General features: G+C 49.5%; 41 protein-coding genes, 4 tRNA genes, 2 rRNA genes and 1 riboswitch. Of the genes, 19 read left to right on the forward strand and 28 right to left on the reverse strand.

The window, feature by feature from the left end; translation table 11 throughout:
• The 3 genes from BM412_RS31475 to BM412_RS31485 all read right to left on the reverse strand — a co-directional run.
• Window positions 1-81, reverse strand: a 16S ribosomal RNA gene (locus BM412_RS31475); the annotation flags it as partial.
• A 383-nt stretch (window positions 82-464) separates the two neighbouring features.
• A complete protein-coding gene (locus BM412_RS31480; RefSeq protein WP_091225632.1) occupies window positions 465-1244 on the reverse strand; it encodes a phytanoyl-CoA dioxygenase family protein in 780 nt (259 codons plus the stop codon).
• 38 nt (window positions 1245-1282) lie between these two features.
• Window positions 1283-1609 carry a nucleoside triphosphate pyrophosphohydrolase gene (locus BM412_RS31485; RefSeq protein ID WP_091225633.1) on the reverse strand — a complete coding sequence of 109 codons (327 nt, stop codon included), beginning with the start codon at window positions 1607-1609 and terminating at the stop codon, window positions 1283-1285.
• Window positions 1610-1802: 193 nt separating this feature from the next.
• Here BM412_RS31485 and BM412_RS31490 point away from each other — a divergent pair, with 193 nt between their 5' ends.
• Window positions 1803-2717 (forward strand): NAD-dependent epimerase/dehydratase family protein, encoded by a 915-nt coding sequence (locus BM412_RS31490; RefSeq protein WP_091225634.1) that lies wholly within the window; start codon window positions 1803-1805, stop codon window positions 2715-2717.
• A 91-nt stretch (window positions 2718-2808) separates the two neighbouring features.
• Here BM412_RS31490 and BM412_RS31495 read toward each other — a convergent pair whose 3' ends face one another.
• From BM412_RS31495 to BM412_RS31505, 3 genes are read right to left on the reverse strand one after another with little or no spacing between them, the layout of a single operon-like run.
• Entirely contained in the window at window positions 2809-3198 is a 390-nt protein-coding gene (locus BM412_RS31495; protein ID WP_091225635.1) for a hypothetical protein, read from the reverse strand.
• Between the two features lie 22 nt (window positions 3199-3220).
• The gene (locus BM412_RS31500; RefSeq protein ID WP_091225636.1) at window positions 3221-4294 is read right to left on the reverse strand and encodes a glycosyltransferase family 4 protein; all 1074 of its coding nucleotides are present in this window, start codon (window positions 4292-4294) and stop codon (window positions 3221-3223) included.
• 46 nt (window positions 4295-4340) lie between these two features.
• A complete protein-coding gene (locus BM412_RS31505) occupies window positions 4341-4676 on the reverse strand; it encodes a hypothetical protein (protein WP_091225637.1) in 336 nt (111 codons plus the stop codon).
• Window positions 4677-4859: 183 nt separating this feature from the next.
• On the opposite strand from BM412_RS31505, the gene BM412_RS31510 reads away from it, so the two are divergent.
• On the forward strand, window positions 4860-5489 hold the full coding sequence (locus tag BM412_RS31510; RefSeq protein WP_091225638.1) for a DUF1796 family putative cysteine peptidase: 630 nt from the start codon (window positions 4860-4862) through the stop codon (window positions 5487-5489).
• 73 nt (window positions 5490-5562) lie between these two features.
• Here the strand turns inward: BM412_RS31510 and BM412_RS31515 are convergent, their stop codons facing one another.
• From BM412_RS31515 to BM412_RS31525, 3 genes are all read right to left on the reverse strand, one after another.
• On the reverse strand, window positions 5563-5757 hold the full coding sequence (locus BM412_RS31515) for a hypothetical protein (protein ID WP_091225639.1): 195 nt from the start codon (window positions 5755-5757) through the stop codon (window positions 5563-5565).
• A gap of 25 nt (window positions 5758-5782) precedes the next feature.
• On the reverse strand, window positions 5783-7057 hold the full coding sequence (locus BM412_RS31520) for a glycosyltransferase family 4 protein (protein ID WP_256256686.1): 1275 nt from the start codon (window positions 7055-7057) through the stop codon (window positions 5783-5785).
• 198 nt (window positions 7058-7255) lie between these two features.
• Window positions 7256-13222, reverse strand: coding sequence for an alpha-amylase family glycosyl hydrolase (locus BM412_RS31525; protein WP_091225640.1), 5967 nt, complete (start codon window positions 13220-13222; stop codon window positions 7256-7258).
• A gap of 517 nt (window positions 13223-13739) precedes the next feature.
• Between BM412_RS31525 and BM412_RS31530 the strand changes: the two genes are divergently transcribed.
• Complete coding sequence (locus BM412_RS31530) at window positions 13740-14186, forward strand: GNAT family N-acetyltransferase (protein ID WP_091225641.1); 447 nt, start codon at window positions 13740-13742, stop codon at window positions 14184-14186.
• A gap of 91 nt (window positions 14187-14277) precedes the next feature.
• Here the strand turns inward: BM412_RS31530 and BM412_RS31535 are convergent, their stop codons facing one another.
• Window positions 14278-15288: a Gfo/Idh/MocA family protein gene (locus tag BM412_RS31535; RefSeq protein WP_091225642.1), complete on the reverse strand. Its 1011-nt coding sequence runs from the start codon at window positions 15286-15288 to the stop codon at window positions 14278-14280.
• A 14-nt stretch (window positions 15289-15302) separates the two neighbouring features.
• Complete coding sequence (locus BM412_RS31540) at window positions 15303-16151, reverse strand: sugar phosphate isomerase/epimerase family protein (protein ID WP_091225643.1); 849 nt, start codon at window positions 16149-16151, stop codon at window positions 15303-15305.
• 183 nt (window positions 16152-16334) lie between these two features.
• Between BM412_RS31540 and BM412_RS31545 the strand changes: the two genes are divergently transcribed.
• Window positions 16335-17246, forward strand: a complete 912-nt coding sequence (locus tag BM412_RS31545) for a helix-turn-helix domain-containing protein (RefSeq protein ID WP_091225644.1) — start codon at window positions 16335-16337, stop codon at window positions 17244-17246.
• Between the two features lie 779 nt (window positions 17247-18025).
• Here the strand turns inward: BM412_RS31545 and BM412_RS31555 are convergent.
• The 3 genes from BM412_RS31555 to BM412_RS31565 all read right to left on the reverse strand — a co-directional run bounded on the left by BM412_RS31555 (window position 18026) and on the right by BM412_RS31565 (window position 20974).
• Complete coding sequence (locus tag BM412_RS31555; RefSeq protein WP_091225646.1) at window positions 18026-18184, reverse strand: DUF3934 family protein; 159 nt, start codon at window positions 18182-18184, stop codon at window positions 18026-18028.
• A gap of 10 nt (window positions 18185-18194) precedes the next feature.
• The gene (locus BM412_RS31560) at window positions 18195-18617 is read right to left on the reverse strand and encodes a HEAT repeat domain-containing protein (RefSeq protein WP_371264889.1); all 423 of its coding nucleotides are present in this window, start codon (window positions 18615-18617) and stop codon (window positions 18195-18197) included.
• 65 nt (window positions 18618-18682) lie between these two features.
• Window positions 18683-20974, reverse strand: a complete 2292-nt coding sequence (locus BM412_RS31565) for an AraC family transcriptional regulator (RefSeq protein WP_091225648.1) — start codon at window positions 20972-20974, stop codon at window positions 18683-18685.
• A gap of 240 nt (window positions 20975-21214) precedes the next feature.
• Here BM412_RS31565 and BM412_RS31570 point away from each other — a divergent pair, with 240 nt between their 5' ends.
• The 3 genes from BM412_RS31570 to BM412_RS31580 all read left to right on the forward strand — a co-directional run bounded on the left by BM412_RS31570 (window position 21215) and on the right by BM412_RS31580 (window position 24718).
• Complete coding sequence (locus BM412_RS31570; RefSeq protein WP_091225649.1) at window positions 21215-22141, forward strand: ABC transporter permease subunit; 927 nt, start codon at window positions 21215-21217, stop codon at window positions 22139-22141.
• A gap of 26 nt (window positions 22142-22167) precedes the next feature.
• Complete coding sequence (locus BM412_RS31575) at window positions 22168-23052, forward strand: carbohydrate ABC transporter permease (RefSeq protein ID WP_091225650.1); 885 nt, start codon at window positions 22168-22170, stop codon at window positions 23050-23052.
• A 64-nt stretch (window positions 23053-23116) separates the two neighbouring features.
• Window positions 23117-24718, forward strand: coding sequence for a DUF3502 domain-containing protein (locus BM412_RS31580; protein WP_091225651.1), 1602 nt, complete (start codon window positions 23117-23119; stop codon window positions 24716-24718).
• A 390-nt stretch (window positions 24719-25108) separates the two neighbouring features.
• Here the strand turns inward: BM412_RS31580 and BM412_RS31585 are convergent, their stop codons facing one another.
• From BM412_RS31585 to BM412_RS31620, 8 genes are all read right to left on the reverse strand, one after another.
• On the reverse strand, window positions 25109-25807 hold the full coding sequence (locus BM412_RS31585; RefSeq protein WP_091225652.1) for a response regulator: 699 nt from the start codon (window positions 25805-25807) through the stop codon (window positions 25109-25111).
• Window positions 25804-27336, reverse strand: coding sequence for an ATP-binding protein (locus BM412_RS31590; protein WP_256256687.1), 1533 nt, complete (start codon window positions 27334-27336; stop codon window positions 25804-25806). The genes BM412_RS31585 and BM412_RS31590 overlap by 4 nt, the downstream gene beginning before the upstream one ends.
• 72 nt (window positions 27337-27408) lie before the next feature.
• Window positions 27409-29730, reverse strand: coding sequence for a histidine kinase (locus BM412_RS31595; protein WP_091225654.1), 2322 nt, complete (start codon window positions 29728-29730; stop codon window positions 27409-27411).
• 79 nt (window positions 29731-29809) lie between these two features.
• On the reverse strand, window positions 29810-30370 hold the full coding sequence (gene kdpC / locus BM412_RS31600) for a potassium-transporting ATPase subunit KdpC (protein ID WP_091225655.1): 561 nt from the start codon (window positions 30368-30370) through the stop codon (window positions 29810-29812).
• A 12-nt stretch (window positions 30371-30382) separates the two neighbouring features.
• Entirely contained in the window at window positions 30383-32425 is a 2043-nt protein-coding gene (kdpB, locus tag BM412_RS31605; protein ID WP_091225656.1) for a potassium-transporting ATPase subunit KdpB, read from the reverse strand.
• An 18-nt stretch (window positions 32426-32443) separates the two neighbouring features.
• Complete coding sequence (gene kdpA, locus BM412_RS31610) at window positions 32444-34117, reverse strand: potassium-transporting ATPase subunit KdpA (protein ID WP_091225671.1); 1674 nt, start codon at window positions 34115-34117, stop codon at window positions 32444-32446.
• Between the two features lie 31 nt (window positions 34118-34148).
• Window positions 34149-34226 (reverse strand): potassium-transporting ATPase subunit F, encoded by a 78-nt coding sequence (locus BM412_RS32965; RefSeq protein ID WP_091225672.1) that lies wholly within the window; start codon window positions 34224-34226, stop codon window positions 34149-34151.
• Between the two features lie 284 nt (window positions 34227-34510).
• Entirely contained in the window at window positions 34511-34927 is a 417-nt protein-coding gene (locus BM412_RS31620) for a hypothetical protein (RefSeq protein ID WP_143111732.1), read from the reverse strand.
• 124 nt (window positions 34928-35051) lie between these two features.
• Window positions 35052-35222: riboswitch (cyclic di-AMP (ydaO/yuaA leader) on the reverse strand.
• A 257-nt stretch (window positions 35223-35479) separates the two neighbouring features.
• Here BM412_RS31620 and BM412_RS31625 point away from each other — a divergent pair.
• The 5 genes from BM412_RS31625 (at window position 35480) to BM412_RS31645 (ending at window position 40107) form a co-directional block, all read left to right on the forward strand.
• Window positions 35480-36220 (forward strand): spermidine synthase, encoded by a 741-nt coding sequence (locus BM412_RS31625; RefSeq protein ID WP_091225658.1) that lies wholly within the window; start codon window positions 35480-35482, stop codon window positions 36218-36220.
• 24 nt (window positions 36221-36244) lie between these two features.
• Window positions 36245-36847, forward strand: coding sequence for an RNA 2',3'-cyclic phosphodiesterase (gene thpR / locus BM412_RS31630; protein WP_091225659.1), 603 nt, complete (start codon window positions 36245-36247; stop codon window positions 36845-36847).
• A gap of 188 nt (window positions 36848-37035) precedes the next feature.
• Window positions 37036-37632 carry a prepilin-type N-terminal cleavage/methylation domain-containing protein gene (locus tag BM412_RS31635; protein WP_177246174.1) on the forward strand — a complete coding sequence of 199 codons (597 nt, stop codon included), beginning with the start codon at window positions 37036-37038 and terminating at the stop codon, window positions 37630-37632.
• Window positions 37616-38212 carry a PulJ/GspJ family protein gene (locus tag BM412_RS31640; RefSeq protein ID WP_091225661.1) on the forward strand — a complete coding sequence of 199 codons (597 nt, stop codon included), beginning with the start codon at window positions 37616-37618 and terminating at the stop codon, window positions 38210-38212. Before BM412_RS31635 ends, BM412_RS31640 begins: the two co-directional genes overlap by 17 nt.
• 17 nt (window positions 38213-38229) lie before the next feature.
• The gene (locus BM412_RS31645; protein ID WP_091225662.1) at window positions 38230-40107 is read left to right on the forward strand and encodes a hypothetical protein; all 1878 of its coding nucleotides are present in this window, start codon (window positions 38230-38232) and stop codon (window positions 40105-40107) included.
• 128 nt (window positions 40108-40235) lie between these two features.
• On the opposite strand, the gene BM412_RS31650 is transcribed toward BM412_RS31645, so the two are convergent.
• Complete coding sequence (locus BM412_RS31650) at window positions 40236-45761, reverse strand: DUF5057 domain-containing protein (protein WP_143111733.1); 5526 nt, start codon at window positions 45759-45761, stop codon at window positions 40236-40238.
• Between the two features lie 322 nt (window positions 45762-46083).
• Here BM412_RS31650 and BM412_RS31655 point away from each other — a divergent pair, with 322 nt between their 5' ends.
• The 7 genes from BM412_RS31655 to BM412_RS31685 all read left to right on the forward strand — a co-directional run bounded on the left by BM412_RS31655 (window position 46084) and on the right by BM412_RS31685 (window position 53509).
• The gene (locus tag BM412_RS31655; RefSeq protein WP_091225664.1) at window positions 46084-47751 is read left to right on the forward strand and encodes a GspE/PulE family protein; all 1668 of its coding nucleotides are present in this window, start codon (window positions 46084-46086) and stop codon (window positions 47749-47751) included.
• 14 nt (window positions 47752-47765) lie between these two features.
• Window positions 47766-48815, forward strand: a complete 1050-nt coding sequence (locus tag BM412_RS31660; RefSeq protein ID WP_091225665.1) for a type IV pilus twitching motility protein PilT — start codon at window positions 47766-47768, stop codon at window positions 48813-48815.
• The gene (locus tag BM412_RS31665; RefSeq protein WP_091225666.1) at window positions 48815-50023 is read left to right on the forward strand and encodes a type II secretion system F family protein; all 1209 of its coding nucleotides are present in this window, start codon (window positions 48815-48817) and stop codon (window positions 50021-50023) included. Before BM412_RS31660 ends, BM412_RS31665 begins: the two co-directional genes overlap by 1 nt.
• A 37-nt stretch (window positions 50024-50060) precedes the next feature.
• Window positions 50061-50504: a type II secretion system protein gene (locus tag BM412_RS32810; RefSeq protein ID WP_218163207.1), complete on the forward strand. Its 444-nt coding sequence runs from the start codon at window positions 50061-50063 to the stop codon at window positions 50502-50504.
• A gap of 78 nt (window positions 50505-50582) precedes the next feature.
• Window positions 50583-51338: a prepilin peptidase gene (locus BM412_RS31675; protein ID WP_091225667.1), complete on the forward strand. Its 756-nt coding sequence runs from the start codon at window positions 50583-50585 to the stop codon at window positions 51336-51338.
• Window positions 51339-51345: 7 nt separating this feature from the next.
• Window positions 51346-52872 (forward strand): type IV pilus biogenesis protein PilM, encoded by a 1527-nt coding sequence (pilM, locus tag BM412_RS31680; RefSeq protein WP_091225668.1) that lies wholly within the window; start codon window positions 51346-51348, stop codon window positions 52870-52872.
• The gene (locus tag BM412_RS31685; protein WP_091225669.1) at window positions 52856-53509 is read left to right on the forward strand and encodes a hypothetical protein; all 654 of its coding nucleotides are present in this window, start codon (window positions 52856-52858) and stop codon (window positions 53507-53509) included. Before pilM ends, BM412_RS31685 begins: the two co-directional genes overlap by 17 nt.
• Before the next feature lie 127 nt (window positions 53510-53636).
• On the opposite strand, the gene BM412_RS31690 is transcribed toward BM412_RS31685, so the two are convergent.
• From BM412_RS31690 to BM412_RS31710, 5 genes are all read right to left on the reverse strand, one after another.
• A tRNA-Gly gene (locus BM412_RS31690) sits at window positions 53637-53711 on the reverse strand.
• Window positions 53712-53720: 9 nt separating this feature from the next.
• Window positions 53721-53803: transfer RNA gene (locus tag BM412_RS31695), tRNA-Leu, on the reverse strand.
• Window positions 53804-53839: 36 nt separating this feature from the next.
• Window positions 53840-53915 (reverse strand) — tRNA-Lys (locus BM412_RS31700).
• A 13-nt stretch (window positions 53916-53928) separates the two neighbouring features.
• A tRNA-Thr gene (locus BM412_RS31705) sits at window positions 53929-54004 on the reverse strand.
• A 159-nt stretch (window positions 54005-54163) separates the two neighbouring features.
• Window positions 54164-54249, reverse strand: a 23S ribosomal RNA gene (locus BM412_RS31710); the annotation flags it as partial.

A 54249-nucleotide genomic window follows, 5' to 3' on the forward strand; every position in this document is an offset into this window, starting at 1 on the left:
GAAGGAATAACTCCGCTCGACTTGCATGTATTAGGCACGCCGCCAGCGTTCGTCCTGAGCCAGGATCAAACTCTCCATAAAAGTGGCAAGCCCGAAGGCTTGGCCATTTTTAAGAATTCGCTTGGTAGCTCATTCAAAAAACTAGCTTTGCGAAACGTTCGTTTCGCGATTTATAACCATTTGACTGGTCGCTCATTGTTCAGTTTTCAAAGAACAAATTTCATGTTCTGGTTTGTTGACCCAGAATCAGATCTTATCATACTTCGAAACATAATTGCAAGCTTTATTTTTCAACTTGTTTTTTGTCTCGAGCACCGCGTCCCTGTATCTCTCAGCGGCGGAATTAGAATATACCATGATTGTCTACAGGGTTGCAACAGGTATTATTTTACATTTCATATAACCCATAAAAATCGCGCGCCTGCATGAACAAGCGCGCGTCATCCACAGCATTCCGTCTTGCATTATTTCCATTCTTCACTGCCTTGAAACGGCATATGACGAGCTTCATCAAATTTAGGGAACGGCAAGTAATCATTGATGCCGGGAACTGCTTTGCCTCGCAGCAAGAAGGCCGAAGGCCATTGCGGCACTTTAATTAACGTGCTCGTCGGGATGTAGCGAATCGTTAAGCCGCAGCGACGCAGCGGCGAGTGATTGGCTTCAGAACCGTGAATGATGCTGGGATGATGAACGGACACGCCGCCTGCACGCAAGATGAGATCAACCGCCTTCTCCTCTTCAACCAGCGCAGGATCCACTTCGGATTCCAATACATTCGCCGTTGTCGTGTTAGCCTTCATTTCTTGAAGCTCCATCGTTTGCGTGCCCGGAATCACTCGCAGACAACCGTTCTCAGGCAGGGAGTCATCGACTGCGAGCCACAAAGTGACTACATTCATCGGTTCAAGCGGCCAGTAGCTGCCGTCTTGATGCCACAGAACAGGGCGCCCATCGAATGGCGGCTTACTAATATAGTGGGAAGCGAACAAAGCGATATCCGGACCAATGTACTGCTCTGCAATATCCAGCAGGCGATCATCGCCGACCAGACGCAGCCAGAACGGATCATCCGCCAATAACGTGTGGCCCAAGTTCTCCGGGCGAAGCCCCGGGTTCTTCTCCATCAGCCACTCCACATGCTGCTGGGCTTCTCTAATCAATGACGCATCGAGAACATCCGGATAGACGGCATAGCCATCACGATCGAACTTTTCTTTAGCAAGCTTCAATTCTTGGGACATTGCTGGATCCTCCTCATGATTTTCGATCATTACGTGAACTAAGCTTCTTGTACAGCCTCCAGATAAATTCGCTCGTTAAACCCGCCGCGCTTTGCGGATTTCTCCGCTCTTATCGTTTCCAACTGCCCTGCATCGAAGCCATGAACATGGGATAGCGCATGAAGAAGTTCCAGGATATCGGCCAACTCTTCCATGGCGCTCACGTTATCCTCCGCCTCCAAATACTCATGAAGCTCCTCCGATAACTTAGTCCGCAGTGCCGCGTGATACGAAGCTTCATCCAGAATACGGGTCGTGCAAGTCTTGCCGTTGTTTGCGATGATTTCCGGAATACGGTCGCGAACAAGCTTATTGTATGTAGGCATTTAACCGCTCCTTCTTGCTATGCAATCATGCTGAACAATCCTCACTTCGAGCCTATTATACATTGACCAGGACATAGAAGAAACCGGATTCCGGATAAAAATCAGCAGCGCCGCAAGGCTTGTGCCCCATGCGGATTTCCGGAGCCATGCGTACGATAAAACATCGGGATTCCATCGCGGGAGGAACAGGCGCATGAAAGTGGTTGTAACAGGAGGGGCCGGTTTTATCGGTTCGCATCTCGTCAAAGGTTTAATCGAACGCGGAGCGGACGTCCATGTCATTGACAACCTCTCGACAGGTTCAATGGAACGGGTAGATCCGAGAGCGATCCTTCATATAGAAGATGTTCGATTCGGAAGAGCAAAACGAATCATCGCGTCCGTCAAACCCGACGTCGTCTATCATCTCGCCGCGCAAGCGGATGTACAGCGTTCTATCGCGCATCCAAACAGAGATGCCTCTATTAATGTCGGAGGTACGATTAATATGCTTGAAGCCTGTATAATGGCCGGCGTTCGCAAAATGATTTTCGCCTCCACCTCAGGGGTATACGGCAATTTAGAAAGAGAGCGCATCACCGAACAAGACCCCACGGATCCGATTTCGTTCTACGCGATGTCCAAGCTGACAGCTGAACGCTATATCCGCCTCTACAGCCGTTTCTATGGACTGGGATATACGATTCTTCGCTACGGCAACGTATATGGACCCGGCCAAACGGCCAAAGGCGAAGGCGGCGTCATCGCGAATTTTATTGAGAGAACGGTGAAGGGGCTGCCTCTGATGATTAACGGAGAAGGTCTTCAGACACGGGATTTCATCTATGTAGACGATGTCGTCTCGGCCAACATGGCTGCAGCAGCACTCGGCAATAACGAAACGCTGCATGTAAGCACCGGCCTTCGGACATCCATTAGTCACTTAGCGGAGCTGCTTCGAGAGCTTCACCCAAACGAAATTGAGGTGCTCTATCGTCCGGTCAAACCGGGCGACATTATGCACAGCTGCTTGTCATGCGAGCGAACACGGCACACACTGCAATGGGAGCCAGTCACCGGCATAGAGCGCGGAGTCGGCGAAACGTACCGCTACTGGACGGAATCGTGAAGCGAAACTCCTCAAGCAGTTGCGGCAAAATAACAACAGCCCCATTCACAGCTCTGAAGGCGATCAGAGCGGCGAACGGGGCTGGTTTCTTTTACGGCGCATATACGGATCCTTGAAGGGAGTAGGGTCCAGTAATCCGCGCACGCGTATCATTTGATCGGACGGTCAAGTAATAACGCCGCTGCGGATCTGTTCCGACAAAGGTCAGCTGTTCTTTCGTTCTGCCTTTCATGAAGCAGGACTCCAGATTCCAATAGACAACCAAGCCGTCCGGACCGTCCTCTCGCAGCAGAATCTCCATCTCACCCGAGTCCCAGTTCGCAATATCCGGGTTCTCCCATCCTACCTCGAACCGCAGCACCAATCGGTCGCCCGGCGAGATGGAACCGAGTTGTAAAGAAGTGAGGACAAGCTGTTCGGGACCGACGAGGAGGGGCTCGAAGCTGCCGACGTCCGCACTGCTTTTATCCGTGTATTTCATATCGAACATCCCTTTCTTATGCTTAAATGGTTTGCAGCATTTGCAAGAAATGTTGACCATACTTCAGAGGAGAAAATTCCACATGCACGAAGCTCATTGCTTCCGTGCGGATTCGTTCGCGCAGCTCCGTGTTCTCCATAAGCTCTCGCGCTTCCTTCAGCGCCTCCGCTATGTCGCCGAGCGTGTAATATTTTCCCGTTCTATTGTGAATGATCGAATGGGATACCCCGTCCGAATCCGTTGTCAGCACCGGGCATCTGCAGCTCATCGCCTCCAGAACTGCATATGGCGCTCCTTCTACTTTGGAGGTGGCGCATAAGAATCCGCCGGAATCTCCGATGATCGAGAAGCAGTCGGGCATCTCGCTATGCGGAACATTGGATCTTACGGTCAAGCGGCCCGAAAGCCCAAGCTCGCCTACAAGTCGTTCGAATGATTGCCACTCCTCGGGATCAGCCAATAGGGGATCATGAAACATCCACAATCGCAGGTTCGGGTACGTAACCGATAGATGATAGCCGATTTGCAGAAACTCGCGCCAATTTTTGTTATCCTCCATCCTCCCGAGCCAAGCCATAATGGGGGATGCATCCGTTAAGAGCGAGTGATGCGGCCGATATGTGAAAGCAGCAGCGTCAAAGCCATTATTGAAGTGATATTGAGGCTTATTCGGGAACAATTCGCGGAAAATAGCCGCAATATGCGGTGTTCGTGGATTAAGCAGCGCTGAAGCATGCGCCTCAATAACCGGCGAGGCCGCCGTGAGCGCCTGCCTTGCATCCTCTTTGGGGCCATAGCCTTGAATCTCGTAGATAAGCTTCCCATAATAGCCGAGCATCCGGAAACGCAGGAGGCTCTTATGATCAGTCGTGACGACGATAGCTTCGTAACGGCCTGCATCGACCAACTGCTTAATTGCGATGTCGCTATCCGTAATGTGCACATCCGAAGTGCGGTCCCTATTTTGCAAACCGGCCCCCCACTTGTAATACAGACAATGCCCGTATACCCCAAATTCTCGAAGCGCCTTACACCTCATTCGGTTCAGCGTGTCCATGCCTCCGCTTGGCAGGTAGTAGACAAACAGCACATTCACCGACTTTGTTCCACCTCCTCCGGCCGTTCATCCATTCCGCACCCCCTCAATCCAACCGATCGAAGTCCTTTTCCGTTAATGTCGCGATTACGGTTCCTTGACTGCGAAGGACGGCTTTAATGCGCATCGGCTTATGCGTCGAAAAGTTCGTCACAATCAGCAGACTGAATGGCGCGTAACTAGGCGTGAGCGGGGGCAAATCAATCAGTCGCCGTGACTCCATCTCCTGCAGCGTCTCATAAAATAAGATTCCGTTGTTATAGACGTGCACCAGGCAATCGAATACTTCCGCGCCGTCATTGACGATGGACCATGACACGGATTCAATAAACCGGCAATCAATTCTCGCAAAAGCAGCGGCATCCAGCCGAAATATAGCCATGTATTCCCTCCTCCGCACGTCTTCCTTCTATTATCGTATGAGAAGCAGAGGCAAACGTAAGGGCCAAACCGCCCCGAACAGCCACCCAAAAACGAAGGTTACTCGTCCATTTGTCCAAGCGGATTCCCTATTACGAGCATTAATTAAATAGAGTCTATCTACGAAAGGAAGGATGTGTGGACGATGCAACTCGTAGACTTGAAGGGGAGCTACGACGCCATCTACAGCCTCGGCGATCTTTGTTTGCCGGCAATCCAAATGGAGCTTAATGAGATTCGGCCATTCGCAGGTCCGCTGGATTGGATGCAATCGCAGAACCTCTCCGACGTCTCAAGACTGCTTCGCAACCGCTTCGCCCGCTTCATGGATTACAGCCATCTGGAGGTCATCAGCAAAGCCAGCGAGAAGCTGTATTATGTCAAAGAGAACGAATACAATGTGTACTCGAACCATGACTTCTACACGCACAACAATTTTCCGCCGGAATTGAATGCTTACCCCGAGGTAAAAGCCAAATTCGACCGCAGGGTCGCCCGCTTCCTGGAAAAGGCCGCTTTGAGCGACAACATTCTATTTATTCGTACGGAAGCGACAATCGAGCAAACGAAGGAACTGACCGACGTTCTCTCGGCCATGGTAGCAGGCAGCTATCGTCTGCTTGTTGTGAATCACGCCCCGGTGAGCGGTATCGTCGAGCAGCACTGGCCACTGCCTCCTGTATGCGCCATTCAGTTGCCTAACGAGGAAATCTGGCATGGAAACGACCTGCTGTGGAAAGAGATTTTTCAGGGTATCGTGCTCCGTGACGAGTAGAGTAGAGTAGTGTAGAGTGAAACATCTTCTATGATGAGAAAAGGGCATCCTTATCGGATAGCCCTTTTTCTTGTTACGGTTTCTGCTGGTTATCCACCATCGTTGACAGCACATGCCAATCCGGCAGCTTATAGCCATTCGCCAGCCTAAGTCCGGCTAATATTCGGTTCCACACCTCATAGTCCACGATGATCCCGGGATCCGGCGTTTGATCGGCGAATATACGGTTGTACAAATCGCCTTTCACCATGAATCGCTCATTTGGCATAGGTTCCCACCTCACTTCTCAACTGTTACTTCTTAATAACGGATTGGTAGACGTCCAGTACCTGCTCCACCATCCTGTCCATCGACCAATGGGCGGTGCCCCATAATTTCGCGTTATGTCCAAGCTGTTCTCGGAGACTGTCATTTGCGAGCAGCAGCCCTAATTGTTCCGCCAGCTTAACCGAATCTCGCACGGGGGAGATTAAACCGGTCACATCATGCTCGACCATCTCGGGCAATCCGCCTGCTGTCGATACTAAGGCAGGCAGCCCCGCCACCTGCGCCTCCATCAAAGAGAAGGGCTGATTGTCTTGTATGCAGGAATGAACGAAAATATCGGATATCCGAAGCAGTCCGGGGATGTCATCCCGCACTCCCAGAAACAGGACATTTTGCTGGAGTTGAAAAGCTGCCGTTAGCTGTTCAAGCTCTGCCCGCTGTTCTCCATCCCCGACAATCCAGCACACCCAGTCCTGGCGTGTCCATTTCAGAATGCCCAGCGCAGTGATGAGGATGTCGATTCCTTTGACGAACGACAGGCGGGCGGGGCAGATGATGATTTTCTTGTCCGGCGGGCGCTGCATCGTCGTTCCTTTACTTGCCTGCCGCTCGAATTCGTCGATGTCCAGGCCATACGGGAACACCCTTATTCGCGCTTCCGGCACTCCGAACGAATTCACTAACAGCTGCTTCTGCCAGTTATTCGCCGTTACCGTTACATCGCCTGAGGTCGCACCGTAATGCTCGATCCCGTTAAAATAATTCCAAGCCGGCGAGTTCTCCGCTACGCCTAACTGGGGATTCAAACGATAGTTCATTGTTACTTCCACCGCTACGGAGCCATGGACATGCGCAACAAGCGCCGTCTTCGGGGACTTTACCCGTCCAAGCGCCCTGGCCGCGAATATATCATGGGTATGGATAATGTCATAGTGTTCAAGCCCGAAATAAGCAGCTGCCAGTTCCAAATAGTAGCGCTCAAATTCGCAATGCATCACATAAGGGTCCACGTGGATCTGAGGAACACGAGACGCGCTCAGCTTGGCAGCGATCAGAGGACGAAGCGTTTCTTTGGCAATCTCCTTGTTCGATCCAGGCATATGCACTTTATCGGGACCGGTGCCGAGCAGGTCCACTTGATGCCCCATCAGCTCGAGCCGCTGTTTCAGCTGCGTCATATACTTCCAAACGCCGCCAACATGCGGAACCTGCCAAAAGGTAGCCAACAATATCTTCATGCTGTCCTCTCTCCCTGCATCCGTCAGCTGCCGGGACAGCTGCTCCGGCGCGGAAGTGGTCATACGTTGTCGTAGTACCATCGTATGAATGGGACATTTCAAGAGGCACGACGGTTTAACCCCGTCAATGGACTATTTACCGGTTGATTGCGAGATTTGTATCGTAAAAAAAACCTGACCCCATAACGGGAAGCAGGTTTCTTCAATAGAAGCGTCCAGGCCAGATCAGGCTAGACTAAGACCAGACCTGGCCAGACCAAACTATGCCTCAAGCAGCTTGTAAATCACTTTCGCGCTTTCGGCGCGTGTTGCATGTCCTTGCGGCTCGAAGCTGCCGCTTGTCTTGCCATCAATAAGGCCCAGCTCCTTCGCCGCCCCGATCGATGCTGCAGCCCAGCTGCTGATAGCACTCACATCGGAGAAGTTCTTCAGCTCGGCAGCGTGATCCGCTGTCAGCTTGCCGTGCTTCACTTCATAAGCACGCATGAGCATGACGGCCATCTCTTCGCGCGTAATCGTGCCATTCGGCGCGAACGCCGATGCGCTGCGGCCGTTCACGATGCCCGCTTCAGCTGCAGCCGCCACTGCAGGCGCATACCAAGCGCCAGGCGCTACGTCTGCGAACGCGGCTGGCTTCGTCGCTTCGAGCTCCAATGCACGAACAAGCAATGCTGCGAATTCGGCACGCGTAATGCTGCGGCTTGGTTCGAACCGATCCGCGCTCGTGCCATTCATAATATGCTTCGCCGTCAGTTCACCGATCATCGACGATGCCCAGTGAGCAGCCGACACATCAGCGAAGTGCTTCGTGAACTCCAGCACCGCATAGCTCGAGAAGTGGGAAATCCGGACGGTCATCGTGCCGTCGTCATTCAGCTTGCCGCGAACAAACTCAAGCTGACCGTTATCGGCGATATAGTAGACGCCGATCAGCTTCGTATTGGCACTATCCTTCACCTTGAAGGTAAGCGTGAGCGGTTCTGCAAACTTGCTCAATACAGCCGTTTCCTTGCCAGCTGCATCTACCAGCGCGAGGCGGAAATCGAAAATGTCCGAAGCCGCGTTTAACTCTGTTGTGCCTTCTTGCTCAGCTTTAGCCAGGAGTGCTTGTTTGGCTTGCTCGCTTAGCGGCTGCACATGAAGTGAGATTTGATTGCCGCCGCTGGTTGCATTGTCGCCTTGCTTAGTCAGTTCCTTCAAGACGTCAGTCGGAACACCGACTTTAACATCGCCTTGGTTCACTTCCAGTGATTTGTCACCAAGAAGCTCTGCCGTGTTAAGCGGCAATACCAGCTGCCCCTTGCCCCCCGTGTCGATTGAAACTTTGCTGCCCGTTGCTTTGCTGATTGCAGCTTTCAATTGTGGTTCCGAAATGGTTGCTTGGTCTTTATCCGTTGCGTTGTTGCTGCCCGAACCTCCCATTACCGGCGGCGGTGGCGTAAGATCGCCTTCTCTTGTAATCGTAAGTTTAAGCGTCTTCGTTGCTTGTCCGGCACGGCCTGCATCCGTGTACCACGGCAGCGCCAATGTTTCCGCACTTGGCTCAATATGAAGCGTAAAGTTATTTGTGCCCACTGCAAGCGGCAAGTTCTCGATAAGCACATTCCCCGCTGCATCCATATCAGCGGCATCAATTGGCTCACCGTTGATGGTGAAGTCCACGCCGTAAGGCACGTTTGCTTTTAGCGTAAACGCTTCTTCATCCGTCGTATAGGCAATGTCATCACCGTAAGAGATACGCGGCATGGTCACGATCATCGGCATGTCCACCCAGCGCAGCACGTAATCGTCCACTACCATCGTGTTGCCGCCTTGGTTCTTGATCGTCAGCTGCATGTTCGTATCTGTCGAGGAGTAAGCGTAATTGCCGGCATCCTCGGTATCATTGGCCTTACGCGCATGCGAAGTAAACGCCTCCGTCGACCATGCTCCGCGTGTATATTTGTATTGAATCGATTTGCCCGCCATCATCTTGAAGCTGTATTCCACCACATCGCGCGTCGTTGCACCGCTTGGCACATTCAGCTTATTGCCGGAGGCATTCCAGCCGTTAAGATCGCCTGCCAAGTAGATATCGTCTTGAACCGGCGTGTAGCTTGGAAGATGAACGCGCAGCTTCACATCCACCATGACCAGCTTCGGAGTAACCGACTTCTCATCGGAATATCCGCGATTATAAGCGCTGTCCACCGCTGCTACTTTGTACGTATACGCCGTATCATTGCTGACCGTAAAGTCCACATACGATGAAGCCGTGTTGTCTACCGCTGCAATGCGCACAAACTCCGAGTCCGCTTTCTTGCGATAAACCTCATAATGATGGGCTGCTTCCTCAGAAGCTGCCGCAGTCCAATTCAATTGAACGCGGTTCGACTCTATCGTAATCTCAGCGAGCACAGGGGCTTCCGGTGCCGTCGTGTCGCTGCTGTCTGCATGCACGTCAACACGTTGCTGCTCGGACTCCGTGAACGTATCCCCGTTGTCGCCGGAGACTTTGGCGAAGTAATCGTAGGCACCTGCTTCGATCGGCTCAAACGCTGCCCAGTATACTTTCTTCCCGTCTTGCGTGTCCTGTTTATAACGCAGTTTTGTTTCTACCGCATCGGCTTTGCTTGAGCCTTCTTTGTAATAGGCAAGGCGCGCAATCAAATTCGGCGCTTCGCTGCCTGCGTATTCTGCGTTATCGGTAAGTCCCGGAATGTCGATCGTGACTTGGATTTCGGTGGTTTTGTGACCTGCGCCAAGCGTAACCGCATTAGATGGCTGCGTAATCGTTACCCCGTTCACTGCAAAAGAAGGCGTAGCCGATGCATACTCGCTCAGCAGACTCTCCCCGCTGCCCGTAACGGCAGTCACCGTATAATAGTACTTCTTCCCATTCTCCACGTTCACATCGGACCATGTGTTTCCTACTGCTTCGCCGGCCAACTGCAGCTCGGCGCCTTCGATTGCCGCGCGGTACACATTGTAGCCTACTGCACCTTGAACAGCATCCCATGTCAGTGTAACTGCGCCGTTACCGCCTGACGCTGCAACGTGCTGCACCTGCGGTACTGTAACAAGCTCTGTAGTCGAGATCATCATCAGACCGCTCATCGCTTTCACGGTAAGCGAGACAGTGCCTCCTGTAACCGTACCTTCAATCTCACTGCCCAGCTGATCTGCCAGTGTGATGCCCTCAGGCAGGAATCCAGCTACATTCGCTTGGATGGTTGCATCTGTCGTGCCGCGATTCACCACGACAAGCCCTGCTTGATTGTCCGTCTTGCGGGCATAAGCAATGACATCGCCTTGGTTGTAGGCCGTTTTCAGCTCGCCTGTGCGGAATACTTCATTATCTTCACGGATGTTGGCTGCTTTTTGATACGTATCAAATAGAGTGTCATACTTGCCTACTCCCGCATACTCGCCATCGGAACCGGAAACGCGCTCCCACGGGAAGGTACGGCGGGAATCCGGATCTTTGGTACCGGTCAAACCAACTTCATCCCCATAGTTAATCGTAGGCGCACCAGGATAGCCCAGTTGGAAAATTGCCGTTAGTGCTTGCATTTGCAGCGCTTTGTCCGATGCATCGGGCGCAATCGCTAAATGCTCTTCCTCCCACTCCGGTTTGTCATACTTCGTAATGGATCGAATCGTATCATGGGAATCCACGAGGTTAAGCATCACTTGCCATGCTTCTGACGGATAATCCTCGCGAATGGACTCCAATGCATCATTAAACTGTGCCGCATTGCCGCTGATAATGAAGCTTTGCAAAGCACCGCGGAAACGGTAGTTCATCACGGAGTCGAACTGATCGCCAAGCAGGAAGCGAGTGGCAACGCCCCACTCTTCGCCCAGAATGATCGGATCCGGTATGGTGTTGCCATTGCTGTCCACGCGGCCGGCTGTCGATTTCACCGCTTTGCGGAACTGCTGCCATGTACCGGAGGATACATCCGGCGCAACATCAAGGCGCCAGCCGTTCGCACCCATCCACTCCCAGCGCTGCGAGTTCGCATTTTGCATCAAGGCATCTGCGTCTTCGTCTGATTTGCCGCTTAGGTCAAGACCGATGACGAGATCACGATAACCAGGCACGTTCCACTCATGATTGCCTTGAAGGGCATCTGCATCGCCGGCTGCTGCTTGCGGCGCATCCACAAGAGGCAAGGAATCGTAGCCCCACCAGCCTTCGTATTTGTAGTGACCGTCTACTTGCTCATTCGAAACGGTAAACCAAGTGGTAAAGTCAAAATCATTCGGATACGCATAATGCTCCCCTGTAGCAGGGTTAACCTGTGCAGTGAACGCATTGATTGTCTGCTGCTTGGCAGCTTCAAGCGTTGCGCCGTCCTTATTCACTTTGTCGTACACTTTCGCCCAGAATTCATAAGCGCCGATCTCGGGGTACTTCTCATAGCGGTCAAAATAAATCGAGTCATCGCCGACATGGTTGAACACACCGTCTACGATCAGCTTGATGCCCATTTCGCTTGCTTTCTTCGTGAAAGCCGTGAATACACGGTCGGAAGCAATGCGTGTTGCTTCATAATCAAGTCCCGAAGCCGGGTTTCCCGGCGTGTTGTAGACCGGCTCTCCGAACATCGGATCCAAATGCTTGTAATCCGTCGCATCATATTTGTGATTGGAAGCCGCCCATGCAACCGGATTGAAGTAGATGACATTAACCCCAATGGACTTCAAATAATCCAGCTTCTGTGACGCGCCCGCAATGTCGCCGCCGTAGAACTCATTCGTCCACAGCCCATCCGAAGCTGCATCTGGGAAATACGGCTGCTGCTCAGGTGTCGTCCGGTCCGGATTCTCCGGCACATCGTCCCATGATCCCCACACCTGATTCGGCGCCGGATCATTCGTTACGCCGCCATCGAAATATTGCAGCTTATGGCCGTTCTTTGCCGTCAATGTCTCGCCCGGAAGAGCTTCGCCGCCGCGATAGCCGTCCACGATCTTAGCGCGATTGTTGGATGGATCCCCATCAAAGAAACGATCCGGGAAGATTTGATAAACAACCGCATTCTTCATCCAATCCGGCGTCGTGAAATCTTTGTCATACACCGTCAAATCGTAAGGCAGCACACCTTCATCCGCAGAAGCACCGCTTCCGCCGCGCGATCCGTCATCGCCATACTCCACTTTTGCAGGGCCGTCGATCAGAATAAATTTGTAGCCCCACACGCCAATCCCCCCGAACGCGGAGGCAGGAATGGTTACTTCCCAGTAATCCTTCTCGTCAAAAGAAGTCGCTTTGCGCATATCGAACGCGGAAGCCAGCCCTTGCGGATTGCTCAGCTCGACGCGCACCACTTGTGCGTCGCCTGCTTCAGTAGCGATGCGGAGCGTTACGTCCTCGCTGCCTTCTTTGATCGCGCCAAACGGTTTCTTGTAGGTAACCGAACGAGAGTCAAATACCAGCTTATCGCGGTGAATCATACCGTCGAATTGGCTGTCTGCCGGTTTATAGTTCGTAGTAATCGTGCGATCCGCGAGTACAGTGGTAAATGTCACATCTGCGGGATCCAGCGTTTGCAGGATGAAGTTGCCGCCGCCCGCTCCATAATTGCTGGCATCCCAGTTATTCCCCTGCACGACTTTCATTTCATAGCGTGCAGCCGGAAGCGTGCGCTGAAGCTTATAAACCGATCCATCGAAATTATAATCCACGAACAGCTGCTGCGCTTGATCCGGTGCCCATTGGGATTCACCGAATACGGATTGAATGCTGCCGACAAGCCGCGGCCATACCGCGGAACTGAGTGCAGGTGTATATTGCTGTGCACCCGCTACGTCTGGCAAGCTGATACGCACTTGACCCAGCTCGTCGTTGAGATAGAAATTGACTTTCGTCTGCTCAGTCAGTGTGAATTCGATGTTATTACCGTTATTGGAATAGCCGTCCCACGTGCCTTGGTGCACGACTTTAAAGGCGTACTGGCCTGCATCCAGCACAGTGGAGTACGCATAATACTCACCAACGAGATGTTTCATCTGCGTAACGGTCGAGTCGTTGCTCCAGCCTTGGAAGGAGCCGACCACAACCCACTTGTGGTTGCCGCCCGGCTGCTCTGAGAAGGCATCCGCTTGAATCGCTGATTCCGTTTCGGTGACAGCGTTTGCATTTGCTTGCTGCGGAAAGATGCCAACTAGCTGTACAACCATAAGAATGGATAGAAGAAGTGCCCCTATACGGTTCCGGCGTTTACCTATCTTGGTTATCATTAAATAGCCTCCTAAGTTAAAATGACTGACGATGCTGTGCTAGCTGAGTCGATGAAAGTTTTGAAAATCGCGCAAACGTTTGCGCAAAAGCCCATAAATCCCCCTTTCTGCCGATAAAAAAGAGCTATCCCCTGAAGGAAGAGATAGCCGGGTTGTTCCGCTTCTTACGATCGAAGTCCGGAAAGCATTGCCCTTAAATTCGCCATAATCAGCGTGGTTCATTGCCTTTATCTTATTATGAAAACGCTTTACAGTCAATGATATCCATTACGTAAAATCATTGGCGATTTTCGCGAAATGCCGTTTTCCCTCGCATGGATTCGCGCAATCGTTTGCGCTTAACTGGGATTTTAGTGATTATTGCCGATTATTAAATTATTATCGCGGTGCAGTTTCGCGCTTTCGTCTTGAACAGGCAAGTCTCACCGGGTCATGTTAAAATTTCATAAACCTTGTTGTATATTTATACACGTTGTCATATAATTATCCGTAGTAAGATTATAAAGGAGGATCAACAATGTCGCTCGTAGTACGAAATGTAGAGTTTGAGGATGTTAACGGCCTAGCAGCCTTGATGCATAATTATATCGTGAACTTCTATCGGAAGGCATGGCCGGGGGATCGTGTTGTTCGTCAATTGATTCAAACCCTGCTCGAGAAACAAGAAGGGATTCAGTTCGTAGCCATAAAAGATGGAGAGATGGTCGGCTTCGCCACGCTCTATTTTACATATAGCACCATGAAAGCCGAACGGATCACCGTTATGAACGACCTCTATGTCATGGAGCCCTACAGAGATACGCAGGTGGAATCGCAGTTGTTCCTAGCCTGTCAGCGCTATACCCATGATCTCGGCTACGCGCGCATGTCGTGGATTACGGCAAAGGATAACACCAGAGCGCAGTGCTTCTTCGACAAGATGGGCGGCGTGCAAGGTGAGTGGGTCAACTACTCGATCGGATAAGGGGCAACGGCTGTTGCCGCCATTACGACGGTTTAAAAGCGCATATTGTAAAAAAAGCCGCACCCGGTTGAGGGATGCGGCTTTCGTCATGCTATAGGGAGATGAACGTACCGCCGGCATCTGCCGACTTCTGCTCTGCTTCAATAATATCCAGCGTGCGCGCTGCGCTCTCAGGCGTACATACCGTAATCGGCTTATCATTCGCCAGGGAATCAATAAAGGAACGAATTTCGAAGTAGTAGCCCATATCATCGGACAGCTCAGCCACGAAGCTCGGTTCTTCATTTGGATTGACCTTCACTTTATTGTCGGCGAAGATGAGGTTCCCGCCTTCGAAATTAATGCGGTAGTTCATTTCAAAGCCAAAATCGCCGCGAAGCGTCCAATCCGCTTGTGCATTCAGTACAAGACCGCTGTCGTACACATAATGCGTCGATACGATATCATACGCGCTGCCCGGAATAACATTGCGAGCCATTGTGGATACCTTATCCGGCACGCCAAACAGCCAGTGAACCATGTCCGTATCATGAATGTGCATGTCCAGCAGACAGCCGCCGCTCTTGCTGCCATCCAGGAACCATTCAGCCGGCAGGCCTGAGCCGCGGAAGAATGAGCCGCCAAGCGGCTTGCCGTAACGTCCATCTTCGATGCATGCTTTCGCATATTCATAGGCTGGCCAGAAACGCAGACATTGACCAATCATCAACTTCTTGCCTGTACGTTCCGCAGTCGCTACCATTCGCCAAGCATCCTCAGCGGTGCGAGCAATCGGCTTCTCACACATCACGTGGTAGCCTTTCTCCAGCATGCTGATCGTAATATCAGCGTGAAGCCCTGTCGGCAACGTGATATCGATCATATCCAAATCTTCGTTGGCGATCATTTCTTCAATATCGGTATAGAGATTGAACGGATCAAGGTTATACAGCTCTTGATTGGTCGCGATATTTCCGATTGCCTTGCCGTCCTTCAATTCCTCGATGCGCACATCGCAAATGGCCTTCAATTGAACCGGCGCGCCTTCCGCCATAAGCCGCGTATAGTTGTCAAAATGCATACGTCCCATAAAACCAAAGCCGATCAGACCTACCTTAATCATGCTGCTTCCTCCTTTTAGTTGTTGCCTCGTCCCAGGATGGCATCCATCGCGCGGGATGTGTTGTAAATGATTTGCTCACCATGATGGGTATAGCCCGGAATCATTTCCGCAATGACATAGTTGTTGTAGTCGCTGGCGCGAAGCGCCTCCACTACTGCAGGATAGTTCACGTCGCCGGCAAGCAGATCAACAAACCCGTGCAATCCGCCCGCTTGTCTGCGGTAATCTTTGAAATGGACTTTCTTGATCCGGTTGCCCAGAATACGCACCCATTGCTCTGGATATCCGTTGGCTACAACATTACCTACGTCAAAGTAGGAACCGACATAATCGGAATTAACGGTGTCGATGAACGTCCGCAGCTCAAGCGGGGAAAGCAAGAACTTGTTCCACACGTTCTCGATTCCGATCGAAACGCCGGCAGCTTTAGCATCCGAAGACAGTGTGGTGATACATTCAAGCGCGCGATCATACGCACGCTCGTAGTCGACTACTTCGCTATCGGGTATGAAATCAACGCCTACTGCTCCCGGAATAACCAAGATTGTATCGACGCCAAAAGATGCAGCAAGCTCCAATTGCTTGCGTGTAATATCCATTGCTTTCGTGCGGTTAGCTGCCGATTCGCTTGTCATGGAATAAGACCAGTAGAGACCTGTAGCAAGACCGCAAATCTCAAGATCCGCCTGCTCCAATTGAGACTTGATGTCGCGAACCTCTTGCTCCGTAGCTTCCAGACTAAGCTCGCCCGTCTCGTTCAAGGACAGCTCGATTCCTTCGAATCCAGCGTCTTTGGCAATGCGTATCGATTCGGCAATCGTCGTCCCTTGTGGAAAAGACCAAATGTTAACTCCCTTTTTCATCAGGCTTGCCTCCTAAGTGATTTGTATTTTTCCTGTTTATTGCTTGAACCTGATCATTTATAATGAAACTGCCAACAATAATCAAAGTATAGTAGAAATTGCGCAAAAAATATTTAGCGGAAACAGATATAATTTGAACTTTTCCGAGATCATATCCGCTGATGAAGAGTGAGGTTCGTTCAGATGGAGCAGCTGCATGCAGAAGATCGTCATCAACTTGCTTACGCCCATTTTCGCGAGTGGTCGCCAAGCATCCATTATGCCAAATATCAGAGCCTTCCCCCCGGAAAACTGCCAAGACGAAGGCTTTACGACTATGAAATTCTATATGTCAGCCAAGGCGAAGCCGCGACGACGATTGGGGAAACGCGCTACGAATGGAAGGCCGGACAGCTAATCTACCTGCCGGCGGGGCTGTTCCATCAGAATGAGATCGTCTCCCAGCCAAACGCCCAATTTCTCGGCATCCACTTCGACTATTTTGATGAACTGGAGGTAGGCTCTGACGAGGATATGGTTGTGAATGAGGCGCATCCTCCGGCGGAGAAGTTTTGCCGCGAGGCTACGAATGAGACTTTCCCGCCACTGTCGGAGCAAATTATCTATACACCTTCCCTGCTCTGCGTGCAGCTCATGGAGCAATTGGTCGAGGAATTCACTGCGCGTCCCCCCGGATACGAGCTGGCTTGCAAGGCGCTGATGCTGAACATTTTGTCGCAGCTGCAGCGCTCGCGTTCCACGCTCCATCAGCGTGCGGCCGATACGGTGCACGGTCAGCGCCTCCTGTCGCTCATGAAGCAGATGGAGTCTTCGCTAGCTGAGGCGTGGAGCAACAAACGGTTAGCCGATTTGCTGCTCATGAATGAAGATCACGCTGCGAAGCTGTTCAAACAGGTCGCTGGACAGCCGCCGGGCGAGTTTTTGCGTTCGATTCGACATCGCGAAGCTCGCCGACTCCTCCGCGAAACCGACCTCTCCGTCGAAGAAGTCGGCGAACGCACAGGTTGCCCCGACATCCACTACTTCAGCCGGCAATTCCGCAAGCAGGAAGGGCTGTCGCCAAGCATGTACCGCAAGCTTTCGCGGGTGCTGTAGAGGGATGGAGGTATGTAGGGGCCGGCTTTCACTACCTATATCCTTACTAGGTAATGAACCTCCCCCTCACGGGATGCTGAGAGTACGATAATTGAACTCTCACCTCCAAAACCTCCTCGAAAAAAGGCTGAGAGTTCAGAAATGGAACTCTCAGTTTCCAAACTAACAAATCTAGACGGTGTTGGTTTGCGGGTGCTGGAGCAGGTGCAGGTGGCTCTTGTGCTGATGTTGGGTCGGGTTCGAAAACTGTTTGTGGGTTTGGTTTTGGATGCTGAGTCGGGGGCGGGTACTGGGGTTGGTTTTGGATTCCGAATCGGGTTCGAATGCTGAGTCGGGGGCCGGTACTGGTGGCGAGTTGGTTTTGAAGCCGGTTCGAGTTCGAATGCTCAGTAGGATGCTGGTGCGGGAGTTGGTTTTCGATACTGGTTCGGAGGAGGATGCTGGTTCTGTTCGGAAGCTCGGTCAGGGAACCACGATGGCGAGGCTAACGAATCGTACAGGGCTTATTTAGGCGAAATAGCCCCAAATTTTGTTCTAACGAATCGTAGGAGTCTTATTATAGGGAATTGGAGCGAAAACGAGCATTTTGATTCCAAATAAGACCTGTAGGATTCGTTAGAATTTCAATCCCCTCTATTTAGCTGAAATAAGACCTCTGGGATTCGTTAGAGCTACATCCACACCGGCGATGCCGCATTTTACAATGAGCTGCATTTCGCACAGAAAAAAGCTGCCCCAAAGTCGCATTCACGCGCCTCCGAGACAGCCTTCATTCCAAACTATGAACCGTTGGCACCGCCGGTGCCTTCGGGATTCTTGGTTCCTTTACTCTTGTACGGCTTGGGAGCGCTCTTCTTCCGATTCTCGGCAGCCTGCCAGCGGTTCCAGCCTTTCTTGCCCGTGCCGCGGCCTGTGCCGCCGCCTTTACTCTTGGTCATATCAACTAGCCTACCTTCTCGAAAGCGATGCCCACGTGCTCTCGAGCCACTGATCGAAATCCGCTTCTTTATCGCCTTCATAAATATCGTAAACGTCGGATCTCATCTTCTTCAGCTTCTCTTTGAACTCTTCGTAAGTGTGACCATCCGGCAAGCTCTTCTTGATCCGCACCAGAATTTTGTTCAGGCCTTTTACCAATTCGCCTGTCTTGCGTGCCGGCACTTCCACCTCTTCGCCAAGCTCCTTCAGCACACGCTGAGCGGCCGCTTGCACTTGATGCACCATATCGCTTTGCGCAATTCGCTTCAACAGCAGAGTAGCCTGCTCCTCGCCTAATTGTCCAAGCTCCTCAACAGCACGAAGGCGTTCACGCCAGTTCGACGTGCGGCCAGCTGCCTTCTTCAGTTCTTCATAACTAACGGGTTGTTCCATTACTTCTTCTTCGGTATGTTCCAATTTCGATCAAGCTCCCTCGATTAACTATTCTATACACGCTACTAGAATGATTCAGGAAAGTCAATGTTTGGCTTGTCGGAGTAGCCGGATTGCTTCGCATTCATGCGATATTGGCTTGGCGTTAAACCATAGACCTTCTTGAATTGAGTGAAGAAATGGCTCCGACTCGAGAATCCCGACTTTTCCATAACATCCGTTATCGTATCCGTAGACGTCGCAACCAGCTGACTGGCATAAGCGAGCCTCACATTATTAATGAAATCCGATACCGACACAAGCCTATGCTTCTTAAATAGTTTACCCAGATATGGCGGCGACAGATCAACCTCATCCGCAATATAGTCCAGCGATAACGCCGGATTCGCCAGCTCACGGTGCACAATGTGATTCACCATATCGAGCAGCTTCAAATACTTATTGTCTTTCTTCGCTTCGAGCTCCTGTGCCAAACGATCGAACAGCGCGGAGAAGTCCGCCATGATCTGCTCGATCGTTTCCATTTTCTGCAGCTTCATGAGATAGGCGTTAAAGTGAAAATCCACCTTCATCGCATGATTGGTCTCCAGCACTTCGATCGCATGACGAATGAGCAGCAAAATCCGGATAAACATCGAGCTCAGCGCCGAATAGCTGTATGCCGAAGCATCCTTGAGCATAGCGGACAGCGCATCCTTCGCCTCTTGAAAATGTCCCCGGATGAGCGCCTCCTTCAACTCATCGTCTTTCTCCTGCGACGATTTGAAATCTTCCGTTCGTACCGTAATAAACTCGCTGAAAATCATACTTTCATGACCGTAAATCAGCCGGTAATAGGACAGGTCGAGCGTCTTCAAATAATGAAAGTTCAGCTGGGAGAGGGTTTCGAACGGTTCGCTGAATGTCACGGATACGGCAAGGCGCAGAAACTGCTTCGTATGCTGCTGAATCTGCTGCATCCATTCCACAAGCAGCAGCTGCTCGGAAGGCGCATCAAGCGAATCCACATTCAGCAGCAGCATGACCTGATCCTCTTCCAGCTCCAAGCATTCATGAGCAGCCTTCTGCTGCATCAGCTCAGTAACAATATTGACGATGCCAAACTTTAATAAACTCCGGTCTCCTCTGCTGTACGTCTCACAGAAGTCAGAGAAGTGATCGATTTTGAACAGCACGATGAGAAAGGCCGCGGAAGGATCCAGCGAAATATCGTATTTGAGAAATTGCCGCCTTAGTTCGTCCGCGGATAACGGCCCTTTGGAATGCATGATTTTGCGCAGAAACTGCTGTTTCCGGTCATAAGACTCGCCCCGCTTCTCCATCTCCAGCTGGTTATATTTCTGAATGACGAGCGACATGGGGACAACCAGTCTTCGCGAGAAATAGAAGGTAAGCAGAATGCTGCCGACAATGAACAAGACGACGAACAGGTACGTCTTCTGTTTCATCCGTTCCACATCTTTGACGATGTCGTGATAGGGCGTAATGCTGACGAGATTCCAATCGAAGGCATCCGTGCTCGTATAGGTAATAAACGAATCGACGCCATCGACGTTCATGCGGAAATTACCGGCCTGCACCTTGGAAGCATTGATCCGCTGAATATAGGGCTTGTCAGACAAATTAGCCAGCAAGGGATGGGCCTGATCTGTCGATAGCAGCATGCCCGTGCTGTCGGTCACGAAGATTCGGCTGCCGCCGGCATCATTCTGCGAATGAATGCTTTGGCGAAGCCATTCCTCGGATATGTTCAGAATGATCGCTTCATTGACTTTGCCGCTTGCAACTTGGGAGTCAAAGAACAAATACGAATACACGTACATATCCTTGACGGCGCCTGTAGCGATGCCGGACATGATATTCGGGATTTTGCGCAGCACGATACTGTGCGAAGGGTGGTTCTTAATGTCATCGAGAATCGGGAAAATGCCTTGATCATCAAAGGTTGTACGGTCATAGATGAATTGCGCTCGGGGGACGGCATAGATTTGCTCACCGTTATAGATGTAGATCGATTGAAGAAACGGATAAATATTTTTGTAGGATTGCAGTTTGATTTGATACTTCATGGAATCATCTGAATCAATGTCTGTGTAGAGCAGGTCGGTAATGATGTCATCAAAGAATGCCGTTGTCGATACCGATCTGGCCGTTTGCTCAAGCGCGCTTACATTTCGGCTCGTATATTGAAGGTCCGCGAGCTGCTCGCGATAGACCTGTTTCAATGCAAAGTTCTCGAAATTTCGGCTTAATAAGGAGGATTGAACGAAGAGCAGCAGAACGGTACTGACCAGGAAGGGAAGCAGAATCGTCAGAAAGAGCTGAAACGGGTTCTTCAGAACAAATTTCTTGAACATTATGCATGCAACTCCTCTACTTCCAAGACTATCACATAACGTGAAAATGATTCAATTTGAATTGTATTTCACGCTCAAAAGCCTGATTTCAGAACAAAAAACGATTTTGAGAACTGCTCCATTCGTTCGAAAGTGAACTGAAATGGCATTTTAGAAATTGTCAGCTCCCCCTCTGTTCAACTATGATCAAATCAGTCCTTGAGAACGTTTACATTCTTGCCTGAAGGAGGTCCAGCATCAATGAACAAGCTTCCGTTCTTAGCTTCATCGCGCCATCTCAAGAAGAACCTGCAGCTGGCGCTGCTCGCACTGCCCGCCTTCCTCGTGATCTTCGTTTTCTCTTATCTTCCGATGGGCGGGATCTTCATTGCCTTCAAAAATATCAACTATACCGATGGTATTCTGCGGAGTCCTTGGGTCGGGATTGATAACATCAAGTTCTTCTTTACCTCCAGCGACGCTTGGATGGTCGTTCGAAACACGCTTCTATATAATAGCGTCTTTATTGCGGTTGGCACCTTCTTATCCGTCGTATTCGCCATCCTGCTCAATGAAGTCGTAAGCCGCAGATGGGTTAAGGCTTACCAGACGGTTTTCTTCTTCCCTTATTTCTTCTCCTGGATCATCGTAGCCTACATGGCCTACTCCTTCATCGGTCCGTACGGCGTGCTTACTATGATAACCGAGAAGCTGGGGTTTGAGGCATTCGACTTTTACTCCACGACATGGGTATGGCCCATCCTGTTAACCCTCATTAATATTTGGAAAGGGCTCGGCTATGTCAGTATTATTTTCTATGCGGGCATTCTGGGCATTTCGCAGGAATACTTCGAGGCAGCCGAGATCGACGGCGCTTCCAAACTTCAGATTATCCGTAACATTACGATACCGCTCATCATGCCGCTCATCACGATTATGACGCTGCTTTCCATCGGCAAAATATTTTACTCGGATTTCGGCTTGTTCTTCTTCGTCCCAAGAGAGGTCGGACAGCTGTTCCCGGTTACCCAAGTTATTGATACCTATGTGTTTCGGATGCTCAAAGTTTCGGGCGATATCGGCATGTCGTCGGCAGTCGGATTGTTCCAATCCATTATGGGCTTTATCGTCGTACTGGCGAGCAACTATGTCGTGAAGAAAATCGATGATGACAATAAATTATTTTAGAAGACGTCTGGAGATGAGATGAGCTTATGCCACAGAAGAAATGGAAGATTTCCCAGCTTCTTATCCATTTGATCTTTATTCTCTTTAGTCTATGTTGTATCCTGCCGCTCATCTCGATCTTGTCCATCTCCTTAAGTAACGAAGTGGACATCCTGAAGAACGGATATAGCTTAATTCCGCGCATGTTTGATTTGAAGGCCTATTCATACGTTCTCTATCGGCCCGTCCAGCTTCTCGGTGCATTCAAAGTATCCATAATGGTCAGCTTCATCGGCACCTTTCTCGCTGTCTTGTTCATGGCAGGCATCTCGTATACGCTCTCCCGTCAAGACTTCAAATTCAAGAACAGCCTCAGCTTCTATGTCTTCTTCACCCTGCTGTTCAACGGCGGCTTGGTGCCAACCTACATCTTGATCAGCAATTACCTCCATTTGAAAAATACGATCTGGGTGCTCATCCTTCCATACTTGGCCGTACCTTGGTTTATCCTGCTGCTTCGTTCCTTCATGCAGAAGATCCCATTCAATATTATCGAGTCCTGCATGATCGATGGAGCGAGCGAATTCCGAATCTTCTTCCAGATCGTCATTCCGCTGGCCAAACCCGGTTTAGCGACGGTCTCCTTATTCACGATGCTGCTGTACTGGAACGATTGGTGGCTCAGCTTGCTCTATATCGAGAATGAACACCTTGTTCCGCTTCAATATATGCTTTATCGCATGATGAACAACATTGCTTACCTCACCAGTTCGACCAACATGATGCCGCCTAGCATGAAGAATGCCGAGCTCCCTTCGGAATCCGCGCGGATGGCGATGGCGATTTTGGCAGCAGGACCGATGCTGGCCGTCTTCCCGTTCTTCCAGAAGTATTTTGTCAAAGGGCTTACCGTAGGCGCAGTGAAGGGATAGCTTAAACATGGATCACTGATCCAATTTAAGATAGCAACGCCAATACAAAAAGGGAGGATTCACAATGCAACGAGCAAGAGCATTCCGATTGTCCAAGTTTGGCCTTCTATGCACGATTATGCTTCTTGTATTCAGCATGCTGGCTGTCGCGTGCGGCAACAACTCCACGAACAACGGAGCGAACACGAACACAAGCAAGGCCGACAATACAGCGACGAATGAATCTTCAAATGCTGCTGCCACCGACAACACTGCTGCTACAAATACGAATACAACGGCAGATCTGCCTGAAGCGAAGCTGACATGGTACTTCCCGGGGAACTTCCCGCAGCCTCAACAAGATAAGATTTTCGCAGAAGTGAATAAGGTGATTAAAGAGAAAATCAATGCGACCGTTGATTTCAAAGCGATTCCGTTTGGTGATTATGATCAGAAAATGCAAGTCGTGATTGCCTCCGGCGAGCCTTATGACATTACGTTCACGGCCGGCTGGATCAACAACTATACGCAAAACGTCGCCAAAGGCGCATTCCTCCCACTCGATGACCTGCTGGCGAAGTACGCACCGAAAACGTTGGCCTCCATGCCTGCTTCCTTCTGGGATGCAACGAAAATCAAAGGGCAAATCTACGGCTTCGTCAATCAGCAAATCTCTGCAAGAACGCCGGCCGTTGCCGTTCCAAAAGCACTCATCGATAAATACGGCCTGGACATGAATGCGATCAGCGGCAAAATCAACGAAAACAGCCTAGACCTGCTCTTGCCGTTCATTGAAGCCGTGCAGAAGGATAATCCTCAGAAATACCCGGTTATCGGGATTGATCCGGACTTCTTCAACATGGAAGCTATCGTTGGCTTCAATGTTCCCGGCGTAGTGATGTTCGGCGACGATACCCTCAAAGTTATCAATCAGTTCGAATCCGATGGATATAAGAAATTCGCAGCTACACTTAGAGACTGGAGTGCAAAAGGCATTCTACACTCCAAAGAGCGGATCTCCAAGAAAACGGATGACTGGACAGACGGCAAAGCAGGCAAATGGGTACTGAACATCGGCGGCGCATTCAAGCCGGGCGGTGCGAACCTTGACTCCGCGCTTGGCGGAGAGCCATACCTTGAAGTTCCTGCCGGCACGGCGCATTTGACGACAGGCGGAATCACGGCAACGATGCAAGCGATCAACCGCAATTCGAAAAATCCGGAAAGAGCCATGATGCTGCTTGAATTGCTCAACACGGACAAAGATCTGTATAACCTCTTGAACTTCGGTATTAAAGGCGAGCAATACGATTTCGATGCTGACGGCCTGATGATTCCGGGTCCTACGCAAGCCGACTACAACCCGCAGGTGCCTTGGATGTTCGCGTCCAACTTCTTGGCTAACGTAGAGAAAGGCATGCCTGTAGATGTATGGGAGCAAACGAAGAAAGTAAACGCGGAAGCTGAGCCTTCCTTGCTGCTGGGCTTCACGTTCGATGCCGAGCCAGTAAAAGGCGAGATCGCGAAAGCCTCTGCCGTAAATGACGAGTACTCACGTGCCATTACGTTGGGCGTTACGTCGGAAGAGAAGTACAACGAGTTCGTGGCGAAAATGAAAGATGCCGGCGCGGACAAAATCATTGCGGAAATGCAGAAGCAAATCGATGCTTGGAAAGCAGCGAAGTAATTCAATACCCTTGTAGGGGACTCTCTCAAAAGTGCGCTTCGGCGGCTTTTGAGAGAGTCCTTTTTTGGGCCAGCCCCATGTAGATCTCCAGGTGAGCTACATTTTCTCTATTTACCAAAATTCAACACATGTAGCTCCCTAGATGAGAATCTTTCTTTCAATTTTCCGAATTCTGATCCATGTAGATCTCCAGACGAACTCTTCGAATTCTTCCCTCAATCAATGTGTTGCTCTGGGAGCCACTCTTCCTCTGAATTCACTCTACTGCTGCCAATGTGTTGCTCTGAGAGCCACTCATTATCTGAATCCACCATATTTCCATCAATGTGTTGCTCTGAGAGCCACTCTTCCCTCTCGTAGCCCGGGGCACTTCCGAGCCCCCCCTGCTTCTCAATCCTGCAGCAAGAACCGATATCCAATACCCGGCTCGGTCTCAATGAATACCGGTCTCGTCGGATCCTCTTCCAGCTTCTTGCGTAAATGGCCAATATAGATGCGCAAATAATGGCTGTCCGTCTCGTGGTGATGACCGCCCCAGACCTGTTGAAGCAACTGGCGCTGCGTGATGACTTTGCCCGCATTCGAGGCTAATACTTTCAAGAGATCATATTCCGTCGGCGTCAGTTTCACTCGATTGCCGTCCAGCTCAACGACCCGCTGCGCCAAATCAATCATAAGCCGGCCGAACTGAAGAACCGGTTCATCGGCAGATTTGGCTGCATGACGAAGCGCAACGCGTATTCTCGCAAGCAGCTCTCCCATGCCAAACGGCTTGGTGACGTAATCGTCCGCTCCGCCGTCGAGCGCCGCAATCTTATCGTCTTCTCGATCCTTGGCCGTCAATACGATGACCGGTATACGCGACCACTCGCGAACGCGGCGCAGCACCTCCATGCCGGAAATATCCGGCAACCCAAGATCGAGCACGATAAGGTCGGGATGGATAATGCTCGCTTGATATACGCCGTCTTCTCCCGTTGCTGCCGTATGAATATCAAAGTGATGCGCTTGTAAGGAAACTTGAAGCAGCTTGCGAATTTGAGGCTCGTCATCAATGATCAAGATACGTGCTCCGGTTGTTGTCGTCATATCAGTTCGTTATCCCCTTCCGGAGTCATTTGTTCGAGAAAGCTCTGGTCTCCAAGCGGCAGCGCAATTTGGATAACGGTACCTTCGGGAAGGTTAGGCTCCGCCGTAATCATTCCCCCATGCGCTTCTATGATCCCTTTGCAGATCGCTAATCCAAGTCCCGTTCCGGGCACATGCTTGGTCGTGCTGCCACGGTAAAATTTATCGAATATCTGCTCAAGCTCGGCGGCAGGAATGCCCAAACCGGAATCGGCTACGCTAATCCTAACATGCGTTTCATCCTGCCTCACGGAAATCACGATGGTGCTCTCATCCGGTGAATACTTAATGGCATTGCTGACCACGTTAACCAGCACTTGCTCAAGCAGCACTTCATCGCCAAGCACGATCGAAATTCGCTCCGGCAGGTTCACCCGTATTTCGCGATTGCGCTGAAAGTCCTTCACTTGGGACAAGACAACGCCGATAATGTCTCCGACGTCGCACCAGTTTTTACGCAGCCGGAGCATGCCGCTTTCCAATTGGACCATGCCAAGCAGGTTCGTAACGAGCCGATTCATGCGCAAAGCGCCGTCTCTAATGGTGGCAAGCAATTCCCGCCGGTCCTCGGAAGAAAACATTTGGTCCCCTTCGATGAGCCCTGTTGCTGACCCGATAATCGTTGCGAGCGGTGTCCGCAATTCATGGGAAACGGAGTCCAGCAAGGCCGTTCGAAGGCGCTCGGACTCCGCCGTCAAATGGGCAAGCTTCGCTTCTTCGCCTAACTTCACCCTTGCAATTGCACTCGCTGCGAGCCCGGCGAAGGCCTCTAGCAGCCTTTTATTTTCCATTGATAGCGTAGTCGGCCTTTCGTCGCTCACGAGATTCACGGCCAATACGCCGTACACCCGCTCCTCCGTGACCAGCGGCACATACAAGCCGGGAAATTCTCTTAATGTGCCTGAACCCCGTCCTGCCATCTCCCCGTGTGCGTACACCCATTTGGCGATAGCCGTCTCCGATTCTCCCATGCCCCAGTCCCCGCCGCTTGCGGAAGAAGCGGCTAATGTAAGCTCATCTTGGCCATCAGGCAAATAGAGCGCCACCTGCGAATGGATGGTGGTCGAAACTTGGCGGCAAACGTTCTCGAGCAGCGATCGAATGTCCGCAATAGCCGTCATTTCTCGACTTAGTGTGTAGAGCGATGCCGTGTGGGCTTCTCTTTGCTTTGCCAGATTCAGCTGGTGTTTGAGCCTCGCAGCCAGGCTAGCCGTTAGCGCGGCAACCGCAAGGTAGACGACAAAGGAAATGAGATAACGCAAATCCGCTACCGTAAAGCTGAGAAAAGGCGGGACAAAGAAAAAATCAAAGGCAAGCACGCCTAAAGCCGCAGCATAAAACGAAGGGGCAAGTCCCCAATATACCGCGCTGAACAATACGGGAAATAAATAGATAAGTGCAATGTTAACCATATCGAAGGCCAGCTCAAAAGCATGGAGCACGATGGTTAACAAGGTGACGCATAAGGTAACCCAAACGTAAGGCTTCATCGAAAAAGCTCTGATTTTCAAGGCTAAATTCATTCTCATCACATCCTGTAGATCACGACTATAGGCCATTAGTTATTGGGTTTGAGCATCAAAGTCTGCCACAATCAATACATCCATATGCCTGGTAAGCCGAATTAGCTGATTGACGACGGAACCCTTCCAAATCGCTTCCCAGAAAGATATCTTCGGTTGACCAATGACCAGCTGCGTCGCTTCAACCTCATCCGCTTTGGCAGCTAAGACAACGGCGATTTGTCGGTTCTGATGCTCTTCATGGATAATAAACTTCCCGCCCAATCGTTCGGTCAATTTCTCCAATGCAGCCAGCCGTTTCTTCAGTTCATCCGAACAGCTGCCTCCTACTTGGACATAATTGACATACCATGCGGCTTTAAGCCGATACGCCGTGCGGAAGCCGCGCCGTATCAAACGTTCGGCATGCGGCGTACTGTTGACGCAGATAAAGATCACTTCTTTCCTTCTCCACGGACCGCGCAGCGAACTCTTCCGCTCGAACGACTCCAATCGCTCATCGACATCGTCGGCGATTTCGCGAAGGGCCAGCTCCCGCAACGCAATCAGGTTCCCTGTTTTGAAGAAGTTATTAAGCGCCTGATCGACTTTCGTCATCGCATAGACTTTGCCTTCCCGCATCCGATGCTGGAGCGCTTCCGGAGCAACATCAATGAGCTGCACCTCATCGGCCAAATGAAGAATACTATCGGGTACCGTTTCCCGGACACGAACTCCGGTAATTTGTTCGACAGCATCATTCAAACTCTCCAGATGCTGCACATTAACCGTTGAAATAACCGAAATGCCGGCATCCAATATTTCCAGCACATCTTCATATCTTTTCTTGTATTTGCTTCCGGGCACATTTGTATGGGCAAGCTCATCGACCAAAACAACCTCGGGACATCTTCGGATAATCTCATCGGTATCCATTTCTTCGAGGGTGATCCCTTGATATACCATACGCTTTCGGTCAATGACATTCAAGCTGCCGATCTGCTCGATCGTTTCTGCTCGGTTATGGGTTTCCAGCAGTCCAACCTGGACATCGATGCCCTTCTTCAGATGGTCGTTCCCTTCTCGCAGCATCATATACGTTTTGCCCACTCCGGGAGCAGCGCCGATATACACTTTAAATTTGCCCCGTCTGATCTGGTCGATTTTCTCCGATACTTCCTGCTCGCTGAGTCTTTTATATTTCTGCTGCTCCGTGGCAGCTGTCATTTGCGCCGGGAGAATCCGTTCCCCCTCGTTAGCCGTTGAATCGGCGACTAGAAACAGATCGATATTTTTCGTGATTTTGAGAAGCTCACTAATAATGGACCCTTGCCAAAATTCCTGCCACCGCGTTTGCTTCGAGTGCCCCATGACGATGCGGGTCACATTATGCTGGGTCGCATAATTCACCAGCGTCCTCGGAATGCGCCTTCGCTTGGGGAACGGCAGCTCTTCAAACTTACCGTCCACTTTCTCTACAAGCTTGATCGTACTCCTCCGAAAGGTTGCTTCTTCTTTCGATAAAGGCTTCTTTAATTTGCGAAACGTAATCACGACCAAGTCGCCGTTTAGTCGCTTGGCTATTTGCTGTCCTCGCCTGACATAGATCGATCCGTTCCAGTGGTACTGCGTCGTGACAAGGATGCGCTCCGCTGCGCCGGACGGACCGATCAGCCCCATTTCTTCGCGATGCGATTTCAAGGATTCATTCACATCCTCCGCAACGAGCCGAAGCGCCAGTTCGCGAAGCACGCCTAAATTGCCTCGTTTAAATACCGTTGCATCCTTATTCCCTTTCAGATGTCCTTCTGCCATTCGATTTAATACCGTTTCCGGGGTGACGTCTATCAGCCTCACTTCATCGGCCAATTCAAGCGTATCCGCGGGAACCGTACACGACGCTTCAATCCCCGTAAGCTTATGCGCGATTTCCGTGTAGCCCTCAAGCTCGTATACGTTAACCGTCGTAATTACGCTAATCGCATGCGAGAGCAGAAATTTGATATCCTCCAGCCGGGTAGGAAAACGGGCATCCGGACGATTTCGGTGAGCAAGGCCGTCTACGAGAACGACTTCCGGATTTCGCTCCAGCAGCGCATCGAGATTCAAATCCTTGAACTCAGCGCCGTCTTTAAACCAATGAATGCTAGGAACCCGCTCCAGATCGCCTAGCTGCTCTACCGTCTCGGGTCGCTGCAGCGTCGACACCGCGCAGATGACCACATCAATGCCTTGCTGCTTCAAGGTCTGTCCTTCGCGCAGCATGTGATAGGTTTTTCCCGAGCCGCTAACAGGACCGATGTAGATCTTCAACGTGCCGCGGTGGAGCTTCGAGATGGAGTGCAAAATATCTTCCGGCGTTTTGCGTTTAAAGCTTTCCACTGGCGATTTCCCCTCTATATGAAAGATGGATAAAACCGAGAAAGCCACCCCCATAGAAATGGAGGCGGCCGCTTGATTATTACTTCACTTGCTTCAACAGTTCCATATTGATCTCCGTTACATTCACGCGCGGTTCTCCGAAAATGCCAAGCTGGCGACTTGTCGTATTGGCATCCACGAGTTCATTAAGCTCCTGCTCCGAAATCCCCGTCTCTTTGCTAATTCTCGGCACTTGCGCCTTGGCTGCTTCCGGAGACAAATCCGGATCAAAGCCGGAGCCCGAGATGGTGACCAGATCGGCAGGGATGTCCGTCAAATTCGGATTATCCTTCCGGAGCGCGTCGATTTGCTCTTTCATTGCCTTCACATATTCGGGATAGGCAATTGCCATATTCGAGCCGGCCGTAGCTGTTGGATCGTATTTTGCATTCGAGGCTCGCGGATGGAACAATTTAGATGATTGGAAATCCTGGGCCAGAAGCTCCGAGCCTACAACCTTGCCGTTCACTTCAATTAAGCTGCCTTCGGCTTGTTTCGGGAATAACGCCCCCGCTACACCGGTCGTGACTAAAGGATAAATGAGTCCGCAAAGCAGCATCAGCACTACGGACAATCGTATCGCGGTCAGTGTCATCTTCATATGATTATCTCCTTAAACGAGTTGAAGACCATGAAGCACCAGGTCTATGATTTTTATGCCGATGAAAGGGACGATAACCCCGCCAAGGCCGTAGATCAGAATGTTGCGAGTAAGCAGCGTGTCTGCTGTCATGGCACGGTATTTCACGCCTTTCATCGCAATCGGGATGAGCAGCGGGATAATGACGGCGTTGAAAATCAACGCGGACAAGATCGCCGATTTCGGCGAAGTCAGATGCATGATGTTCAGCGATTCCAGCTGAGGCATCGCCAATATGAACATAGCCGGGATAATCGCGAAATATTTGGCGATATCATTGGCAATCGAGAATGTCGTAAGGGCACCACGGGTAATGAGCAGTTGTTTGCCGATGGAAACCACAGACAAGAGCTTCGTCGGATCGGAATCCAAATCGATCATATTGGCCGCTTCCTTCGCAGCCATCGTTCCCGAATTCATAGCCAGACCAACGTCGGCTTGAGCCAGCGCCGGAGCATCATTCGTACCGTCGCCCGTCATCGCAACGAGCTTGCCTTCTTGCTGTTCCTTCTTGATCGCGGCAATTTTATCCTCCGGCTTCGCTTCGGCGATGAAATCATCGACTCCCGCTTCAAGGGCAATTGTAGCCGCAGTGAGCGGATTGTCGCCCGTACACATGATGGTTTTGATTCCCATCGACCGCATTTCGGCAAAACGTTCCTTCAGTCCGGGCTTCACGGTATCCTTCAAGTAAATGACACCGTAAATACGATTGCCTACGGCCGCAGCGAGTGGAGTTCCTCCCGCTCTGGCAATCCGGTTCGATGCTTCTTCCAAATCGCTCGGAATGCTGCCGCCATTGGCGGAAACAAATTTCTTAATGGCATCGACCGCACCTTTGCGGATCTGAACGCCGCCGGCCATATCGAGCCCGGACATTCTTGTTTCTGCCGTAAACTCAACGACTTCAGCACTTCCGTATTCGCGCTCTGACCAAGACTCGCCGAGTTTACCCGCAAGCTCCACGATCGAACGGCCTTCAGGCGTTTCATCCTTCACGGAAGCCTGCAAAGCAGCGAATGTCATTTCCTTGGCGGTGACGCCTTTTACAGGTATGAACTCCGCAGCCATCCGATTGCCGTACGTGATCGTGCCCGTTTTATCCAAGATCAGTGTATCGATATCGCCGGCAGCTTCAACTGCTTTACCGGACATCGCAAGTACATTATATTGCGTAACCCGGTCCATACCGGCAATCCCGATAGCGGACAACAACGCGCCGATCGTTGTCGGTATTAAACAGACAAGCAAGGCGATCAGTGTCGCGATATCCAGATTGACATTCAGATAATTCGCCATCGGAACCATGGTGATGATTACAATAAGGAAAATGATCGTTAATACAGCAAGCAGCGTCGTTAATGCAAGCTCATTCGGCGTTTTTTGCCGTTTAGCGCCTTCTACGAGCGATATCATCCGATCCAGGAAGGATTCACCCGGATCAGTCATGACTTTCACAACAATATAGTCTGAAGCAACTCGCGTTCCCCCAGTAACCGAGGAGAAATCGCCGCCTGCTTCCTTGATCACAGGTGCAGATTCACCCGTGATCGCCGATTCATCGATGGATGCAAGACCCTCGATAATCTCACCGTCGGTGGGAATAAGCTCGCCTGCCTCCACGCGGACAATGTCGCCTTTCTTCAGCTGCGTAGAAGGAACCTGTTTGAAGGAGCCATCCCGCTGCACAAGCTTCGCCATCGTTTCGGATTTCGTTTTCCGAAGGGTATCCGCCTGCGCCTTGCCTCGACCTTCCGCCAATGCTTCAGCGAAATTGCCGAACAACACGGTAAAGAGCAGGACGAAAAACACCGCCAAATTATACCCTCGACCCACGCTCTCAGCCCCAAACAGATCAGGCGAGATGGATAGAAGCAGCGTAATCACCGTACCTACTTCAACGATAAACATAACCGGGTTCTTGATCATGACCGCCGGATTGAGTTTTTTAAAGGCATCTAATATCGCCTGCGATGCAATTTCTTTCGTTATCGTTTTTCTGCGTGCAGCAGCCATCGTAATCTCTCCTTAAGTTTATTGCGGCATGGCCAGATGTTCAGCGATTGGTCCCAGTGCAAGTGAAGGGAAGAACGTCAGCGCTCCGATCACGAGAATGATCATGATCAGAATACCCGTGAACAATGGCGTATTCGTGCGCAGCGTTCCGGTGGTTACCGGTACGACGCGTTTCATTGCAAGAGAGCCGGCAATCGCGAGCATGGCAATGATGGAAATATAGCGGCCAAACAACATAACCAGACCAATACCTACATTATAGAAATCGGTATTCGCGGTAAGACCGCCAAAGGCGGAACCATTGTTCGCTGCGCCGGACGTAAAGGCATAAAGCACTTCGGATAATCCGTGCGTACCTGCGTTCGCTATGGACGCGGTAGCCGCCGGCGTTGCAAGAGCAAGCGCGGTCGGTGCCAGAATAATTAAAGGATGAATGAGCAGCGCAATTGCAGCAAGCTTCACTTCTTTTCCTTCAATTTTCTTACCGAGGAATTCCGGCGTGCGTCCAACCATCAGACCGCAAATAAATACCGATAATATGAGATACAATAACCCATTGAGCAGCCCGACGCCTTTACCGCCGAATACGTTATTCAGCATCATTTCGGCGATCGCTACAAAACCGCCCATCGGTGTTAACGATTCATGCATGTTGTTTACGGCTCCTGTTGTTGCCGCTGTCGTCACTGCCGTAAACAAGGCGGATTCAGAGATGCCGAACCTTACTTCCTTGCCCTCCATATTTCCGTGAAGGCCGGCCGCATCAAGAGCCGGAACGCCTCTATACTCGGATACAAATACGACAGTCAGCATAACCAAGAAGATGAGCCCCATCGCACCAAAAACGGCCCAGCCCTGCTTCTTGTTCTTAATCATCAAACCGAAAGCATAGACAAGCGCTGTAGGAAGCAGCATCATGCTAATGATTTGCACCATATTCGTAAGCGGTGTTGGATTCTCGAACGGATGCGCCGCATTCGTACCGAACCATCCTCCGCCGTTCGTACCGAGATTTTTGATGGATTCCAGTGTTGCAACAAGGCCTCTGGTAATCGTCTGCTGAGCCCCTTCAATCGTGGTCGCATCTACTGCACCTTGGAACGTTTGCGGAATGCCTTGGAATACGTAGAACAATGCAACCAAGAAGCTGAGCGGCAGGAATACACGCGTAATTCCGCGTACGATATCCACATAGAAGTTACCCAGATTATCCTGACGACCGATGAGTCCGCGAATGAACGCAATCGCTATTGCAAAGCCGGTTGCCGCCGACGTGAACATCGGAAAGGTGATCGCAAGCAATTGAGACAAGTATGAGAGTCCATTCTCACCTGAGTACGACTGCCAGTTTGTATTCGTAATAAACGATACGGCTGTATTAAAAGCCTGCGCTGCCGGCATATTGCCGATCCCATCCGGATTGAGCGGCAGGAAACTTTGAACCCGCAGGACCAGATACAGTAGAATCATCATGACGAAGTTGGTAAGCAGGACGGCCGCTATATACTGTTTCCATCCCATTGCTTCATCTTCGCGTACGCCCATCAACCGATACAGCATGCGTTCAAAGGGACCGAACACACGGTCGAGCCCCGTTTTTTCTCGTTGAAAGACTTTAACTAAATAACTGCCTACCGGCTTAACCAATAAGCCAATGATGATAAGCGTTATGGCAACCTGTATGAATCCCATACTCATGTTATGAATCCTCCGCCCTTACCATTTAGAATTTTTCAGGTTTTACTAATACAAATCCAAGGTACAAAATTAGAACAGCTGCAATAATACCGACGATAATCATAGCGTTACCTCCCTAGGCTTTCTCACAAAACTTAAGAAATCCCCAAAATATAGAAAATGCAGCAACAAACAATACTACCATTCCAAAATCATTCATCATTTCTCTTTACTACCTCCCTGTAACTGCACCAGTGAATTGAGAATATTTTCCCCATTAGGGATTAATCTATACTTGGCTTCCCCCTCATCGGTATAGTGAAATCTTAATACGGGTTGCTGTAAAAACGGGGTAAAGATAACGGGGCTAGGGTGTAAAAAAAGTATAAAAATTGCCGTTATCGCCGTTTAGAAGGATACATAGGCCTGCGAATGGTCGAATAAATACGCGCGATTCCATAATGCGCAATTAGGGTTGGATATGCCTTTCGCTGAGTAATCCAGCTGCTCGGCCAGGCTCGTTAATGCCGATTCCATCAAATGCGTGCGTTCCGTTCCCCATGCTTCCTGCTTCCGGTGGATATATTCCAAACTCTCCTCAAGTGTCAGACCCTTAATTCGCTGGTAGATGGCCGTCCACTGCACAATGTCCCCCCTCAGGTTACAGCCGTGCATCTGAAATTCAATGAATCCACTTCCGCCGTCATTCGTGGTAATGGCGAGCAAACCGCAAATACAGTCTTCACTATGTCCGGGCAGCCTTTCATCGGTGAGCTCCCCATCAAATTGAAACAACTCAATCGCTTTAATCTTGCAATCTTTCACCATACTCACTCTCCTGATTGTTAGTAGAAGGTAGACAACACAAAGAGGCCCGGGAGCAGAGAAACTCTACTCCCGGGCCTCATCACAGCGTAAAGAAACAAGCTGTTGCAAGCTCGATTGAAGGGGGTTCTCTCTCATACGCTTACGAGGTTAGCTGTCGGATTCGGGCTTGAGAGTGCCCTACCTGAACAAGCAGCGCCTGTTTGTGGATTCACCCCGAGAAGCCGCTCTATTCATGAGACGGCTTCAGGTTGGTTCCCCCGCTCCCCTTTCGAGGATTCAGCGTTTGGTCAAAGGTTTCTTCAGTTGTTGAGACAAATCTTATTCCCATATGATCATTCCTGCAAACGCGGAATATCGTTCTATTTTTGCCAATTCGGGCGGATTGCGCTGATTGTTGCGCTTACATTTAGGTGGCTCATTCATTTTGGATGGATTATCTTAGAATTGCTTCCAAAGTTTCGTTCGGCATTGAATCCGGCCCAGAGATGCGATACGCTGGATTTCATAATGACTTAGTAGGTTTACTGAGGCGAAGGAGATTGAATCATCGTGCAGATTTTGCACCGGGAAAGCAGCGGACAGCATGAAATTACCGTTTACGATACGAGTGAGTATGGCGGAGAGCGCGGTCGATTCCGTGTCCTCCAGTTCTCGAACAATGCCATGCAAGGGGCTATGGATTTAGATCAACCCGGGCGGATCTTGTTTGAATATCCCCAGGCTATGATTCACCTCATGGACAGCAGCAATTCAGCGTTTCAGCGTGTGTTTATCATCGGACATGGTATCGGAACGATCGCGGGGAATTGCCCGGGGAAGCGGTTTAAGGTTGCGGAGCTGGACGAGCAGGTCGTGGCGTTAAGCAGGCAATATTTTGGCTATAGCGACGATAATGTGGTGGTTGGCGATGGGCGCGAGCTGCTCTCATGTGAGGATGAGCATACGTATGATTTTATCGTGCTCGATGCCTTCTCCGATAAAGGAACGCCGCGGCATTTGACTTCAAAGGGCTTCTTCGAGCTTGTGGTTTCCAAGCTGGATGAGAACGGCGCAATCCTCATCAATCTGATGGGTAAACGTGAAAATGATGCTCATATCAACGCCATCTATACGACGCTGCTGGAAGTGTTTCAGTCTGTGCAAGCTTTTGCGTTGCCAGCCGAAAGTGCGTCCGATCGGCGCAATTACATTCTTACGGGCAGCAACGAGTCGATCCTCTATCAGACGCGCCGCATGGCCGGGTTTATGGAGCTCGAATTGGGGCAAGGCTATATCATCGAAGATCGTTAGCACTAGAGAGGTGGATAGGAATCTATGAATACGCCAGCCATCACTTCGGCAGAAACGGTCCGCTTGTTCGCCGCCGTCTCCGTTCCGGATACCATAAAGCAGTCTTTATCTATTCTGTGCGAGGACATCAAGTCAGAGCTTCCCTTTCGCAAATGGGCACATATGGACGATTATCACATTACGCTGCAATTTCTGGGCGATACGCCGAGCGCGCTTATTCCTGCGATATCAACAGCACTTCGCGAAGCTGCTGCTGCTGTTCCCGCCTTCGAGCTGAGGGTTGACTCTCTCGGCGTCTTCGGGCGCCCGATTCGCCCCTCCGTCCTATGGTCCGGCGTCCATGGCGATGTCGAGCAATTGCATAAGCTGCAACAAAATGTAGCTCAGAAGCTGAAGCCTCTGGGACTTATGCCCGAGAGCCGCTCGTACAACCCCCATCTCACGCTTGCACGGAACTACGCCGGCGTGGAATCCTTCGAGCTTTCACAGCTTGGCGGCTTCAAGGTTCAGACTGCTCCTTCCGGCACCCCGCTCCAGTGGTCAGCGGATGCTATTACACTCTACCAAACTCATCTGCAGCGACGCCCCATGTACGAGGCTATTTCGGTAGCTCCGCTCGTTGACTGATTGGCCGCCGCCCGCTCGATGACTAAGTAATTAGTCCTATCAATAAAACGCTGTTTCTCTTAAGTTTACGCTTAAGTGGGAACGGTTTATTTTTATCGCGCTGAGACTTTAGAACTAGGAGGAATTGCGACGTTCTGTGTCGAATAGATACTGCAAATGTGCGAATAACGAAGGGAACTGTGATGCTTATGAAAGTAACCGAGCAGCAGCAGCCATCTGGAGAGAGTGGCTTTACATTAGTTGAAATCTTGACCTGCCTCATTATCCTTTCCGTCGCCGGACTCGCGATGACAGGATTTTTTGTCCATGCGCTCTCCTACGCCAAGGGCAACCAGAATAAGACCGTAATGGTTAATCTGGCACGAAATACACTGTTTTATATGCAGAAACAATCGGATTTTGATGAGATGGCCAAATTTTTCAAGGTTGGACAACCGCTTGGCATTGGTGAGGATCGTAATGTAATTAGTTCAAGCGGCTGTGCCGAAGCCAGCGGTTCTTGTACGAATTATAAGGATCTCGTAGGGGATCCGCAGACGCTCGTCTATATTTTGAATCCCAAAATCAACGATATCCTCTATCATGTCACGATCAGCTTCCAAGAGAACCTCTACGACTCGCTCGATACAAGAACAGCATCTCCCGATGGCGGAAGAATTGATAAATATCTACTTCCTATCAAGGTTGAAGTTGAAGAGGCAGAGCCTCACAGTAGCGATAACGGTCCGAGCAAACGGGAGCGTTCGGAAGTGGAGGGATACATAACCGATGAATCGATTCGTTAACAGCTTGAGAAAGCGCCTGACCGGTAAGGATGCAGAAGGAGGCTACACGCTAGTGGAGCTGATTGCCTCGCTGACTTTACTGTCCGTCGTTCTGGGTGTCATTTACTCTTCCATTACGTTTGGCATGAATACATACAACAAGGTTCGCGTCGAGAACTCCCTTCGAGACGAAGGCGATCTGATCATGTCCTCCATCATAACCGAATTGTACCGGGTTGGACCGAGCCGGATTTCGCAATCCGATGCCAGCCTCAGCCAGTCGATTACGCTGACGCTGCCGGAGATTTCTTCTGAAGATCCTATAGAGACGGGCGATGACCCTCTGCGTGAAGTCATCAGCATTAAACCTAACACCTCGAATAAGAGCGCTCTGTTTATCGGTAATCGTGAAGTCGTCATCGATTCGGAGATTGTGCCGAAAAGCACTCCAACAGATAATGAGTCATCATCCATTACATTAAAATGCGTAAGTGGCCAAACGGGCTGCAGCAGCGGGATGATTGAAATTAACCTTAAGCTGCGCCAGGAATATGGAGACCGAAATTTCGATCTCAAATTAGAAAGCAGATTCGGATTTTAAGAGGAGGCAGCTGACTGATGTTACGTGAAGAAAAGGGCTCTGCCTTTTTACTTGTTGTGTTTATGATGCTGCTCTTTACTCTCGTCGGTGTAGCTGTCCTTGGCGCTACGATCGGCGGAGCGGCACGGACACAGAAGTCGGAGGATAATTTGCAAACCGTGCATCTTGCGGATAAGGCGCTTAGTGAAGCGATGGCACACATTATGGCGCGCTTCGATAATCAATCGATCAGTCCATCCCTATTAACCCAGAATGTAGAGGAATTCGTGGAAAACTTCACCGGATATGAGGATGGAATCTCCGAGCTCGATGAAGCCAAGAAGCCGGAATATCGTATCAAAAACATCTGCATTCTCGGTACGGTCAACCCTTTAAAACAACGGTTATATTGTCAAAATCAAAGCACTGCCACTCAATCCAGCACGGAAGACTTCTTAACCACCATTCGTGTAACAGCCGAAGCGGAAGTGAATGGCGTCAAGCGAGATCTGGTACAGGATATGACGCTGGATACCTTCCCGGATTTTCTGAAATATGCATTTGGCTCTGAGGGTGATGTTGTCATCAACGGTGCACCTTCCTTCAAAGGCAACATCTATGCCGGCGATGAGCTGCTCATCCAAAATGTCGCGAACTATACCTACTTGAACAACCCGCTTAACGCCAATACACAGTTTCTTTATGTCGACCCGGTTGAAGATCGCTCGGCATTGGACGGCATCTATGTGCCGGACGGCGATGACCTGGGGAATGGTAAAATTCAAATCCAATCGCAAAGCAAAATTAAATATCGCATCGATCCACAGGGAACCTATCAGCCGCTTGAGAATCTGGGAGATCCTCAATTCCATGACCTGGACTCCAAAGTGGAGCTAACGGAAAAGAAGAAGTTCCTATCTATCGACGTGGCGCAATCTTTCGTCGATAAAGCTTATGATGCACTGGGCACAGGTGCTGATCCAGAATTGAGAGAAGCCTTATGGAGTGCCTACACGCCTCTGGATTCCGGGGATGCACTAATGACCCATCTGAAGGGGTTCTTAAGTGAATTACAATCCATCAGCCCCATTACCATTCCTACGGCTCCTACATTGCCTGACAGTGGTGCTACGAGCGAAGAGCAAGATTCCTATAATGAAGCTAAAGCAGATTATGATCGTGCTATGACCACTCTGAATACGCAGTTCAGCAACCTATCAGGTGCTGTATTTGTAGAAGGAGACCTAACAGTCGGAGCTGATCTCCATCAAATACGTTACACTTCAAAAGGTACTCATGATTGGCTTATCGTAAATGGTGATTTGACCATCCAGAATGATGGCCCCAATAGCGTTATCCCCATTCGAGCCAACATTCTCGTTAAGGGCAAAGTAACGTTAATCGGCGATCTTGAAATGGATTCCACTATTTTCTCCTTACAGCATGATGAGCTCAATGAAATCATGGATGCTCAGATTCGCGGGATGGTCGTGAATGACAAGAAGAGAGAGCTGGTCATGATCGCCAATGGTCCCATTGACATCTATCGGGTCACCGCCTTCCAACCGCTAGGCGATGGCTATAAACAATCCAGCATTCATACATTGGATGGCTTCTTCTACACCGACCAAACAGCTGAGCTCTATGGCGTAGGCTCCCTCTTCTGGATTCACGGCGGATTCTTTGCCAAGGAAGGCATCACCATTAACGCCGTGCTTGGTGATACCACCTCGACTGAAACCGGGAACACCTTGTTTTTTGATCCACAAGATGAAGGAAGACTTGATCAGAAACATGCCCGTTTTGTCATCGATTACAATAAAGACGTCTTTATCAATCAGCTTGCCGGTCTGCCACGCGTCAATAAAATCAGGGTCAATATCGGTCAGAAGAAGCTGCTTCCCGTTCAGAATTAAGTCTCATGATGAATCGCAAAAGATGGCGCAGAGCTAAGACTCTGCGCCATCTTTTTTGGTTTGACCAATGAGAAGGGGCTGCCTCGCGTCATCATTCGATGATGTTTAGACAGCCCCTTACTTACTCCTTAATACTTGTCGCTCTTGTCGACCGTAACTTTGACAGTAAGCGTAATTTGCAGCACGGGATCATACACGGTGATCGTCGTTGAACCGTAATTGATGCCTTCAATGACGCCATTAGCCGAGACCGCTACAATATTGCTGTTGGCGGATGTCCATACAAGCCTAGGCACTATAGTAGCCCTATGCTTAGCCGGTATGATACTCAAAGATTGGCTGGATGCCAGATTCATCTGTTGATTTACTTTCAGATGAGGCACGGTAGCAGGTAATTTGATGAGTACAATATCGACCGTCAACTCTTCTGTAAATACTTTACCGGCCGGCGACTTCACCTTCACTTGAATGGTAACGGTGCCGCCATCCTGCCAGCCTGTCGTTAATTTTGCCGAGTTGTGGCTGCCTGTAAGGCTAGTCCCTTTAGAAGGGCTATTCAGCAAGGTCCACTCCGGTTCATACGTAAAGCTTGGCGTGCCGGCAGCTCCTTCCCATGAAACCGGGTAATTAAATGCCGAAGCAGCTTTAACGATCAGGCTGCCATCGAGCTTTAATGCGCGATTCTGAATGGTTAACGGGAGCTCTTCCTTCACTACTGAATTATCAAGCAGCTTCACAGACACGATAATGGTCACATTCCCATTATCCATTGCGCTAAGATCATTAGTGAAGTTTTTACCCGTGGATGCCGGAAGTGTAACGATTTGATCCGCTCCCGCTTCCTTCAGACTCCATGTCACACCATTAATTAGGCTGGTATCGGTAATCGGCGATGAATTCGTTTCCGACTTCTTCAATCCGGCTGTTAGTTCGATGACATCGCCTACGCCGACTTTAAGCGGCCCACTTAAGGTGACAACCGGTTTATTAATGGTAATCTCCACTTGTTTCGAATACGGCGTTCCGTTTTGCAGTTTCAAGGAGACCGTCACTGTTGTGGTTCCCGGAACAAGCGCATGCAGATTTTTCGTGTATTGCTTGCCTGATGAATTGGAAAGCAGCTCTACTTTCGTATTCGAACGATCCCATTCAAGATCACCTTGAATCACGCTATCATCCGCGATCGGTGCACTATTCGATTGAGACTTCTGCAGTGTCGCTTTCAGTTCCACGGTGTCACCAAGGCTAATGTTTACTGGACCTGACAAGTTCAGATAAGGTTCCTCGATCGTAATCGATCGCCTCGCCGAAACCCACGTGTCATTCATGAGCTGAAATTTCACAAAGACCGTTACATTACCCGGAGCTATAGCTTTGAGTGAATTGTTCATCTGCTTGCCTGTTGGGATTGGCAGATCCACTAATTCTTCCGCATTAGAACCTTCCAGCCCCCATTTAACATCCTTGATCATACTTGCAGCAATCTCTGTATTGCTGCTTACCGATTTCTTCAACGCTGCGGTCAGCGATATCGTATCGCCTATACTGATAGTAGTACGCGTTCCAACCAATGATGGATCTGGGCTTACTACCGTCACCGGCAGCGTGTCCTTAATTACCGTGCCATCAGCAAGTTTTACGGAAGCGACGACAGTTACGTTGCCCGGAGCAAGCCCTTGGAGCTGATTCGTAAACTGATTGCTTGCTGCGGTTCCCAGGCTCGCAAGACTTGAATCGCTTGTGCTGCCCAATCCCCATGTAATAGTGACACTATCATCCGTAACGGCTGTTGTGTTTGTAGCCGACTTCTGCAGCTTTGCAGTAAGTTGAGCGATATCGCCGATTCCAATTGATGATGTCCCTGTTGTCAATGTAAGCACCGGGTACTCAATCGTAATCGATAATTCCTTCGTGATCACCGTATTGTCTAACAGCTTCACTGTAACAACGACGGTGGCAGTGCCCGGAGCAAGGCCTTTCAGCTCATTCACGAGCAGCTTTCCTGTAGATGCAGGAAGCGAAGCAATTTTCTGCTTATCCGCCTCTTTCAGAGTCCAGCTCACACTCTGGATCACTCGGCTATCCGTAATCGGTGTGTTATCTGAGAGCGACTTCTGCAAAGCAGCGGTAAGCGGAATTGTGTCTCCGACAGTGAGATTGCTGCTTCCTGTTAAGGATAAGACCGGATTCGTAATGGTAATATCCTTGGATGCATCATATGAAGTCGTCACCGTAGACCCGTCTATCGTCGAGTTATACGTAGTCGTCACATGAAGGGAAACTTTGATGGTACCCGCTTTAAGACCGGTAAGCTTCGTTTGCCAGCCGCTGCCGGTACTCAATGATCCATCTGCCGGATTAAATATCGACCACTCGATATTGCTCACCGTTTCGCGAGATGGTTTGACAAGAGCCCCTGACAAGTCCATCGTCATGCCCGCTGTTACTGTAGAGTCACCGATGATGTTAAGTCCCGATTCCAGAACAGTTACTTGTGCGGTAGCTGTTTGTCCGGTAATAGAGTCGGTTACTCTCACGGTTGTTACGCCCGGCGCAACACCGGTAACATACCCGTTGCCTGCAATCGTCGTGATGATTGTAGCCACTGTAGTGTTCGATGAAGTCCAGGTGAATTTAGGCGTTGCATCGGCAGGCGTAAACGTCGGAATAATTGTCGCAGTGTCATACACTGTAGCGCCCGTACTGTCCTTCTTGTTCACGAGCGTAACATCCTGCACGCCGATGCTTAAGCCAGTCAGCCGAACAATGGAGTTCAAGGAATACGTGTCAAAAGGAAGTGTCGTCGTTGCTGTCTGGCCTACGTCCTTAAATGTAAGGCTCGAATTGTTAAGCGGCAACGTCCCTGTAATGGTCGGTTTCACCGTTATACTGAATTGGATCTGCGGAGCCGTATAGGTTGATCCACTTAGCGTATAAGTAAGCGTATTGAACGTTCCGTTAAGCTTATACCCCGTACTTACATTCCCGGTCGCCGTAATCCCCGAAGGAAGAGTCCCGACAATTTCCAGCCCGGGCGGGAGTGTTTCGGCAAACGTGATCCCTTGAATCTTCAGTGTAGAAGCATCAACTGAACCGGATTTCGTAATGTCTTTAGGCGTTGCCGTATACGTCAAGGTTGTTGATGTACCTTTATCCAGCGTAAGTTCCGAACCTGAGCTCAAACCGGAAATGGTACGTTTCACAGTCAGATTGGACGAAACCTTCTTCACCTTCACCGGAATGGTCTTCGTAATCTTTGCACCTGTCTTATCCGTTACCGTAATTTCGATGGAGAGATCTCCGTCTCCGGCTGTGAATGGATTCGTGATCACCGAGTTAATGGTCGTTCCTGAGACAGCCGTTGTAATCGGCTGCGTGATCGTCTTCAGCCCGGTACCGTCATTATAGGAGTACTTGACTGAAACGGTTAGATTGCGATCCGTAAAATCATAATCCTCCGGTTTAAAACTGAGATTAATATTCTGATAGCTTGGAATGAAGTTGTCCGTCGCAGACGAATAATCGAGCGGGTTATACACCGTCAGCATTGGTGCATGGTTAGACCCCATGTATGCACGATACATCGTATTGACGAACAATTGCTGCTCCCAGGTTGGGAAACCGCTATTGGTATGCCCCGTTCCGGAGTACGTCACATTCCCTTTGGAATAGGTATAGTAGTGGTTCCAGCTATCATTCTCATCTCGGTTAGAACCGATAATGTTGTACCACGGAACGACAGTTTCATCTTCCAAATCCAGTGTGAAGTATTGGTTATGCGTTGTCGCTACTTTAGGCGTGTCGCTCAAAATGAAAGGGAATTGAGTGAGCAACCCGTCGTTAACCTTCTTCACGACAGTTGACGTATTCGGCGCACTCAGACCCAAATTCGTCCAAGGCTCGATCTGGCCGGTCGTTTGCTGGAATTGATTGATCCACGTATTCCGATCATTCTCGCTGCTGGAGAATACGGTATCATGCGTAAACATAACGCTCTGGCCGGTTCTAATAAAATTATTGACGACATTCGCCGTATCCACGGTAATGCTGGCATTGGAATTATAAGAGTCCGCTAAACCAAAAATTAGCATGTCATAATTTCCGTTGAGATTAGCTTTGCCTGTCGAGTTGAAATCATTGAATTTCATCGTCGTAATGGAAATCTCGTACTCATTTGTTTTACTCAAAAAGCTTTGGTCTAAGTTTCCGCTTTTCTTCAAGCTGCTCGTGTCAGAATCATTCGGCATCACTTGCAGTACGCGTACCTTCGTCAATTGATCGCGATATTTGAATACACCTGTTTCATAGCTCTTCATCTTCGTTGTTTGATCTACGATTTCAAGCTTCCAGTAATAGAGGCCGGAATAACCTTTAGGAAGGACATAAGTTAACTCGCTGTCGTCGTTGTTATTCGTCACAACGGAGGACGCAACGATTTGATCATTGCCGAAGGCTACGGCTTGATCAAGGCCAAGATACAAATTAGCCGTCAATCTCCCGTCTCCAAAATTTGTATAATTCGGAACGTTGAAATGAAAGGACAACGTATCCCCCGCACGGTAGAGTGCAGATGAGTCAAGAAGATAGGAGGTTGGTTGGCCGCTGAGCACAAGCTTTGGCCGCTGATTTAGAAGCTTGCTGTAAATTGAATTGGAGTTGGATAGATTACTTGCTAAATTAGACAAGCCTGTGGCATTCAGAAAGACGACGTTATCCCTTCCAGCAGAGGAGTATGGAGCGAAAGTATTATACAGATTCCCTCGGAGCGAAACAAAATTTCCGGATGAGTTTTTATAGCCTTGATTCAGTAAGCCGGTCGTCGTATCGCTGTAGATGAAGACGGGCTGCCCTTTGGTAATAAAGTCATCGACGATCTCCCCTGCCTTGAGGAGAGTGATATCGTTCTCCAAGCTAACCGTTTCATGCGCAGCGGCTCGATTGCTGGAACTCGTCTTGATTACTTTGGTTGGGTTGAAGTATCCCTTGCCGATATAGATTCCATCATACTTACCATCGAGATCTCCGCGCAGAGCGACGAAGCGTTTCATACTGATGGTATCAATAGAGATGTTCGGAAGTGATCCGAGTTTTGGCTGCAAATCTGACGTTCCGCCACCATCCGTAATTTCAAGCAGCTTGGTCACATTTTGGGTAAAGCGGAGCTCCGTTCCTTTGCTCTTCTTGGTTTCTGAAGCAAAGAGCTGCATGGATGTCGAGTTCACTTTCACATATACATTTGCTTTAATCGCCAGTAAACGCTCATCATCCATTTTAAACTTCTCGTTCTCACCAATTGCAGCAGCGGTTGCCGCCAGCGGAATCGAGCTGGATGATTCAGATGGTGCAGTCACATATTTGCCGGTCGACTTTGATTTAATCGAATATGTATTCCCGCCGTTGTCAATCAACTCGAACTGTTCAGCTGCTGTCCCAATGCTTGTCGTGTTGGCGTACAGCACGCCGCTGCCGCCGACAGTGATAAAGTTTGTATCAGCCTTAATCGCATAATAGACTGTGCCATTCGCATACGCATCCTTCAAATACAGCCCCGGAATAATGATTAGCGCGGCAATCATGCTTAGAAAGAGCAGTCTGACAACGATGGTTTTTGCTTTCATTCTCGCTCTCAATCTTGCGTTCATTCTAGTACTCATCCTGGATTTCAAAGCTTCCCCTCCCCATCCCTTCAATTCTAATTGCTACAATTCGATACAGTTCAAAAGAACTACTAGTTATGTGTCTCTATTATACATAAGTTTACAGCAATTAAATAGATGATTTTGTAAAGAAAAATCCAATATTGTCTAATAGAACACTGTGTGTGTATAATAGGCTTAACAGACGCGGAAATTGGAATATCTTGCTTATCTTTTGTCATTATTGGAAATATATTACTCTAGCGATTCTAGTCTGATAGACCTAAATTCGTTTCACTGGAAAATAGGCTGGAATAACTGAATGAGGGTGTGTGTAGAGATGAGTACCGTGAAGAAGAAACGGCTGGGCGACCTTCTCATCGAGAGCAATGTCATCTCTGAAGAACAGCTGCAGCAAGCGCTGCGAGAACAAGGCAAGACCAAACAGAAGCTCGGCGATTTGCTCATCACGCAAGGATACATAACGGAGCAACAACTATTCGAGGTATTGGAATATCAACTGGGCATCCCACATGTCAGCTTGTTCAAATATCAAATCGAGCCTTCTATTACACAGATCATTCCCGAGAGTCTGGCTCGCCGATATCAAGCCATTCCAATTCATAAAGAAGGCGGCAAACTGCTCGTCGCAATGGCTGATCCGCTGGACTATTTTGCGATCGAAGAGCTCCGCATGTCCACCGGCTTTCGTATCGAACCGGCTATCTCCGGGAGAGATGAACTGCAAAGAGCTATCGCTCGTCACTATGGTTTGCAAGATTCCATGTCTCAGCTTATGGGCGAGCTGCCTACGGCCGATGAAATCCGCGAAACCGAGATTACGGACGAGGATTCTCCCGTTGTTCGTCTGGTGAACCAGATGATTCAGCAAGCTGTACAGCTTCAGGTCTCCGACATTCACGTTGATCCGGGCGAAACGAACGTTAACATCCGTTATCGTCTGGACGGTGTACTCCGGACTGAGAGAGTCATTCCGAAGCAAATGCAAGGCTTTATCACGGCGCGGCTTAAGATTATGGCCAAGCTGAACATCGCTGAACGCCGTCTTCCGCAGGATGGCCGGTTGAAGATGCAAGTAGACTACAGGACGATCGATATCCGGGTTTCCTCGCTGCCAACCATTCATGGAGAGAAGATCGTACTGCGGATTCTCGATCTAAGCGTCGGTGTTAAGGCACTCGATCAGCTAGGCTTCAGCAAGCATAACCATAGAACCTTCAGAGAAATGATTGAAGTTCCCTACGGTATCATTCTCATTACCGGACCGACGGGCAGCGGTAAAACAACGACGCTTTACTCCGCCCTTCAGCATCTCAACAAAGAAGACTCTAACATCATTACCGTAGAGGATCCGGTCGAGTACCAGCTTGAGGGAATCAACCAAGTCCACGTAAATCCACAGATCGGACTTACTTTTGCAACAGGGCTGCGTTCGATTCTCCGTCAAGATCCTAATATTATCATGGTCGGTGAGATTCGCGACTCGGAAACGGCAGAGATTGCCATTCGCGCCTCGCTAACCGGACACTTGGTATTATCGACGCTTCATACGAATGATTCCGTCAGCTCCATTACGAGGTTCCGGGATATGGGGATTGCACCTTACTTAATTGCCTCTTCTTTAGTAGGCGTGGTTGCTCAGCGGCTCGTTAGGCGCGTTTGTCCGGATTGTTCGACAGCCTATACGCCATCCGAGCAAGAAAGCATCTTCCTGCAAAATCACGGACTTCATGCGGACAAGCTGTATAAAGGCACAGGCTGCGGTACATGCAACCAAACCGGTTATCGCGGCAGGGTCGCAATCCATGAAGTGCTCGGCATTAATGACGCCATTCGGCAGCAGATTAGCCAGGAGAGCTCCATTCAAGACTTGCGAGTCGCTGCTGAGAAGAACGGGTTAATCCAGCTGATGGATGATGGCCTGGAGAAAGCCGTCAAAGGCATTACTTCCCTGCAGGAAGTGCTGCAAGAGACAGTATCCCATTAGTTAGGAGGCCCGATATGACACAAGTATTGGAACAGATCACAAGCTTGCTGCAGCAAGCACATGAGAGCAAAGCATCTGATCTTCATATTTCCGTTGGCTCGCCTCCTGTTATGCGGGTTCATGGCACACTTCAACGGCTGGGTGAGGAAGCAGTTACGATTGAACGCTCCAGAGCAATGGCTGCGTCCCTGCTTAACAGCGAGCAGCTGGCACACTTTGAGCAAGCCGGTGAGGTAGACTTTTCTTACGAGCTAGAGGGTTACTCTCGATACCGGATCAATGCGTACCGCCAGCGTGGCAAAGTGAGCATTGCAATCCGGACGATACCTACGCGAATCCCTTCACTTGAGCAGCTGCAGCTTCCTGCGATCATCGAGACGCTTGCTAATAAGCATCAAGGACTTGTCCTCGTTACAGGTCCGACAGGCAGCGGTAAATCCTCGACGTTAGCGGCCATGATCGATTACATCAACCGAACGCAGAAGAAGCATATCGTCACCTTGGAGGATCCGATCGAATTTCTCCATACGCATTCGGCATCGGTGGTCGATCAACGTGAGGTCGGCAATGATACGAAGAGCTTTAGCAACGGACTTCGGGCGGCGCTTAGGCAAGACCCGGACGTAATCCTAGTTGGCGAGATGCGCGACCTGGAGACGATTTCAGCAGCGGTCACGGCAGCCGAGACCGGACATTTAGTGTTTGCGACCTTACATACAACAGATGCTCCACAGACGATTGATCGGATTATCGATGCTTTCCCTTCTCATCAGCAAGGACAAATCCGTACGCAGCTTGCAGCTGTTCTTCTAGGGGTTATCTCACAGAGGCTGCTGCCTCGCCCGGGCGGACAAGGCAGATCCTGTGCTACGGAAATTATGATCAATACCCCTGCTGTCGCGAACCTTATTCGCACAGAGAAAATCCATCAAATCAAGAGCGTCATGCAAACAGGGCGCGCGCTAGGCATGCATACGCTAGACGCTTCGATTAAGGAGCTTCTACAGTCGGGACGTGTCGATCCGGCTGCAGCCAAAGTGTACTTGACTGAAGGTGCTTACTAATGGCTCAATTTGCCTATCATGTCAAAACAGGCGGCGGCAAGCAGCTAAGAGGCAAAATGTCCGCAATGGACAAATCGACGGCGGTTGAAGAGCTGCGTAAACGCGGGCTAGTCGTTCTTTCGGTGAATGAACACCGAAACACGATTCTATCGATGGACATCTACATCGGTAACCCGGTGAAAATGCAGCATTTCATCATCTACTGCCGCCAATTCGCAACGCTAATTCGCGCAGGTGTCACGATTCTCGATGCTACGGGCATTCTAGCCCAGCAAACAGAGAGCAAACCGCTTAAGAAGGCACTCGTCGACGTGCATTCGGGCTTGCTTCGCGGTAACGCCTTCTCGCAGGCCGTGCAGGAGCATAAGCGAATCTTCCCTTCTATGTTCACCAACATGATCCGCGCAGGCGAAGAGTCCGGCGATCTGGAAGGTACGCTCGAGCGACTTGCTGTATTTTTCGAGAAGCAGCATATGACCAAGGAAAAAATCAAATCTGCCTTAACTTATCCGATGGTCGTAGGTTTTCTCGCCATCTCAGCCGTTATTTATCTACTTAAAGCAGTTGTACCTCAGTTTGTGGATATGTTTGATTCCATGGATGCCGAACTCCCGGCCATTACAAAAATAGTTATGGCAGCCAGTAACAGCATCCAAAATCAGTGGTATCTATGGCTACTTGTTGTTGTGCTTGTTGTTGTCGGTTTCATTACTGCCAAACGCACCACAAGAGGAGCCTATACAATAGATTACATGAAACTTAAACTGCCGATCTTCGGCAAGCTTTCGCAGAAGGGCGTAATTGCCCAAATGTCGCGCACCATGTCTTCTCTCTATGCGAGTTCGGTTCCGATGCTTCAAGCTCTTACCATCGTCGAAGAGGTTGTAGCCAATCGGGTCGTAGGGAAAGTCATTCGAAGCGCAGGGGATTCACTAAGACAAGGTACACCGTTATCGGATCCGCTCAAGAAATCATGGGTGTTCCCGCCACTGGTCACTCAGATGATTGCAATCGGGGAAGAGACAGGCTCTCTTGACCTGATGCTATCTAAAGTGGCGGACTTCTATGAAATGGATGTCGAGAACACAGTCGACCGGATGAAGTCATTGATCGAGCCTATCTTGCTCGTATTTCTCGCCGGTATGGTCGGAGTCATCGTGGCAGCCATCATGCTGCCTATGTTCAGTCTATATAGTCAAATGGGCTAAGTAGGCAAGTTAAAAACAATTCAGGGAGGAATTAAAAATGGTAGCAAATGTGTTAAAGCGTGCAAGAGAGAATGAGAAAGGTTTTACACTGATTGAATTACTAGCTGTTATCGTCATCTTGGGGGTCATAGCTGCGATTGCAATTCCACTTATTTCTAGCATTATAAGCAAGTCGAAGACTGATTCGGATATTGCAACTGCTCGTCAAATTTACGATGCTTCACGAATTTATGTAACATCTGAGTTAAATGGTGATTTTAAAACTGCTGGTGCAATTCCAATCGTTGGCGATGCAACTACTCCAGGTCTAATCTCCAAAGGCTATCTTTCTACCGATATTATTCTTCCAAGTACAAAGACAGCAATTACAGATGGGACAGTTACTTTTAATACTAGTGGTAATCTCACAGAAGTATTGATCAGTACAGATAAAACAAAAACCACAGATGATAAAAAATATGATACTGATGATCTTAAATAACACCTTTCAGATCGCACAGGAACCGGAATTCGTTCCGGTTCCTTTCTCTTCATTTCAGATAGAAAGTAGCCATTCACGATGACGACTGCCCTAGCAATTTATTTTTTTATTCTCGGACTCGTATGTGGCTCCTTTTTCAACGTCGTGGGCTTGCGAGTACCTCTTAGACAGTCTCTGATTCATCCGCCCTCCCACTGCACAAGCTGCCAGACCCGGCTCAGAAAACGTGATTTAATCCCCTTATTCAGCTATCTGTTTGCACGAGGCCGCTGCCATCATTGCGGTATAACGGTATCGCCTGTTTACCCTTTCGGTGAAGCGATTACCGGTATACTGTTCATGAGCATGTTTTTACTCCTAGGCACAAGCCTAGAATTATTGACCGGTCTATTACTAGTCAGTCTGTCCATTATCATTACCGTGTCTGATTTGAAGTACATGTTAATCCCGAACAAAGTACTTATAGCTTTCCTTCCCTTGCTCGTGCTTGCTCGACTTCTACATCATGACCAACCGCTATGGCATTACGCGGTAGGTGCAATACTCGGCGGTGGCATGCTGCTGCTGATTAATCTTCTCTCACGCGGCCAAATGGGGCTAGGGGATGCCAAACTATTCTTTGTATGTGGATTGGCTATCGGTCTTCCCCACATTCTAGTTGCAATGCTTCTTGCTTGTCTCACCGGTTCAATCGTAGGCGGCACCTTGCAGCTATTTCATCTAGTCAAACGAAAACAACCGATTCCTTTCGGTCCATTCCTTGCAATAGGGACGCTTGCCGCGTATTGCTTCGGAGACGATCTTATAAAAGGATATCTAGCTATAATAACCTAAGCGGGATGTGATCTTGTTGATAACCATTGGCTCTAAACAAATCGGTCTGACTATTGAACAAACCGCCATCCGTTTCACTACGCTTCGCAAGAAAAAAGGATGGGAGTTGGATCGGACCGGATTTCTTCCGCTACCTGAAGGTACCATTGTTGATGATCAGTTTGTCAAATTGGATGATATCCGCGGTATCTTTAAAAAATGGATCCAACGGGAGAAGCTAACCGGTGCATCCGTTTCTCTTGCTGTTCCTACATCCCAAATTATCGTACGTAAAATGCGCATCCCTACAACCAACGATAAAGAGCTTCGGTCATTAATTGAGTTGGAGGTTGAAACGACGCTCCATCTTCCATTCGAAGAGCCGATCTACGATTATCTGCAGATTGGCAAGGATGAGACTAGTACACAGGTTTTGATATTTGCCGCTCCGCTTAAATGGATTCGCACCGCTATGGAATTAATGGAGGATTCCGGCTTACGCGTTAAAGCCATCACTTTCCCTGCAGCAGCCCTAGCAAAATCACTATTTGCACAACAAGCCGAAAAAACAAGCGAAACGATGGTCCTCAACATCGGTGATTCTATGCTCGAGATCTTTATGTTCCATGAAGGCAGCCCCATCTTCATGAGGGCGATTAACTTATTAGAAAGTGGCGGTCATCAACCCGGTCACTTGAACGAATCCCAGTTATCAGAGCTAAGTACGGAGATCTCGCGGATTTTGAATTTCTATCAATTCGGGCTTCATGAAGGCGCCTCGCGCATTAGTAAAGCTATCGTAGCTGGAGCCGTATCCGCACAGCATGACCTTATCTCCATACTGCGTGAGACACAAGCGGAAATTGCCATCCATGAAGCGGATTTTCCTTCCTTTGAAGACGGAAGCCTAGATGATGAGCAAGGCAATTATTTGATTCCTGCCGGCTTGGCTCTTCCAAAGGATCTAAGCTTCAACATCGACCTGCTTCCCAAAGTTAATCGTGAAGCCAAACTACTCCCTGTTGTTCTCACTAGCGCTTTAGGTGCTTGGCTGCTGATTATGGCACTCATCGGTTATTCCTTTATGAGTAACCGTACTGAAATATCTGATAACAAGGATCAGGTGCAAACCTTAAATGATCAAATTGCCCTCGCCCAAAATGAATTGCTTACAGGAACTGCCCATGGCCAGTCAAATCCACTCTCTGAAATAGAAGCAATCAAAAAGAAACAAACAGACGTAGTTGCGATCGTTAATGAGCTTGAGCATAAGCTCCCAATAAGTGCTGAAATCCGTACACTTGGCTACACGGAACAAGGACAGATTTCTCTAACCGCCAGCTTTAACTCGATGAAGGATATGTCCCGCTACTTGTTCGATTTACACCGCTTATCTTTTACTGAAGATGCCGGTTTGCAGACACTGTCCAAGGGTGAGACTATGGCCATATCTACCGATAGCGGTGGGATCTCCGTCTCCAATCCATATACAGCTTCATTTAGCGTCAAGATGAAGCAGTCGAAGGAGGATGAGAACAATGGAACAACTAACTAAAAACCGTTCCCTATCCGTGCTCTTAGTGGCAGTACTGTTTCTGGCCTTGTTTGCAATTTATAGCTACTTGCTAAAACCATCAGCGGATCAAATTACCGATCAACAAGCCGAGATTGAACGTCTGAATAGTGAATACAATCTGCTGAGTAAAAAACTCGCAGAGAAAAAAGAAGCGAGCAACGAATTTTCCAAGGAAAATGTACAGCAAGCGCTGCCGTTATGGGATAATACAGAGCAGTTGTTACTTGATTTACAACAAATTGAATCAAGCACCGGTGGCGAGGCTCTTACAGCTACCTTTACTCCTGACCGTGTTGACGATCAACAGAATGCGGACACAAGTGCAAGCGAAAATACTGATTCTACAACAGACAGCAGCACTTCATTTGGTCCTAATGTGAAACAGCTCAAAGTAAGCCTAGTTATTAAAGGTAAATACGCTGACATATTGCGTTATATCGAAGAACTGCAAAAGCTGCCAAGGTTAATTACGGTTGATTCCTTCGACGTCGCGAAATCCAGCAGTTTAGCCGGTGACGCCAAGCCTATCTCAGCAAATCTGGCATTTACCGCTTACTTCGATCCATCCTACAAGTCACTTGCAAAAGAAGTCCTTCTGCCTTTTGAAGAGAAATAAAACGAGCCGCCCTTTCGTGAATCCATCACGACAAAGGCGGCTTTTCTTTGCCTATTCAACACAAAAAAAAGACGATTCCCAGATGAACTGGAAACCGTCATGCTATATCAAGTAATAAATTCTGTAATGGAGCGGAAGACGGGAATCGAACCCGCGACCCTCGCCTTGGCAAGGCGATGCTCTACCGCTGAGCCACTTCCGCAGGTAAATATGGTGCGCGTAGAGGGACTTGAACCCCCACGGTCGCCCGCCAGATCCTAAGTCTGGTGCGTCTGCCAATTCCGCCATACGCGCATAATGTAACGTGCCCCCATTGTCGTTAAACGAAAATGGTGAGCCATGTAGGACTCGAACCTACGACACCCTGATTAAAAGTCAGGTGCTCTACCAACTGAGCTAATGGCTCAATTTTGAAAAAATGGTGCCGGCGATAGGAGTCGAACCCACGACCTACTGATTACAAGTCAGTTGCTCTACCAACTGAGCTACACCGGCATGTGTATAAGTTTCAAGGCTTACCAAATTCAATGAAATAAAACCCACAAGTGGGTTATTCAATTAGTTGGTTTGCAACTTGAAAACTGGATACGAACCTTTGCGATGGTTTTGTTTTAGCTGATGTTGTCCGAAGTTGAACATCCGAGCGAATGTTCGTAGGATAAGCCCTCGACCGATTAGTATTCGTCAGCTGCATGCATTGCTGCACTTCCACCTCGAACCTATCAACCTGATCGTCTTTC

Source organism: Paenibacillus sp. BC26, assembly GCF_900116125.1.
GTDB classification, from domain to species: Bacteria; Bacillota; Bacilli; order Paenibacillales; family Paenibacillaceae; genus Paenibacillus_Z; species Paenibacillus_Z lignilyticus.

Excerpts from the sequence above, each read along its gene's own strand:
- BM412_RS31675 (WP_091225667.1), top strand. The coding sequence starts at position 50,583 with ATGACGACTGCCCTAGCAATTTATTTTTTTATTCTCGGACTCGTATGT.
- BM412_RS31635 (WP_177246174.1), top strand. The coding sequence starts at position 37,036 with ATGAAAGTAACCGAGCAGCAGCAGCCATCTGGAGAGAGTGGCTTTACA.
- kdpC (WP_091225655.1), bottom strand. The coding sequence starts at position 30,370 with ATGAAGATGACACTGACCGCGATACGATTGTCCGTAGTGCTGATGCTG.
- BM412_RS31520 (WP_256256686.1), bottom strand. The coding sequence starts at position 7,057 with ATGACCACTTCCGCGCCGGAGCAGCTGTCCCGGCAGCTGACGGATGCA.
- BM412_RS31505 (WP_091225637.1), bottom strand. The coding sequence starts at position 4,676 with ATGGCTATATTTCGGCTGGATGCCGCTGCTTTTGCGAGAATTGATTGC.
- BM412_RS31555 (WP_091225646.1), bottom strand. The coding sequence starts at position 18,184 with ATGACCAAGAGTAAAGGCGGCGGCACAGGCCGCGGCACGGGCAAGAAA.
- BM412_RS31575 (WP_091225650.1), top strand. The coding sequence starts at position 22,168 with ATGCCACAGAAGAAATGGAAGATTTCCCAGCTTCTTATCCATTTGATC.
- BM412_RS31485 (WP_091225633.1), bottom strand. The coding sequence starts at position 1,609 with ATGCCTACATACAATAAGCTTGTTCGCGACCGTATTCCGGAAATCATC.
- BM412_RS31540 (WP_091225643.1), bottom strand. The coding sequence starts at position 16,151 with ATGAAAAAGGGAGTTAACATTTGGTCTTTTCCACAAGGGACGACGATT.
- BM412_RS32965 (WP_091225672.1), bottom strand. The coding sequence starts at position 34,226 with ATGATTATCGTCGGTATTATTGCAGCTGTTCTAATTTTGTACCTTGGA.
- BM412_RS31510 (WP_091225638.1), top strand. The coding sequence starts at position 4,860 with ATGCAACTCGTAGACTTGAAGGGGAGCTACGACGCCATCTACAGCCTC.
- BM412_RS31590 (WP_256256687.1), bottom strand. The coding sequence starts at position 27,336 with ATGAAGCCTTACGTTTGGGTTACCTTATGCGTCACCTTGTTAACCATC.
- BM412_RS31650 (WP_143111733.1), bottom strand. The coding sequence starts at position 45,761 with ATGAGTACTAGAATGAACGCAAGATTGAGAGCGAGAATGAAAGCAAAA.
- kdpB (WP_091225656.1), bottom strand. The coding sequence starts at position 32,425 with ATGGCTGCTGCACGCAGAAAAACGATAACGAAAGAAATTGCATCGCAG.
- BM412_RS31530 (WP_091225641.1), top strand. The coding sequence starts at position 13,740 with ATGTCGCTCGTAGTACGAAATGTAGAGTTTGAGGATGTTAACGGCCTA.
- BM412_RS31640 (WP_091225661.1), top strand. The coding sequence starts at position 37,616 with ATGAATCGATTCGTTAACAGCTTGAGAAAGCGCCTGACCGGTAAGGAT.
- BM412_RS31525 (WP_091225640.1), bottom strand. The coding sequence starts at position 13,222 with ATGATAACCAAGATAGGTAAACGCCGGAACCGTATAGGGGCACTTCTT.
- BM412_RS31560 (WP_371264889.1), bottom strand. The coding sequence starts at position 18,617 with ATGGAACAACCCGTTAGTTATGAAGAACTGAAGAAGGCAGCTGGCCGC.
- BM412_RS31570 (WP_091225649.1), top strand. The coding sequence starts at position 21,215 with ATGAACAAGCTTCCGTTCTTAGCTTCATCGCGCCATCTCAAGAAGAAC.
- BM412_RS31580 (WP_091225651.1), top strand. The coding sequence starts at position 23,117 with ATGCAACGAGCAAGAGCATTCCGATTGTCCAAGTTTGGCCTTCTATGC.
- BM412_RS31565 (WP_091225648.1), bottom strand. The coding sequence starts at position 20,974 with ATGTTCAAGAAATTTGTTCTGAAGAACCCGTTTCAGCTCTTTCTGACG.
- BM412_RS31685 (WP_091225669.1), top strand. The coding sequence starts at position 52,856 with ATGGAACAACTAACTAAAAACCGTTCCCTATCCGTGCTCTTAGTGGCA.
- BM412_RS31585 (WP_091225652.1), bottom strand. The coding sequence starts at position 25,807 with ATGACGACAACAACCGGAGCACGTATCTTGATCATTGATGACGAGCCT.
- BM412_RS31535 (WP_091225642.1), bottom strand. The coding sequence starts at position 15,288 with ATGATTAAGGTAGGTCTGATCGGCTTTGGTTTTATGGGACGTATGCAT.
- BM412_RS31655 (WP_091225664.1), top strand. The coding sequence starts at position 46,084 with ATGAGTACCGTGAAGAAGAAACGGCTGGGCGACCTTCTCATCGAGAGC.
- BM412_RS31665 (WP_091225666.1), top strand. The coding sequence starts at position 48,815 with ATGGCTCAATTTGCCTATCATGTCAAAACAGGCGGCGGCAAGCAGCTA.
- thpR (WP_091225659.1), top strand. The coding sequence starts at position 36,245 with ATGAATACGCCAGCCATCACTTCGGCAGAAACGGTCCGCTTGTTCGCC.
- BM412_RS31490 (WP_091225634.1), top strand. The coding sequence starts at position 1,803 with ATGAAAGTGGTTGTAACAGGAGGGGCCGGTTTTATCGGTTCGCATCTC.
- BM412_RS31660 (WP_091225665.1), top strand. The coding sequence starts at position 47,766 with ATGACACAAGTATTGGAACAGATCACAAGCTTGCTGCAGCAAGCACAT.
- BM412_RS31480 (WP_091225632.1), bottom strand. The coding sequence starts at position 1,244 with ATGTCCCAAGAATTGAAGCTTGCTAAAGAAAAGTTCGATCGTGATGGC.
- BM412_RS31545 (WP_091225644.1), top strand. The coding sequence starts at position 16,335 with ATGGAGCAGCTGCATGCAGAAGATCGTCATCAACTTGCTTACGCCCAT.
- BM412_RS31495 (WP_091225635.1), bottom strand. The coding sequence starts at position 3,198 with ATGAAATACACGGATAAAAGCAGTGCGGACGTCGGCAGCTTCGAGCCC.
- kdpA (WP_091225671.1), bottom strand. The coding sequence starts at position 34,117 with ATGGGATTCATACAGGTTGCCATAACGCTTATCATCATTGGCTTATTG.
- BM412_RS32810 (WP_218163207.1), top strand. The coding sequence starts at position 50,061 with ATGGTAGCAAATGTGTTAAAGCGTGCAAGAGAGAATGAGAAAGGTTTT.
- BM412_RS31645 (WP_091225662.1), top strand. The coding sequence starts at position 38,230 with ATGTTACGTGAAGAAAAGGGCTCTGCCTTTTTACTTGTTGTGTTTATG.
- BM412_RS31515 (WP_091225639.1), bottom strand. The coding sequence starts at position 5,757 with ATGCCAAATGAGCGATTCATGGTGAAAGGCGATTTGTACAACCGTATA.